Source organism: Vibrio limimangrovi, from assembly GCF_054064025.1.
On sequence record NZ_JBSUGF010000017.1, the window covers coordinates 1 to 57,671 of the forward strand.

The following is a 57,671-nucleotide window of genomic DNA, read 5'->3' on the forward strand; positions in this document are numbered from 1 at the left end:
AGATGAGTTCTCCCTGATACTTAAAGTATCCTAAAGGGTTGTCGTAGACTACGACGTTGATAGGCAGGGTGTGTAAGTGCTGTGAGGCATTGAGCTAACCTGTACTAATTGCCCGTGAGGCTTAACCATACAACACCCAAGGGGTTTTGATGGACTCAAAGCAAGAACAGAATTGAATGTGTAGAGAACACAACAGCTTTCCGAATTTTCTCTAGAAATAGAGAGTAAGAATTTGCTTGGCGACCATAGCATTTTGGACCCACCTGACTTCCATTCCGAACTCAGAAGTGAAACGAAATAGCGCCGATGGTAGTGTGGGGTTTCCCCATGTGAGAGTAGGACATCGCCAGGCTTTAATTTTGGACGTTCGCTTTAAAGCGGATGATACCACTGCGGAGTGGTAGTTCAGTTGGTTAGAATACCGGCCTGTCACGCCGGGGGTCGCGGGTTCGAGTCCCGTCCACTCCGCCACTTATTCGAGAGTCGTCTCATTAAACACGAACTTCAGGGGTGTAGCTCCAATTGGCAGAGCAGCGGATTCCAAATCCGCGTGTTGGGAGTTCGAATCTCTCCACCCCTGCCATTATTAAGAGCCTCAGTCGAAAGACTGGGGCTTTTTTTACGTTTGTAGGTTACGGGTTGTAGAATCGTTCCAATTGGCAGAGCAGCGGATTCCGCCAATACCAAAAGATCAGCGCGTGTTGGGAGTTTGTGGAAGCAAGTCCCATCGAATCTTTCCCCCTGACATATCTAGAGCCTCAAAAGTCTGGGGCTTTTTGGCGTTTGTATATACGATGAGTGATATGAAATAGACTTCCTGCTATGATCACGGCTTAAGTCTAATAATTGGAACATAAATTATGCCGCATTTTCGATTTCGTGCTGTTGAGCCTCAAGCGGTTCAAACACTATCAAAACCTCTCACTGATGCACTTCAACCTTTGATGAATAGCCCTCGTGAAGACTTCACTTTTGAGTACATCTACACCACGTTTTTTAGTGAAGGAGAAGTCAGTGCTGCTTATCCGTTTGTGGAAGTGCTTTGGTTTGACAGAGGACAAGAAGTGCAAGATAAAGTCGCTAAAATCGTCACTCAGCAAGTTCGTGGTATCGTAGGTGAAGATATCGCTGTCGCAGTAATATTTACCGCACTCTCCCCGCAGGCCTACTATGATAATGGTGAGCACTATTAAGGAGTGATGATTATGAAGCTGAGTGTTTTGTTCTGTTCTAGTCTTTTATTCTCGGCTTCTATTTTTGCTACACCGTGGGAGAAGATCTCGACTCCCACGCACAACTCTTCTTCCTCTATTGGCAGTTATGCTAATGGCTGTTTGGATGGCGCCTCTCCGTTACCTCTTGAAGGCAAGGGATATCAAGTTCTGCGCAGTAGATCGAATCGCTTTTATGGTCACCCTAGCACTATCTCGTTTATAAAACAGCTCGCATTCAAGGCCAATCAAGAATTAGATACCACTTTGCTTATCGGTGATTTGTCTTTGCCTCGTGGTGGGCGCTTTTCGTCAGGTCACTCTAGTCATCAAACTGGCTTAGACATTGATATATGGCTGCGATTAGCTGACCAGCCACTTTCGTACAATGAATTGCAACTTCCCAAACCAATGAGTGTGGTCGATCTAAAGGGTTACTCAATATTAGACAAGCGATGGGATGACCGACACTTTGAACTTATTCGTTATGCAGCGCAGAGTGAAGGGGTAGCTCGTATTTTTGTTCATCCTGTCATTAAGGAGCAACTGTGTTCACAGGAGGATGGTAAAGATCGTAAATGGCTACGTAAAGTCCGCCCATGGTGGGGACATCACTATCACTTTCATGTCAGATTAGCTTGTCCTAGCACAAGTCTTAACTGTGTTGACCAGAATCCGCCTCCACCAGGAGATGGTTGTGGTTCTGAGCTGGCGAGTTGGAAGCCTAAGGCTGTTGTATCATCCAATCCTTCTTCAGGAAAAGTAGTTGAGACGCCAAAACGCGAGTACGTCATTCCATCTAAATGTCAGCCACTTATTGTTACTAATTAACTGGTTGTGATCGCTCTCATCTCGGCTTTCGAATCTCTGTTATGAAACTGGAGAAACAGCATAGTTTTGTCTACAGTGAATAATACCAATATAAAAATTAACCTAATTAGTTTGGGTGACATGCTTTAAGAATCTAAATAAACAAAGGGTTACGTATTTCTAGGTGATAGTAACGGTTTTTTAAGTTCTTTTGTCGCGCTACTTTGATATCTGCTCAATATGTTTGTGGCTTGGTACAACAAAATAGCAATGCAGACAAAGGTATTGAATTGGGTTGAGTGGTGTTACCTATCAATAGAGTTAATTAAGGATAAAACCATGACTATGATTTGTGCAAAAGAGTTTGCTGCGTGGTTAAGACACAGGTTTAGCAGTGAGACCAAAGGGGTCTTCTTAACTCGAGAAGATCTGAATCATCTGACAGGGCGTCAACGTCTTGATCCGGGGTTCGTTAATGATGTGCATTACGAGTTGATGCAATATGGGATGGCGTTCGTTACTGATACGAGTCGGGAGAACTTTTATTTAGTACCAGTTTCTCAAGCTGAAAACTGGCGGGATCGACTCGAATATCATTTTGAGAAAGAGTTATTTTGCAACATCTATCCCATCGAAAAATCGGGATGAAAAAAAGGTTCAACTTTGTCCGCAAAGTTGAACCTCATTATTTATGCTAACCCTTGGATGATCACAAACTTCTCTAGCAATTGCGCTTCCGTTTCAACGTGATTCGGGTCAGTGATAATGCATTTCGTGATAGGACAAACTGATTGGCAGGTCGGCTTATCATAATGGCCTTTACACTCTGTACATAAATTAGGGTCGATTTCGAAAATACTTTCCCCCATGCTGATCGCACCATTTGGGCACTCCGGATCACACATGTCGCAGTTAATGCATTTATCGGTAATGAGTAACGCCATGATTACTTACCAGTTGGGTTACGGGTATCCTGACCAGAATTTAGGTTGCGCATTAACAGACCAAATTCTAGATCCATGTCTTCTGGAACTGGAATAAATACAAAGTGGCCGTTACCTTTTGCGTCTTCGATTGATTGTGATTTACGGTTTTCCATCGCCTCAAGCGTGAAAACAACGTTTCCTTTTGGCGTCATTAGTTCAAGACTATCACCTACAAGGAACTTGTTCTTCACTTCTACTTCAGCCATGTCGCCGCGGCGTTTGCCAGTGAATTCTCCGACAAACTGCTGTGCGTCAGACACTGAGTAACCGTAGTCGTAGTTTTGGTATGCGTCATGGGTATGACGGCGTAGGAAACCTTCTGTGTAACCACGGTGAGCCAGGCTTTCCAGCGTGCCCATTAGGTTTTCATCAAATGGTTTGCCTGCTACTGCATCGTCAATCGCTTTACGATAAACCTGAGCAGTACGAGCACAGTAGTAGAACGACTTAGTGCGGCCTTCGATTTTTAGTGAGTGAACACCCATCTTAGTCAAACGCTCTACGTGTTGTACCGCACGCAGGTCTTTTGAGTTCATGATGTAAGTGCCGTGCTCGTCTTCGTAAGCTGCCATTTTTTCTTCTGGACGGTGAGCTTCAGACAGTAGAACAACTTCATCAGTTGGTTTGCCACGACCAATTGTGGTTTCAGGACGTTCGTCTTGAACTTCGACTGGTTGAGCCTCTGATGGGTCAAATTTCTCAACGATATCGCCTGTGTCGTTTTCTTTGCCTTGTTCAACTTTGTATTCCCAACGACATGCGTTCGTACATGTGCCTTGGTTCGGATCACGTTTGTTGATGTAGCCAGACAGTAGGCAGCGACCTGAGTAAGCCATACATAGCGCGCCGTGAACGAATACTTCTAGTTCAGTTTCAGGACAGTGCTCCCGAATTTCTTCGATTTCTTCCAGAGAAAGCTCGCGAGACACAATAACACGTTCAACGCCGTTTACAGCCCAGAACTTAACAGTTGCCCAGTTTACCGCATTAGCTTGTACAGAAAGGTGAATTGGCATTTCTGGGAAAGCTTCACGAACCATCATGATTAGACCAGGATCAGACATGATAAGCGCGTCAGGACCCATTTCTACGACGGGTTTAAGATCGCGAATAAAGGTTTTTAGCTTCGAGTTGTGTGGCTGAATGTTACATACCACGTAAAGCTTTTTGCCTAAGGCATGCGCTTCATCGATACCGATTTGTAGGTTCTCGTGGTTAAACTCGTTGTTACGTACACGAAGGCTGTAGCGAGGCTGGCCAGCGTATACCGCATCAGCGCCGTAGGCGAATGCGTAACGCATGTTTTTAAGGCTGCCCGCAGGAGACAGTAGCTCGGGTACGAATGCTTTCTCAGTTGTCATTGCTCAATTCTCTTATATCTGATCACAAGTCAGGCCAATTCCACCTTATGGAAATGGGGCGCAAATTTTACGTCAAAATGTGAACTGTGACTAGGGGAATTGTGCTTTTGGTGAACAAACGCCCCATAAAAAGTAGGGGCGTAGCTAGCGGAAAGTAGGGTTATTTTAGGCGTTTGGGTTTGGTAGCCCGCCTAATGCGTCATATAGGCTTGGTAGGAACGCACTAAATTCACCGCACATAAGTGAAAAGTCGGCATCGAATCGCGCGGCTTGATCTTCACGTGGGATATCGTCATTTTGGTCTTTCAGTTCATCTGAGAACTTCAAACGTTTAATGCCTGAATCCTCTGCCATGATGAACTCGATTCGATCTTGCCAGTTAAGTGCAAGTTTAGTTACAACTTTGTCTGCAGCGATATGATTGCGGATTTCGTCAGTGGTCAATTCTTGCTTCTTACAACGAATCACCCCACCTTCTTCCAGAACGGATTTCAGTTCTGCTTCATCCATCATCGTAATGCCTTGTGGCGTGTCACCAGTTTTCACCCATTCAGTCAACGTTGTTTCAATTGCAACTTCTGGAATAGCTGGAACGACCGGCAAACTCCCCATGGTTTTACGCAGCAGTGCGAGAACATCTTCTGCTTTCTTGTAGCTGCTCGCATCCACAAGGATAAAACCTTCTTTAGGCATAATTAAAACATAGGTATGGCTGCTGCGGCTGAATGCGCGAGGCAGCAAATCCATTACGATGTCATCTTTTAGGTTGTCTTTTTCTTTTTTCTTAAGCGGACGGCCTTCCTGTGCTTCCATCGCTTCTACTTTGGTATTCAAAGAGTCTTTAATTACTGACGCAGGAAGCATTTTTTCTTCTTTCTTGGCGCAAATCAGAATGCGGTTTTCTGATACGTGAGTCATCATGTCGCCATGTCTGCCCATTGCACTGACCCAGCCAAATTTCTGCTTATCCTGGCTGCCACAAGGGGTGAATCGAAACTCGGCGAGTTGAGTTTCTAGTTGTTCTGCGTTGAAGTTAACCTCTCGGTTAACGCGGTATACTAGACAGTTTTTAAACCACATAAATCTTCTCTAGGCTTGATGACAAGGGACTAATCATAGGGAATTTTATTGCTGATGTCCTAATAGAAATGAAAAATATCAGGATGAATCTCAAAAGAAAGTTATATGAAAATTTGTTTGCAAAGGTCACAAAAGTGTCATAATTGGTAGTGATAATGCTTATGCATAGAGGGGCGCTTTGTCCTTAAATTTATTAGTTCAACAAACATAAGGTTATTCAAGTATGTCTAGAAGGATTCTGGTTGTTGAAGACGAAGCTCCGATTCGTGAAATGCTCTGCTTCGTACTTGAACAGAAAGGTTATCAAGCGGTGGAAGCGGAAGATTACGACACTGCTGTAACCAAACTGGCTGAACCCTTCCCTGATTTAGTTTTACTGGATTGGATGTTACCTGGCGGTAGTGGTATCAACTTCATTAAGCACATGAAACGTGAAGAGTTAACGCGCAATATCCCCGTTGTGATGCTTACAGCTCGTGGAGAAGAAGAAGATAAAGTTCGTGGCTTAGAAGTCGGCGCGGATGACTACATCACCAAACCTTTCTCACCTAAAGAGCTGGTTGCTCGTTTGAAAGCGGTCATTCGCCGCGTGACACCAACTGCGCTTGAAGATGTCATTGACGTCCAAGGTTTGAAGCTTGATCCCGTCTCTCACCGCGTTACAGCAAATGATGAAGCAGTCGATATGGGACCAACTGAGTTCAAGATGCTGCACTTCTTCATGACTCATCAGGAGCGTGTTTACAGTCGCGAACAGCTGTTAAACAATGTATGGGGCACCAACGTGTATGTTGAAGATCGTACGGTTGACGTTCATATCCGTCGTCTGCGTAAGGCATTAGAGGCCGCCGGTCACGATAAGCTGATTCAAACCGTGCGTGGCGCTGGTTACCGCTTTTCAACTAAGGCATAAATTCACACGCAGTTTATCGTTACCATTTCTGGAGTAATGAGTGGTTGAAAGATTAACGTGGAAAAAGCTGGCCTGGGAGCTGGCTTTTTTTTACACCCCTTGGGTGATCGTAGGTTGGATATTCGGTTATATGCCGTGGTTGCTATTAGCAGCGACGGCATTGCAGCTTGTGTGGCATTTACATAATCAAGTGAGATTGTCGTCTTGGTTATGGGACGAAAAGCGACTAACTCCACCTTCAGGAAGTGGTAATTGGGAGTCACTGTTTAATGGTTTGTACCGCTTGCAACAACGTCAACGTCGTAAGCGCAAAGAGCTGACCAATTTAATCCGACGCTTTAGAAATGGTGCGGAATCGTTGCCCGATGCGGTGGTGGTATTCCGCGCTGAAGGCAATATTGTCTGGTGTAACAAGTTAGCTCAGCATCTTTTAGGCTTCCACTGGCCAGAAGATTCGGGTCAGCCAATCTCAAATCTCATTCGTACGCCAGACTTTATTAAGTATCTCAACAAACAAGACTTTTCAGAGCCGTTAGAAATGCATTCTCCACTCAATGTTGAGCGAATGCTGGAACTGCGTATCGTACCTTATACCGAGGGCGAGCACCTGATGGTTGTACGTGATGTAAGCCAGTTAAAACAACTTGAAGGCATGCGTCGCAATTTCTTCGCTAACGTTTCTCATGAGTTACGTACCCCAATGACGGTTCTGCAAGGCTATCTGGAGATGACAGAAGATCCGGATATGATCGTAGGTCCTATGTGGTCTAAGGCGCATGGTGTTATGACCGAGCAACTTAATCGTATGAACAGCTTAGTGAATCAGCTATTGACGCTATCTAAGATTGAAGCAGCTCCGATGCATGAACTGGAAGATGTCGTGAACGTTCCGGCAATGCTTGAGGTATTGGAAAAAGAAGCGATCAGTTTGAGTGGCGATGACGAGCACAAGCTCAAGTTCGAAGTCGATAAAAGTTTGCGCGTATTTGGTGATGACGATCAGCTGCGTAGTGCAATATCTAACTTAGTGTATAACGCGGTGAAATATACCCCGCCAGGTGCCAATATTAATGTGCGTTGGTACCAGACTGCTCAAGGTGCGTGCCTTGAGGTAGAAGACAGTGGTGATGGTATTGAGCCTCAACACTTACATCGTTTGACAGAACGCTTCTACCGCGTCGATAAAGCGCGTTCCAGAGATACTGGGGGAAGTGGCCTAGGTTTAGCGATCGTTAAACACGCGCTTAGCCACCATGATTCTCATTTAGAAATTCAAAGTGAAGTTGGAGTAGGGAGTAAGTTTTCTTTTGTACTTCCTAACCGTTTGGTGGCGAAGTAATGGTATCTCGAGTGAGTAAGTTTTTAGGCCCAGTAGCTTTAATTGCTTTAGCGTGTACAGGTGCAGCTTCGGCAATGGATAAGCCGCTGCCTGATTACCACAAAACAACGGGTATCGTCGGTAATCTGCTCTCCGTTGGCTCAGATACATTAGCTGGCATGACGACTTTATGGGTTGAAGAGTTTCAAACCATTTATCCGAACATTAATGCTCAGGTGCAGGCCTCAGGATCATCAACTGCGCCTCCTGCGTTAACTGAGCAAACGGCACAGTTTGGACCTATGAGCCGTTCGATGCGTCTCAGAGAGATTGAAGCGTTTGAAAGTGAGCATGGGTACAAGCCGACGGCATTACGTGTTGCGATCGACGCTATTGGTGTCTTTGTTCATCAGGATAACCCAATTCCGGGGCTCAACTTTAACCAGCTAGACGCGATGTTTTCAGCTACGCTGCGCTGTGGTGAAAGTCAGTTCATTACTAACTGGCAACAGCTGGGCGTAAAGTCTGAATGGGCCAAGCGAAACGTTCAGCTATTTGGTCGTAACTCGGTGTCAGGAACATATGGCTATTTCAAGAAGAATGCTCTATGTGGTGGTGACTTCAAGACTCGCGTAAATGAGCAGCCGGGCTCCGCCTCAGTGGTTCAGTCTGTGGCGTCGACGATAAGTGGTGTCGGTTATTCAGGGGTTGGATATCGGGTGGCGGGGGTTCGGCTGATTCCTATTGCAAAATCTGGCGCGAACTACATCAGCCCAACGCAAGACAATATTCGTTCAGGTAAGTACCCGCTATCGCGTTATCTTTATGTGTATGTGAACAAGCATCCCGATTATCCGCTCACACCGATAGAGGCAGAGTTTATTCGGTTTATTTTTTCTGCTCAGGGACAAGCTTTAGTTGAAAAAGATGGTTATGTTCCTATTACGGCTGACTTCGCAGCTAAAGAGCTAAAAAAAGTCGGCTTATGAGCCGACTTTTTGAGTTTTTGGTACTACTTTTTGAGACGCACACTTTGTTAAAAAGTGAGTGTCCACTTCGCACTTTCCCAACGTGACTGCTCTTCCTGTAAATCCGCATTCAACAACTTGTTGTTTTCCAGCCAAGTTTCATCTGTACACGTGAGCGACCACTCTTCATCTTTGATGGTGAGTGTAAGCTCAGGCAAAGGATCGTCGTTGCGTTGCCCATTTAGGACAATCGAGAGTCGTAAGATTTTAATAAGACTCACTATATCGTTCTGTTTGTACAGGTTAAATTCTGGTAATTCATTGAGCTTCAGAGCCTTACGCTGAAAACGCGCCAGCGTAGCCAGAACTAACTGTTGCTCGCGGTTGAAACCTTGCAGTGTTGAGTGCAGAAGAATGTAGAACGAATGGCGATGAAAACTGCGTAAGTTAATACTCAGTCCAACTTCATGCAGGAGTGCCGCCCATTCTAATAAGTCGAAAAGATCGCTTTTCTTCTTAATACCTAACTCGGAATGAACTTGTTCTAACATATCTCTGGCATGGCCTTTAACACGTGCAGCGTGTTCAAGGTCTACACGATGTTTCTGCGCCAGATTTTCCGTAGTGCGCATACGTATATCGGAGCGGGCAAAACGCTCTTCCATTTCATACAACAAACCTTCTCTCAGAGCGCCGTCGGAGAAAAACATCTGTTCAATTTTCAGTGCCTGGAAAATAGCACTCAGAATCGCAACACCTGCTGCAAAAACGGGCTTGCGCTCATCCGTTAATCCAGTGAGCTGGATGTCGTCTATAGAGTCAAACTCACACAAGGCCTCGATTAGCTTACTGAGTCTTTTTTCGGTAATCAGACCATCTTCAAAACCGAGCCCAATGAGCACTTCTTGAATAGCTTTAATCGTGCCCGATGAGCCAAGAGCAATGTCCCAGCCCTTTTTGCGATATTTGCTGGCGATGGACTCTAGTTTCTGTTCCGCTGCCAGCATCGCTTTAGCGAAGTTTTTGCTGGAGAGCTTGCCATTTTTGAAGAACTGCTCGGTGAAACTTACACAACCCATCTGCTTACTGTTCAGGAGTTCTGGTTCGAACTCCTGGCCAATAATCATCTCGGTACTACCACCGCCGATATCAATAACGAGCTTTGAGTTTGACTCAACCTGTGTATGTGCGACACCTAAATAGATCAGACGAGCCTCTTCCTCTCCCGGGATGATTTCGATCGGGAACGGCATCACCTCTCTGGCGCGGTTAATAAACAGGTGCGCATTTTTAGCTCGCCTTAGTGTGTGCGTAGCTGCAATGCGGACGTTGGATTCGTCGAACCCTTGCAGACGTTCGGCAAACATAGCCAGGCATTCAAGAGCACGCTCCATGGCTGCATGGCTGATATTCATTTCACTGTCGAGGCCAGAAGCCATGCGAACTCTTTGTTTGTGACGGCTAATTAGCTGTAGATCGCTACCAACAACCATCGCCACGACCATGTGGAAACTGTTGGAGCCGAGGTCGATCGCTGCTATGTAGCGTTCATCTTGTTCAAGTATCTGAGACATCTGGTTTTTGTCTTCTGGTTTGCTTTTCTATATTTTTAAGATAGTCGTAGATAGCAATTTGTGAGCGAACTTTTTTCCGGTTACCTCGCGGAACGTAACTGTTGCTCATCTCTTTATCTATCAATCGTGCCTTTACTGTATCGGTAAAGTGGATGTTAGTTATATCGATAATTCTCTGTTTCAAACGAGGATCACGAATTGGTGTCGCGACCTCGATGCGATGATCGATGTTACGAGTCATCCAGTCCGCAGAGGAGATAAACACCTGAGGGTCGCCATCATTGTGAGTAATGATAACCCTTGGGTGCTCTAAGAAGCGGTCTACGATGCTAATAATACGGATATTTTCGCTGACGCCAACAATACCCGGAACCAGAGAACACATGCCACGAATGATCATATTTACTTTCACACCGGCAGTACTTGCCGCGTAAAGTCGGGTCACAATCCCTTTATCGACGAGGTTGTTCACCTTGATAGTCATACTGGCTTTTTTACCTGCTTTCGCGTTAGCAATTTCGCCATCAATGAGACGGTAAATTTGCGAACGTGAATTACGCGGCGACACCATCAGGTGATTGAACTTCACTGGACGGTATGGGTTCTCAATGTAGCCGAAGACATTCCGTACTTCATTGGTGAGCTCCTGATCGGCGGTAAGCAGGGCAAAGTCGGTGTAAATTCGAGCCGTCTTCTCATGGAAATTACCGGTACCGATATGAGCATAACGGACAATCTCTTCGCCTTCTAGTCGACTGATGAGCAGTAATTTAGAGTGAATTTTCAAACCTGGTGCACCAAAAATGACGTGTACACCGGCTTCTGTCAGTACTTTGGACCATTCAATGTTGGCTTCTTCATCAAAGCGAGCTTGTAGTTCGACCACTACCGTGACGTTTTTACCATTGTGAACAGCATCGATTAGAGAGTTCATTAAACGTGAGTCTTTCGCAACACGATAAATATTGATTTTTATACCAAGTACTTTGGGGTCAAAGGAAGCCTGACGAACCAGTTCACTGATGTGATCAAAAGTATGATAAGGGTAGTAAAGCAGAATATCTTTGGCTTTGATGGCATCAAAGCTGTTTGCGTAACCTTCAAAGTCAGCACATTTCAGCGATGGCATCGGCTTGTTTTCTAGGTAGTCTCGTCCCACGTTCGGGAAGGAGATGAAGTCCTTGAAGTTTTGGTAACGTCCACCCGGAATAAGGTTGTCGTAGCTGGAAATCTTCAGCTTGTTGCAGAGAATGTCGAGCATCGCTTTTGGCATTTCTCGTTCATAGACAAAGCGAACCGGCATTGCTGTCAGGCGCTGACTCACCCCTTCGGACATCTGCTCCAGCAAACTGTATTCGATTTCGTTGCGTAAATCGTATTCAGAATCCCGAGTCATTTTCATCGCATAGCCAGCTAGCTCATCATAGTCAAAGAAGCCTTTAAACAGCTCATCTAGACAGTAGCGAATAATGTTATCGAGCAAAATGATGGTCTTGCGACGTTTGCCTTTTTGTTCTGGTACCATCACAAAGCGAGGCAGATGATCGGTTGGAATTTCGATCAACGCATACTTAGAATGTTCATCTTTACGCAGCTCAACAGCAAGGTAAGCGTATTCGTCTTTGAGGAACTGAAGAACGTCAATTTCGTCCTTCATCATCAACGGCGTGATATGTGGCATGACTTCATTACGGAAGTACTTGGTGATCCACCTTTGTTGTGCCTCATCCAATTGCTGCTCATTCACCAAGAAAATGCGACGGCGAGCCATTTCTCGTATTAACTCACTGTATAGCTCGTCGAACTGTTCGTTAAGCTTGTGGGCTTTAGCTTGCATCCGTGACAATAAGCGCTTGGAGCTGTCACTACCGCCTCGCTCCTGGTTGATCAGAATCCTGCGCTTTACGTCTGCAAAGCGTACTTTATAGAATTCATCCAGGTTGTTGGAAAATATCCCGAGGAATCGGATACGCTCGATCAGAGGGACAGTTTTGTCGGCAGCTTCTTGCAATACGCGTTCATTGAAGGACAACCAGCTAAGCTCTTTTTCTATATATAATTTTTCAGTGCTCATTATCTTACCTAGCCAAAAGGTGAAAGTTGCATATTCATCAAGGAAAATATAGTTGAGTGAGAACATTATGAGATTTTTGTTACAGTTTTATTTCAGTACGCCTGCCGGAGCCAGAGTTGTTTTCTTTTCAGGTGGTTAATGCGTTCTGTAATATAATTGTCATCTTAAAGACATATTCTGATACTTAGTAAAAAAAGGTAGAGAGATAAATGGCACAAGCCGAGTTTTCATTGCAGGAAAAAGATAAGAAGCGGCTGATGAAAGATCGTTTGGTCAGGCTTGCAGTGACTTCTGGTGGTGTCAGCGTGCTCGCTGCACTGATTTTGATTTTTGTGTACTTAGCCATGGTGATCTTTCCTCTGTTTTCGGATGCGAAAATAGAGACGAATCATTCAACCAGAAGTGCGGAAGTGGGGCTGCCATTAGCGATATCCGTTGACGATTACGCTCAACTTGCTTTTGTTCTGACCAAAACGGGTCAAGTACAGTTCTTGTCCATGAATGAGCCGGACAAATCTGCGTTATATACCCAGCAGATCGTGTCTGATCCCATGTCTTTTTCCCAAGCGGCTCCCGGGCGTGATTGGTACGCCGTAGTCGATGGTCAGGGGAAGGCACATATTTTTACGCCTGAGTTTAATGCCACTTTAAGAGAAAATACCCGGCCGCCGGAAATCATCACTCTTAATACCGACATGAACTTACAGTTGACCGATGCGTCTGATCCCGTTGTTCAGTTTGCTTTCACTGCCTCATCTAAAGCACCAACGATTGTTTGGCAGACGCGCAGCGGTGGAGTGAAAGCCCGTTGGCAAGTGTCATCTCTTGCAGGCGGCGAACCAGATACAATCGATTTTACGTTTTCTGCAGGGTTTCATTCTCCGGAACAGATGTTGCTGACACCCGATGGGGAGACCCTCTATCTACGTGATGGTCCAGAGCTAATCGTTTTACAGAAAGAGACGTTTTCGTTTGTAGTACGTGAGGTGGTTGACCTGACACAAGGTAATAGTCATCATTCGGTGCGAACCATGGATTTGCTATCGGGAGCTTATTCTCTGCTGGTTACACATAATGACGGCAGTGTGTCTCAATGGTTCGATACGCTACAACGAGAAAAACGAACGCTGACCCATATCCGAGATTTTAAGTTGGCTTCCGAGCTTAAATACCTATTACCTGATTCTCATCGCAAAGGATTCTACAGTTTCTACACTAACGGGACGGTGCAAAGCCACTACACCACCAGTGAAAAGCTAGCCCTGTTTAAGCGCGCCTATAAGCAGGCACCTGCTATTGCAGCGATGTCGAGTAACGAGCGCTATTTAATTACCTGGCAAGAGGGCAATCTCAGTGTCGCTGTAGTTGATAACCCACACCCGGAAGTTTCTCTGTCCTCTTTGTGGCAAGAAGTCTGGTATGAAGGCTATCCAGAACCAGAGTTTGTCTGGCAATCCACTTCAGCAAGTGATGATTTTGAAGCTAAATTTAGCTTAGTACCCATCGCGTTTGGCACCATTAAAGCTGCGATGTTCGCCATGCTATTCTCGGTACCACTTGCGGTACTGGGGGCGATTTATACGGCGTATTTTATGTCGCCTCGGATGAGAAGAGTCGTCAAGCCGTCGATCGAACTGATGGAAGCACTGCCAACGGTGATCATCGGTTTCCTTGCCGGGCTTTGGTTTGCACCTATCGTTGAGGATCATTTGACCACCGTAGTAGTGATGTTATTTGTTTTTCCGTTAAGCACGATGTTGATAGGTGGCTTATGGGCTTTGCTTCCACGTTCATTACGCAACAGATTACCAAATGGTTGGCATGCACTCGTACTGATGCCAGTGTTATTGTTGCTCATCGGCGTGGGGATCTGGATTTCACCAACAATTGAGCAGGCCTTTTTCACGGGTGATATTCGATTGTTCCTTACTGAACATGGCATTGGTTTTGACCAACGTAACGCGCTAGTCGTGGGGCTCGCGATGGGCTTTGCCGTTATTCCAACCATTTTTACTATTGCGGAAGACGCCATTTTCTCGGTTCCGAAGCACCTGTCAGATGGCTCTTTAGCTCTTGGTGCGACGCCATGGCAGACGCTGATTTATGTGGTTCTCCTGACGGCAAGTCCGGGCATATTTTCAGCCATAATGATGGGCTTGGGGCGCGCTGTGGGTGAAACCATGATCGTGTTAATGGCGACGGGGAATACGCCTATCATGGACTGGAATATATTAGAAGGTATGCGAACTCTGTCGGCAACTATTGCAGTCGAGCTACCAGAATCAGAAGTGGGCAGTACGCATTTCCGATTATTGTTTCTTGCTGCATTAATTTTGTTTATGTTCACTTTTGCGGTGAATGCGCTTGCAGAATTTGTCCGCCAAAGACTGAGAGATAAATACCGTGCGTTGTAATCATAGTTTGAACAAAGATCGGGTAGTCGCGTGTTAAATTGGATTCGTTCCGGCGCACCTTGGATATGGCTAACGGGGGGAGCAGTAAGTATCAGTCTGCTTTCCGTGCTCGGCTTATTATTGCTGATTGGTTGGAAAGGTTTAACGTTTTTCTGGCCAGCGCCATTGTATCAATGGAATGTGACGGCATTGACACCAGTACAGGGCGAAATACTGCAGGAAAATAGCAAGCTGATTGGTCAGGTTTACGAGCGAAGCTTTGTACCGAAAAGCTATTTACCGGAAAGTGCAGCAGAGAAACTGGCTGACGATGAGGATTTTGCAACTCGCTTAAGTATCAAAATCGCTAACCGTGAACTTTATCCGGCGGATTTTATCTCTGTATTACAAATGCAGTTGGATGAGCCTACTACACCCGAAGAGTTAGCGGTCATAGAGCGCAGCAGTGGTGGGTACTTTTTTGGCAAAATGCTCGCCTTCCAGGATGGGGATAAGCGCTACTATGGCGATGTTCGGAGCATATTAGATAAGAAGTTAGATAACGCCCAAATATTGCGTCACGAAATCAAGGTGCTGGTGGATAGCCAACTGCAGGATCTTGGCTGGAAGTTAGAACAGCTAAGATTAGATAAGCGTAAACACGAGCTAAACAACACCATTACCGATGCATTTTTAGCGGATAATCAGAAGCGCAGGGAGCACATAGAGCAAGAACTGGCGAAGGTGAACTTGCAGCTGGATGGCCTTCGTTTGCAGTTGTCAGGTTATGCTTTGATTGTCGAAGATATGACTGGTACTCAGGTGTCGATTCCACTCGAAGACATTTTGGATTACTGGTATCCAAACCAAATGTCACTACCGGGTAAAGTGGTGCATTGGGGTAAGCAGGTCTGGAAGTTTCTTTCTGAAGATCCCCGTGAATCAAATTCGGAAGGCGGTGTGTTTCCTGCGATTTTTGGCACGGTATTTCTTGTGATCATTATGTCGATCATCGTGATGCCACTGGGTGTCGTTGCCGCGATTTATCTTCACGAATACGCCAAGAACAACGCATTAACCCGATTGATCAGAATTGCGGTGATTAACCTGGCAGGTGTTCCTTCGATTGTGTACGGTGTTTTTGGTTTAGGCTTTTTTGTTTACACCATCGGTGCGTCGATAGATAACGTGTTTTACAGCGAGAAGCTACCCGCACCGACTTTTGGTACTCCGGGATTGCTATGGTCCGCATTGACCCTTGCCGTGTTGACGCTACCAGTTGTAATAGTGACAACAGAAGAAGGTTTAACTCGTATTCCGAGCTCCGTCCGTCACGGTTCGTTGGCGCTTGGGGCAACTCAATTTGAAACGCTGTGGCGTGTGGTTTTACCGATGGCGACTCCAGCCATTATTACTGGATTAATACTTGCGATTGCACGCGCCGCCGGGGAAGTTGCACCGCTTATGCTGGTGGGTGTAGTAAAGATGGCCTCAAGTTTACCTGTCGATGGACAATTCCCTTATGTGCATTTGGACAGGAAGTTTATGCACTTAGGCTTTCATATTTATGATGTCGGGTTCCAGACTTCCAATATTGAAGCTGCGCGTCCATTGGTGTACGCGACCTCGTTCCTACTCATTACTGTGATTGTCGGGCTAAACTTAACAGCAATCAGTATCCGTAATAATTTACGCGAAAAATACAGAACCTTAGGACAAGATTAAGTATGTTTAATTTTGATAATACATTGGGTTATGTGCCGCCACTGGATGTACATAATCTGACGGATGAACAAACGGCAATCTCAATTGAGAACCTTAATCTTTTCTACGGACAAACTCAGGCACTGCACGATATTTCGATGCGAATCCCGAAAGGTCGGGTCACCGCGTTTATCGGGCCTTCGGGGTGCGGTAAGTCGACTTTGCTGCGCTGCATTAATCGTATGAATGATTTGGTGGAAGGCTGTAGGGTCACCGGTGAAGTGTGTCTACATGGCAAGAATGTTTACCATCCTAATGTCGATGTAGCGACACTCAGACGCCGAGTAGGTATGGTATTTCAACGCCCGAACCCATTCCCCAAATCGATTTATGAAAACGTGGTGTATGGTTTGCGTTTACAGGGTGTGAAAAACAGCCGGGCCTTAGATGATGCGGTTGAACGTTCACTGCGATCAGCGGCGTTATGGGATGAGGTTAAAGACCGCTTGCATGAGAATGCATTTGGGTTATCAGGTGGTCAGCAACAGCGTCTGGTCATCGCTCGTGCGGTGGCGATTGAACCGGAAGTGCTTTTGCTTGATGAACCCACATCAGCTCTGGATCCAATCTCCACTTTGACTATTGAGGAGCTTATCAATGACCTCAAAACTCAATATACTGTGGTTATCGTTACCCACAACATGCAGCAAGCGGCGCGCGTAAGTGATCACACTGCATTTATTCATATGGGTAAGTTGATTGAATATTCGGATGCAGACACGATATTTACCTCGCCGATGAAAACACAAACGGAAGATTACATCACAGGGCGTTACGGCTAACACTGGATGCCTCAACACTAAATAGAAGGAACATCATGCACTTTGGACGTCATATTTCAGGACAATTTAATGTAGAGCTAGAATCGATTCGTACTCATGTTTTAACCATGGGTGGTTTGGTTGAACAGCAACTGTCGTATGCTATTCAGGCCTTGCACAAGGAAGATATCGAGCTTGCACGTAAGGTTGTGCGTGATGACCACAAAGTGAATGCGATGGAAGTGTCGATTGATGATGCCTGCACTCGTATTATTGCCAAGCGTCAACCTACGGCGAAAGATTTGCGTTTGATTATGGCGATCATTAAAACCATTACTGATCTCGAACGTATCGGCGATGTGGCAACGCGTATAGCCTATGTCGCTATCGAAAGCCCTGCATCAAAAGAGCGTCAGTTTCAGGTTTCCCTGGAACCTTTGTGCCGTCAGGCTATTCAGATGTTGCATCAGGTGCTTGATGCTTTCGCCCGCATGGATGTTGAGGCCGCCGCCGCCGTTCATAAGCAGGACGATAAGCTGGATGCCGAGTACGAAGCGGTGATTCGTCAGTTAATGACCTACATGATGGAAGACCCGAAAAATATTCCTCATATCTTACAAGTGATGTGGTCCGCACGAGCTATCGAGCGAGTAGGTGACCGCTGCCAAAACATCTGTGAATACATTATCTACTTCGTGAAAGGCAAGGACGTTCGTCATCTGGGTGACCAGAGCATCGATGATGTGCTGAAGTAAAGACACCGAATGGCAAACAAAAAGGCCAGTTTATACCAGCAAATGCCGTTCGTTTAGCGGCGAACGGCATGTTTAAGCACCCCGTCATCCTGAACAGCGACGAAGGAGCGTGATTCAGGATCTAATTACCGAGCACTTTATGACTAAAGGTATTTCGTTAAGTGCTCAGCGCGCTTCTATTAGATTCCTAGTCTCGCTAGAGCTCGCTGGAATGACGCAGATAAAATCGTTAAGCGACAGGCACTAAGCTTATTAAGGCTGCTCTTTTTTGTTGAGAGATCTGGGCTAATACTTATCCGGCACAAAGGTCTGATCATCGATAGGGGCTCTGACATAACCTTCTTTGTGCAGATCAGGAAGTTCTACGGGTGGATATTCAAGTGCCTTGTAATCAATTTGACTCAAAAGATGGCTGATGCAGTTTAGGCGAGCTTTCTTTTTGGAATCGGATGGAACAACCCACCAAGGACAGTTTTTGGTGTCGGTATAGGCAAACATCTTATCTTTCGCTTCCGAGTATTCAGCCCAGCGATGACGAGATTCCAAATCCATCGGACTGAACTTCCAGCGTTTTATCGGCGTGTTAATGCGGCCTAAAAAGCGCTTCTCCTGCTCTTCATCGGAGACAGAGAACCAATATTTAATTAAGATGACGCCGGAACGTTGCAGCATACGTTCAAATTCAGGGCAAGAACGCAGGAACTCCTCATATTCATCCGGGGTACAGAAGTTCATCACCTTCTCAACACCTGCTCGGTTATACCAGCTTCGGTCGAACAAGACGATTTCACCAGCGGATGGTAAATGCGCAACGTAGCGTTGAAAATACCACTGCGTCTTCTCTTTCTCTGTTGGCGCTGGCAGAGCGACGACGCGGCATACACGCGGGTTAAGCTTCTCGGTAATGCGCTTAATAACCCCACCTTTTCCGGCAGCATCACGGCCTTCGAATAGCACAACTACTTTTAAGCCTTTGTGTTTAACCCACTCTTGCAGCTTAACCAATTCTACTTGTAGCTTTTTGAGCTCAGATTCGTATTCCTTTTTCTTCAGTTTCGACATGCTTAATTCCTCATTCCCTGATAATCAATATGTTAGCACTCAATCGAGCCGCATTTCGAGTTTTCTATCTGAGAGCTGCGATTACGTCGGAAATGGCTTGTGAGCTGGTGACAGGAATCGTAAAGTCATCGACATCAGTAGCACCCATTTTGCTTTGGCTGGCGACAAAACTCATGTGGCTTCGGCGTGTACTTTTACCCGAAAGGTGTATTTCTTGTACCTGAGTTTGTTGCGCCAGTGTGCGTACGTTCTCTGAATTAACACCCGCGCCAGCCATGATGCTAATGCGTCCATTGGCTTGTTCTACCAAAGACTTTATAACTTCACTGCCCTGAGGGGCGGTTGGAGCAAGACCTGAGGTCAGAATTCGTTCACAACCTAAACTTATAACATCTTCCAAGGCTTGTTCGGCATTACGGCACTGATCAAAAGCGCGGTGAAAAGTGACCCCTAATTCAAGCGCCTGTGCAAATTCACACAGTGCTGTAGCAAAGGGAAGATGAATATCGCCTGCGTGGGTTAATACACCCAGAACCACCCCATTTAAACCTGCGTGATGTACGGCTTCGATGTCCTGGCGCATGATTTCAATTTCCTCTTCGATATAGAGGAAATCACCCTGACGCGGACGAATCATTGCATAGACAGGAACTGTAGACAGCTTGGCGGCTTGCCGCATAAAACCGTAACTCGGAGTCAGGCCACCTAAGGCAAGCGATGAGCAAAGTTCAATGCGAGTTGCTCCACCAGAAATGGCATGATGAAGAGATTCGATATTATCGATACAGACTTCTAACTGAGTGATCACGTTGTTGTTCCGAATGATTATTTACTGCTAAATAGTATCAGGCACAAGTATGAGAATCTTGGTGGGAGGTAAGGAAAATAGAGGTAAATTTATTGCTTCGTTGTTACCTCGTTTGCTTTACAGGCAGGAAAAATAAAGCCCAGAGTGAATACTCTGGGCTTTGATTTGACTTTACTTAGACTGATTGGCGTTTGCGGATTTTCCGCTATAGCTTTTGCTTTATATACATCCAACCATATCACCCATTGAGCTTGGGTGAGGGTCTATGATTACGCTAGGTCACCAGCGAATTCAGATAGGAACGCTGCAACACCTTGTGGAGATGCGTCCATACCTGCTTTACCTTCTTCCCACTGAGCAGGACATACTTCGCCGTGCTTTTGGTGGAAGTTAAGAGCGTCAACCATACGTAGCATTTCGTCGATGTTACGGCCTAGTGGTAGGTCGTTAACTACTTGGTGACGTACAACGCCTTCTTCGTCGATTAGGAAAGAACCACGGAAAGCAACGCCTGCTTCTGGGTGCTCAACGTCGTAAGCCTTACAGATTTCGTGCTTAACGTCAGCAACTAGTGGGTACTTAACTTGACCGATACCGCCGTTTTCAATAGCAGTGTTACGCCATGCGTTGTGAGAGAACTGAGAATCGATAGAAACGCCGATTACTTCAACGCCTTTAGCTTGGAAATCAGCCAGACGGTTGTCGAATGCGATTAGCTCAGATGGGCAAACGAAAGTGAAATCTAGTGGGTAGAAGAACACAACGGCTTTCTTACCTTTAGTGAATTCTGCAAAGTTGAAGCTATCAACGATTTCACCGTTACCTAGAACAGCTGCTGCAGTAAAATCAGGGGCTTGACGACCTACTAGTACCATTTTTTGCTCCTAAGAAATTATGGTTAGTTCCAAGACGAATACGGTATTGTTGTCTTGGTCCGTATTAATTCGAGACAAACTATAGTACAGATTGTAGTATTGAAAAAAGCGAATTAAATAGATTGAGTTAATCGAAAAAAACGATAATAAAAAAACATTACCTCGATCACTAGAGTAGTGGTAAATATTAATACAATTATGAATAAGTGGCCTAGCCTAAAGCAGTTACACTATCTGGTGACGCTGCATGAAACACGACATTTTAGTGAAGCTGCAGTACGATGTTTTGTCAGTCAGTCAACCTTGAGTAAAGGGATTCAAAACCTTGAAGATTTGATTGGCTGCCCTTTATATGAAAAGAAAGATAAGAAGAGCCCGTTAGTTTTCACACAGACTGGCGAAATTGTCGTAAAGCGTGGTCGTGAATTACTGGCGAAAGGGCAAGATTTAGTCGAGCTTGGCCGAATGTGCCAGGGCGATGACATGCAGGGGCAGCTAAAAGTAGGTTGTATTCCAACGATAGCGCCTTTCTTGCTGTGCGACCTGGTTCAGGAAGTCAATTACCGTTTTCCGCAACTGAACCTGTTACTTAGAGAAGATACGACAAATAACTTGTTGCAGGCACTGCGGCACGGCGAACTGGATGTGCTAATCCTTGCTTTACCAGTAGAAATAGAAGGGATGGAAAGCCGTGTGGTGGGCAAAGACCCATTTCGTATGGTTATCAGCGCAAATCAAGTTGATTCTGTGCCGATACCGATTCGTTACGCTGATCTGCCAGATGAATCCGTGTTTCTTCTGGAGAAAGAACACTGTTTGACCGAACATGCCGTATCGGCTTGTAAGTTGACAGATAAAGAGAAGATTAATCCATTTACCGCAACCAGTTTACATACTTTGGTGCAAATGGTCGCGAATGGATTAGGGACAACCTTTATTCCACAGATGGCCATCGATCACGGGCTCCTGCATAACCAAAACTTAGTCGTAATTGATCCTCCCGGTCAACAAGCTTACCGCGAAATAGGTCTTGTCTGGCGTCCAAGTTCATCCCGCACACATACATTCAATCAACTTGCAGATGTCGTATCTGAACTGCTTTAGCTATTAGTATTAGCCCACTTCATGCCAATATCCCCCTAAAAGCACACTAGAAATGGTGTGCTTTCTAGCATTTTATTCTGTTGGTAAACTTTAACTTGTAAAATTTTACAGCTTTTCTTTGATGAAGATTTCATAAAATAGTGAAATTACACAATGTTAATTTTACACATATCACTCAGTGTCGTGTTTAAGCTTCGTTTGAATTCATCCATCCCGTCCTTGTGAATACAAGGATTCCCCGCCTAATACTCTATTCATACAGCTGTTTTAAATGATTATTATGTCAAAAAATTTATGTAATTTAATTACGTAATAACTTACAAAAACGACTCAAATATAAGCTGTTTATTTGGTGCCGAATAAAACTTCGAATTTCAGTTTTTGTTTATCTTGGGGGTTCCTCTAAATCCTTTGTTGATATAGCTTATTTGAAGGCCGGTAAGACTTATGTCTAGATTGAAAAAGCACGCTGATTTACGCAATCTACACATACGGCCTTCAGAGATGAACACAAAGTTTAAAGATGTAATTTGTTGTTCATAACTTACAAATGTAGCTTTTCGCTGACTGCCCAAGATTGATAAAGCACGTTAAGGATGAATGATTATGCTTGCTCAGACAGAACAAAAAACACAACCAACGAAGCAGACCCAAGGCATGCTTGAGGTTACTGGTGCACTTGCTCCGGAACATCAGGCAATTTTCCCTTCAGAGGCCCAAACCTTCTTATCACTGCTTTGTGAAAAATATGCCGGACGTGTAGAACAACTGCTGCAAGCTCGAGAAGAAAAACAAGCACGCATCGATGCGGGTGCACTGCCAGACTTTTTGCCAGAAACACAAGACATTCGCGAAGGAAGCTGGAAGATCTTGGGGATTCCACAAGATCTACAAGATCGCCGAGTGGAAATCACTGGTCCGACGGATCGCAAAATGGTGATCAACGCTCTGAATGCGAATGTAAAAGTGTTCATGGCAGATTTCGAAGACTCGATGTCCCCAGCTTGGAGTGCTGTTCTTGATGGTCAGGTAAACCTGCGTGATGCCGTTAACGGTACCATCAGTTACACCAACCCAGGCAACGGTAAGCATTATCAGCTGGCAGATGATCCAGCGGTGTTGATCTGCCGTGTACGTGGTCTCCACTTAAAAGAAAAACACGTGACATGGCATGGTCAGATCATTCCAGGCGCACTGTTTGATTTTGCTTTGTACTTCTACAACAACTACAAGGCGCTATTACAAAAAGGCAGTGGCCCATATTTCTATATCCCTAAGCTGCAATCTCACCACGAAGCGAAGTGGTGGAGTGAAGTGTTCCATTTCACCGAAGAATATTTTGGTCTGGAAACTGGCACGATTAAAGCGACCGTTCTTATTGAAACGCTGCCAGCTGTATTCGAGATGGATGAAATTTTGTTCTCTCTGAAAGAGCACATCGTCGGTCTGAACTGTGGCCGCTGGGATTACATCTTCAGTTACATCAAAACACTTAAGAACCACCCGGACCGTGTTTTACCAGACCGTCAGGTCGTGACTATGGATAAGCCATTCCTGAATGCTTACTCACGACTACTGGTACGCACTTGTCATAAACGTGGTGCATTTGCGATGGGCGGCATGGCAGCTTTCATTCCTGCCAAAGACCAACAAGAAAACCAGAAGGTTCTGGATAAGATTCACAACGATAAGTCTTTGGAAGCCAACAATGGTCACGACGGAACTTGGGTTGCGCACCCAGGTCTTGCAGACACTGCGATGGAAGTGTTCAGTGCCATCCTCGGTGAGCGCTCGAACCAACTGGATGTTAGTCGCTCAGAAGATGCACCAATCACGGCTGCTGAACTGTTAGAGCCATGTGAGGGACAGCGTACAGAAGAAGGTATGCGCCACAATATCCGTGTTGCTTTGCAATACATCGAAGCATGGATCTCTGGCAACGGCTGTGTGCCAATCTACGGCCTGATGGAAGATGCGGCCACAGCAGAGATTTCTCGCGCTTCTATCTGGCAATGGATTCAACATGGTAAATCGCTGGACAACGGCCAACAAGTTACAAAAGAACTGTTTGAGTCCTACTTACAAGAAGAAGTGGAAGTAGTGAAACAAGAAATAGGAGAAGAGCGTTACCAAGCAGGTCGCTTTGTGGAGGCTGCGCAACTGATGGCGAAGCTGACAACCAGCGATGAGCTGACGAACTTCTTAACCATTCCAGGGTACGACTACCTGGACTAAGAATACAAATATTTAGATTAACAATATAAACACAAAACCAATAACGTGAAGGACTTTGACGGCAGAGATGGATGTACTGCCTGAGAACGGGAACTCAACGCACATACAAAAAGTGCAAATTATAAAGAGGGATAGACCAATGACATTAACTCGCCGCCAACAAATTGAAGCTCTAGAAAAAGACTGGGCAACGAATCCACGCTGGAAAAACGTGAAACGTACTTATACTGCTGAAGAAGTTGTTGAGCTTCGTGGCTCTATGGTGCCTGCAAACACAATTGCACAACGTGGTGCAGACAAATTGTGGTCACTGGTCAACGGTAGCTCGAAAAAAGGTTACGTAAACTGTCTGGGTGCACTAACGGGTGGTCAGGCTGTTCAACAGGCAAAAGCAGGCATCGAAGCGATTTACCTTTCTGGTTGGCAGGTTGCTGCGGACAATAACACCGCTTCAACAATGTACCCAGACCAATCACTATACCCAGTAGACTCAGTCCCTTCTGTTGTTAAGCGCATCAATAACTCTTTCCGTCGCGCTGACCAAATTCAGTGGGCGAGCGGCAAGTCTCCAGAAGATGAAGGTGGTATTGACTACTTCCTGCCAATCGTAGCGGATGCGGAAGCAGGCTTTGGTGGCGTACTTAATGCTTACGAACTGATGAAATCTATGATTGAAGCGGGTGCTGCAGGCGTTCACTTTGAAGACCAGCTAGCGTCAGTTAAGAAGTGTGGTCACATGGGTGGTAAAGTACTGGTTCCGACTCAAGAAGCGGTGCAAAAATTGGTTGCAGCTCGTCTGGCAGCAGACGTAGCGGGCACAACAACGCTGGTTATTGCACGTACGGATGCCAATGCGGCAGACCTTCTGACTTCAGATTGTGATCCATACGATCAAGACTTTATCGAAGGCGAGCGTACTCAGGAAGGTTTCTACCGTGTGCGTGCTGGTATCGACCAAGCTATCTCTCGTGGTCTGGCTTACGCACCATATGCAGATTTGATCTGGTGTGAAACAGCAACCCCTTGTCTGGAAGAAGCTCGTAAGTTTGCAGAAGCGATTCACGCTGAGTACCCAGATCAACTACTTGCTTACAACTGTTCTCCTTCATTTAACTGGGAGAAAAACCTGGATGCAGAAACCATTGCTAAGTTCCAGCAAGAGCTTTCGGACATGGGCTACAAGTACCAGTTCATTACTCTGGCGGGTATCCACAATATGTGGTTCAACATGTTTGAACTGGCACATGCTTATGCTCAAGGTGAAGGTATGCGTCATTACGTTGAAAAAGTACAGCGCCCAGAATTCCAGGCAGCAGAAAAAGGTTACACATTCGTAGCTCACCAGCAAGAAGTAGGTACTGGTTACTTCGACAGAATGACCAACACGATTCAAGGTGGTAACTCATCGGTTACAGCACTAACGGGTTCTACAGAAGAAGACCAATTCTAATTAGTTAGGCAAAATTTCGATTTCCCAAAACGACGCCAGTAGTGGCACATTGAGCGGCAAAATTGCCGCTCTTTTTTTCACTTCAGAAATGATGTTTACTTTAACTTAACGCGATTTTTAGAGTGTTTCTTCGTCTGGCTCGATCTCTTCTGGTTCGACTTCTTCTTGTAGCTCAAGCAAGTTAATCGCGATGGTCACAAAGTCGCTATCTGTAATAATTCCGACCAAGTGCCCTTTATTGACCACAGGTAAACAGCCGACTTTATGCTTTTGCATATAGATGGCACTTTCTTTTAATCCTGCTCGCGGCTCTGCAGTCATGATGTTGGTGTGCATCATTTTGTCGAGACGCGTATCTAAAGTGAAAGATTGTTCAGCCTCATCAGGATGCAAGCTAGATTCTTGCGCGGCGAGAATATCACGTTGAGTCACCAAGCCTTGTAAATGTCTATCGGCATCAACAACCGGGATGTGGCGAATTTCGAGCGCTTCCATCATATTTTTTGCATCACGCAGGGTGTGCGATCGAGAAAGAGTATGAGGGTTGCGAGTCATCATGTCTTCAACCTTGATCATAGAGACCTCCAATGACGTTATCCTTTTTCTAAATATAGAAAATATTTAACGATATATCTGAGACTCACCCCGTTTTTTATCAATAAAATATCTTGATGAAACCCGCTCTGTTTTTTACTGCACAGTGAGTTATTTATCTATAATTTCATCACTTCGAAGCGGCCTGTTGATGTGCGAGTGAGTTGGATTAGCTCGCTTGCATTGTTAACGATTTTTGAATTTAAACCACTCGAACTTTAAATCGTTGCCGCGTCCGTAAACCAAGTCATTTTCGCTGAACCTAGCATCTCGAGGTTATTTGGGTATACTAGTCTGCCGCGAAAAACTCGTCGCAATTTTATCGCCCTCGTTGGTATGATTTGAACCATTTAAAAGACAAGTAACATGCAAGTATCAGATTTCCATTTCGACCTTCCAGATGAACTCATCGCTCGCTACCCTCAGCCAGAGCGTACTGCCAGCCGACTACTGCAAATGGATGGTAATACTGGTCAGATTGTTGATGGCACATTTACCGATGTATTGAATCAAGTTCAACCGGGTGACCTGGTGGTTTTCAATAATACCCGTGTTATTCCTGCACGAATGTTTGGTCGCAAAGAATCTGGCGGCAAGCTCGAGGTGTTGGTGGAGCGTATGTTGGATGATAAGAGCATCCTGGCTCATGTGCGTTGTTCCAAATCACCAAAACCGGGTACTACCATAATTGTTGGCGAGAACGATGAATATTCAGCTGAAATGGTGGCTCGTCATGATGCACTATTTGAGCTGAAGTTTAACTCTGATAAGACGGTGCTGGAGATTCTGGAAGAAATTGGCCATATGCCACTTCCACCATACATCGACCGCCCAGATGAAGACGCCGATAAAGAGCGTTACCAAACGGTTTATAACCAAAAGCCAGGTGCCGTAGCTGCGCCAACAGCAGGGCTGCACTTTGATGATGTTTTATTAGACAAGATCAAGGCAAAAGGCGCCGAGTTTGCGTATGTTACCTTGCATGTTGGTGCGGGTACGTTCCAACCAGTTAAAGTCGACAACATTAACGATCACCACATGCATGCAGAGTATGTAGAAGTACCGCAAGAAGTGGTGGATGCTATTCATGCAACTAAGGCTCGTGGCGGTCGCATTATCGCCGTGGGTACGACTTCAGTTCGCTCGCTGGAAAGCGCAGCGCAAGATGCGCTGAAGAAGGGCACGGAGCTCGTTCCTTTCTTCGGTGATACCGAAATTTTTATCTACCCTGGTTACGAATACCAGCTGGTGGATTGCTTGATTACGAACTTCCACCTGCCTGAATCTACATTGATCATGTTGGTGAGTGCGTTTGCTGGTTACGAGAACACCATGAATGCCTATACGCATGCGGTAGAAAATAAATACCGCTTTTTCTCGTACGGTGATTCAATGTTCATCAAGAAGAAAACTGCATAGCTAATAATAGCTTTACGAGTGCTAGCAGTAGGCTAGGAAATAAAGCGGAAACTCTGCTTTGTCTCTCGCAAGGAAAGGCGACCGCTCCTTAATGGGGACTATCCCGAAAATATCGTCAGACTGTTTCTCTGACACCCGGAGGCATCGTGAAATTAAAATTCGATCTTAAGAAGAAAAACGGCACTGCTCGTCGTGGTCAATTGACTTTCGAACGTGGCACTGTGCAAACTCCAGCATTTATGCCAGTCGGTACGTACGGTACTGTTAAAGGCATGACACCGGAAGAAGTAAAAGGTACCGGCGCAGAAATTCTGCTAGGTAACACATTCCACCTCTGGTTACGTCCTGGTCAGGAAGTGATGAAAATGCACGGCGACCTGCACGATTTCATGAACTGGCATGGTCCTATTCTTACCGATTCAGGCGGTTTCCAGGTATTCAGCCTGGGTAAAATGCGTACTATCACTGAAGAAGGTGTGCATTTCCGCAACCCAGTAAATGGCGACAAGATTTTCATGGACGCAGAAAAGTCGATGGAAATTCAAAAAGATCTGGGTTCTGACATCGTAATGATTTTTGATGAGTGTACGCCATACCCAGCGACACACGACGAAGCGAAAAAGTCGATGGAAATGTCATTGCGTTGGGCGCAACGTTCACGCGATCACTTCAATAAGCTTGAAAACCCGAATAACTTGTTTGGTATTGTACAGGGCGGTGTTTACGAAGACTTACGCGATGTGTCAGTTAAAGGCTTAACAGAAATTGGTTTTGACGGCTATGCTGTTGGTGGTCTTGCGGTAGGTGAACCTAAAGAAGACATGCACCGTATTCTTGAGCATACGTGCCCACAATTGCCAGAAGACAAACCTCGTTACTTAATGGGTGTTGGCAAACCAGAAGATTTAGTAGAAGGTGTACGCCGCGGTATCGACATGTTTGACTGTGTAATGCCAACGCGTAACGCGCGTAATGGTCACCTATTTGTGACTGGTGGTGTGATCAAGATCCGTAATGCGAAACATAAAACGGATACAACACCGCTAGATCCGCACTGTGACTGTTACACTTGTCAAAACTACACTAAGTCGTACCTTCATCATCTAGAGCGTTGTAATGAAATATTGGGTGCACGTCTTAATACGATCCACAACCTGCGTTACTACCAGCGTTTGATGGAAAGTATTCGTAAGGCGATTGATGAAGATCGTTTCGATGAGTTTGTTGAAGAGTTTTATGCTCGTCGTGACCGCGAAGTGCCACCACTAAGCAAAGCTTAAAAAATGAAAGCCTTTGGCATGTCGCCAGAGGCTTTTGCTAATAAAATAGGCTAACGCACGTTATTTTTGAGAGAGTGATCTCTATTAGTCACTTTCATACTTGAATCTTAACTGCGAAAGCCCAATTTGTTGGATTATCAATAAAATATAATGAGGATGTTTTAATGTTTATTTCTCAGGCTCATGCAGCAGCAGAAGGCGCACCAGCAGGCGGCGGTTTTGAAATGCTAATCATGCTTGGCATGTTCGCAGTGATCTTTTACTTCATGATTTACCGCCCACAAAGCAAGCGAGTAAAAGAGCACAAAAATCTAATGTCTTCTATGGGCAAAGGTGACGAAGTTCTAACCAGCGGTGGTCTAGTAGGTAAAATTACTAAGATTGCTGAAGACAATGATTTCATTTCAATCGAGCTTAATGCAAACAATGAAGTTGTAATCAAAAAAGACTTCGTAACTGCAGTGCTGCCTAAAGGTACGCTTAAGTCTCTATAAAACAGCTAAAGGGTCCTCGCTGTGCTAAACCGTTACCCATTATGGAAGTACTTGATGGTGCTTTTTGCTGTCATCACAGCTGCATTATATGCACTTCCAAATATCTACGGTGAAGATCCGGCTATTCAAGTTACAGGGGCGCGCGGCGCCTCTGTAGATATGTCAACGCTGGATGCTGTCACTACTGCTCTTGATAAAGAGCAACTCTCTCATAAATCCATTGCTCTCGAGAATGGATCAATTCTTGTCCGTTTTACTGACACTGATACTCAGATTAGTGCCCGTGATGTCATCAGCGAAGCGCTTGGCAAAGACAAAATTGTTGCACTTAACCTTGCTCCTTCTACTCCTGACTGGTTAGAAGCCATTGGTGCGTCTCCACTAAAATTAGGCCTTGACCTGCGTGGTGGTGTTCACTTCCTGATGGAAGTGGATATGGATGCCGCCATGGAAAAACTGGTTGGTCAGCAAGAAGAAGCTTTCCGCACTGAACTTCGTGACGCTAAGATTCGTTACCGCGCAATCCGCCCTTCAGGTAAAGAAGCGGTAGAAGTACTCCTTCGTGATGAAGCGCAGTTGGCTGAAGCGAAAAGTACGTTGGAAAAGAATCACCCTGACATGAACTTTGTCGAGTCTGATTCTAATGGTCGCTTTGCTCTGGTTGCGACGTTCACTGAGCAACGTTTACAAGAGATTCGTAACTACGCGGTAGAACAAAACATCACCATTCTTCGTAACCGTGTAAACGAACTGGGTGTTGCTGAGCCACTTGTTCAACGCCAAGGTGCAAGCCGCATTGTGGTTGAACTGCCTGGTGTTCAGGATACCGCCCGTGCAAAAGAAATTCTGGGTGCAACAGCAACACTGGAATTCCGCGAAGTGGATGATAAAGCTGACTTAGCAGCGGCGGCCAATGGTCGTGCGCCAGCAGGCAGTGAAATCAAACAAGATCGCGATGGTCGTCCTGTTGTGCTGAAAAAGCGCGTTATCTTGGGTGGCTCAAGCATCACGGATGCGAGCTCAAGTGTTGATGAATATGGTCGTCCTCAAGTTAACATCTCGCTAGACAGCGAAGGTGGTAACAAGATGTCTGCGTTCTCGAAGAAGAACATCGGTAAGCTGATGGCGACGGTGTTTGCTGAGTACAAAGACAGCGGTCGTAAAACGCCAGAAGGCAAAGTTATTCTGACGAAGCACGAAGAAGTCATCAACCAGGCGACGATTCAGTCTGCGCTTGGCCGTAACTTCCGTATCACAGGTATCGACTCTGCTGCAGAAGCTCACAACCTTGCGCTACTACTACGTGCGGGTGCTCTAATTGCCCCTATCTCTATCGTGGAAGAGCGTACCATTGGTCCGTCAATGGGTCAGCAAAACATCGATATGGGTATTCAGGCATGTATCTGGGGTATGGTCGCGGTAATGCTGTTTACACTGCTTTACTACCGTGGTTTTGGTCTGATTGCCAATATTGCATTGATGGCTAACTTGGTGCTGATTATCGGTGTGATGTCGATGATTCCAGGTGCGACGATGACGCTGCCGGGTATCGCCGGTATCGTATTAACCGTTGGTATGGCGGTTGATGCGAACGTACTGATTTTTGAGCGCATCCGGGAAGAAATTCGTGATGGTCGCAATCCACAACAAGCGATTCACCAGGGTTACGCGAACGCATTCAGTACCATTGCCGATGCGAACATCACTACACTTATCACTGCAATCATCTTGTTTGCTGTTGGTACAGGCGCAGTGAAAGGTTTCGCAGTAACGCTATCTATCGGTATCTTAACTTCAATGTTCACCGCCATTATTGGTACACGTTGTATCGTGAACCTTCTGTACGGTGGCAAACGCGTTAACAAACTGTCGATCTAAGGCTGGGAATTAATATGTTTCAAATTCTAAAAGCAGAGAAGACGATCGGCTTTATGCGTTGGTCGAAAGTGGCATTTGTTTTTTCAATCTTCATGATTGCTGCTTCTATCTTCACATTATCAACCAAATGGCTGAACTGGGGCCTGGACTTTACAGGTGGTACGTTAATTGAGGTGGGCTTTGAAAATCCAGCTAACCTTGAAGAAATCCGTACATCTCTAGATGCAAAAGGTTTTGGTGATGCGACCGTACAGAACTTTGGTAGTTCTCGTGAGGTGATGGTTCGCCTTCGTCCACGCGATGATGTCTCTGGTGAAACGCTGGGCAACCAGATCATCAGTGCAATCAAAGTTGGTACTGGTGAAAGTGTAGAGATGCGTCGTATTGAGTTCGTCGGTCCAAACGTTGGTGATGAACTAACGGAAGCGGGTGGCTTGGCGATCTTGGTATCGCTACTCTGTATCCTGATCTACGTATCAATGCGATTTGAATGGCGTCTTGCTGCAGGTGCAGTATTGGCACTGGCGCACGATATCATCATCACGCTAGGCGTCTTCTCATTCATGCAAATTGAAGTTGACCTTACCATCGTTGCTGCATTGTTAACGGTAGTCGGTTACTCGCTTAACGATACGATCGTCGTATTTGACCGTATCCGTGAGAACTTCCGCAAGATGCGCAAAGGTGAACCTGGAGACATCATGGATGCTTCAATTACTCAAACATTGAGTCGTACACTGATCACTTCAGGTACCACATTGTTTGTAGTGATTGCTCTGTTCTTACAGGGTGGTGCTATGATCCACGGTTTCGCAACCGCGTTACTACTTGGTATTACGGTTGGTACTTACTCTTCTATCTATGTTGCATCGGCACTTGCCCTAAAACTGGGTATCCAGAAAGAGCACTTGATGCCACCTCAAGTAGAAAAAGAAGGTGCAGAGTTCGACGAGATGCCATAAGGCAGATTGAGAACCTGATACAAAAAAACCGCTGAATGTTCAGCGGTTTTTTTGTATCTGATAAACTTGAAAATTGCAATTTTCTTTGACGTGTTTCTAGCGGAGTATTCTACGTTTTGATTGGCTAATTAAGACAAGCTATGTTTAGACTTTTTCCGGAGAGAGAAATGTCAAGACAAGCAGAAATCAAAGTACAGCTGCTGAAGTTTATAGAGGTTTCGTACAAGTTCAATAAAGGGATAACTACAAAGTTAGTCACCGGTGGAAAACGATTTAAGTTAGCCGTTGATGATTCTGGAAAAGTCACTCTATCGGGTGAGTTAGGGTTTACAAAGTTCGAAGTTTCAAGAGAATTAGTTGAGGAGCTAGGCATCAAACTCCTCTCAGTATCAGTCACTTTCCAAAGCAGTAGCGACGGGGTGTTAACCTACAATGGAAGTGTTTCATTTTTTGGTGTCGTGGCTTTTGGTGTTACAGGTCAAGTAAATATACGAGAACTCGTCGAACAGTGTGAATGGGGATTGTGCAAATACAGGTTTAAGCCGAGTAAAATTGATCAAGCTCTTCGTGAAGCTGGAGTGTAAGTTGTCATGGTCAAAAAAATCCTGACTATCCTATGTCTGACGGGTTTACCTAACATATCTATTGCAAACAAGTTTTACGACACATATATGTCTATAAGACTTAGCTTGTATAAGATGCAGTACGATGAAGTTATTAAAGTGATAGCCCAACCCGACCTTACTCTCAGTGAAATCGATGACATTAAATCCCATCCAGTCAAATTTGGTCACAAGTTTCCTTTTGTGTCTTCAATTTCATCGAGTTTAATTACAGAGCTCTCTTACTTTGAAAGTACAGATAAGGATGGTTCTGTAGGTTGCCTTTCCGTAAACGGATTTGGAGATATATATCAACCTGTCACAGTCTCTTTGTTATTCGAATTGAGCGAACAAGTATGGAAAGTAAAACAGGTAAAAATAGATCAGCTAGCTGACTATGATCGATTTTACAAAGAAGCTGACTGTTCAAAATAAAAAAAAAAAAAAAGCCCCGCTCGGAGAGCAGGGCTAATCAAGATTCATCAGCGTGATAGGCTGACTGCAAAATCTATTACTTAAGGATCGCGCTGTTACCGTTTTCGCGAATGTGCTTAAGGATAGATTTCACGCCACGAGCGCTAGAAGCAACGATGTTGCCAGACTTCAAGTAGTCAGTACCGCCAGCGAAGTCAGTCAGGATTGCACCCGCTTCACGAGCAATCAGCTCACCTGCAGCCATATCCCAAGGTTTTAGACCTAGCTCGAAGTAACCATCAACACGGCCAGCTGCTACGTAACATAGGTCAAGCGCAGCAGAACCACTACGACGGAAGTCTGCACATTCTGTAAATAGAGAGCCAACGATTTTGATGAAAGACTCAGAGTGCTGCTTCTGCTTGAATGGGAAACCTGTCGCAAGAACAGTACCTTGAAGATCTTTAAGCGGAGTAACACGGATACGTGCGCTGTTTAGCTGTGCACCAGCACCGCGTTGTGCAGTGAATAGCTCGTTTTGCATTGGATCGTAAACACAAGCAACTTCAGTTTTGCCTTTGATACGAACTGCAATAGACACAGCGAAGTGTGGGTAACCTTTTACAAAGTTATTGCTGCCATCCAGTGGGTCGATGATCCATTGTACGTCTTTATCTTTACCTTCGATAAGACCTTGTTCTTCAGCAACGATGCAGTGCTCTGGGTAAGACTGCTTGATAGTATCGATGATGATGTATTCTGCTTCTTTGTCTACGTTAGTGACAAAGTCATTAGTGCCTTTAAGTGTAGATTCTACTTTATCTGTGTTTTCTAATGATTTAGCAATATGATTGCCTGCCTTTCGCGCAGCGCGAATAGCAATGTTTAGCATTGGATGCATACGAATTTCCCAACGGATGTTAAAGAACGAATAAAAGCGGCGGCGAGTATACCAAAGATAAATGAAAAAGGAAGTGGTTATTTTTTGTTCTAAACCGGGGCGGTGTAAAATCCACTTACTGTTTGGTATACGACATCTATTGACGAGAATGCGAATAGCGCGCCGCTTCACCCTAGGGTGTGTTAAAAAATTATGTTACTATCCAGCAGTTTTTAATTAGGTAGCAAACACAGATGTTGGATCAAGTAAAAATCGTACTCGTCGGTACCTCTCATTCTGGCAATATTGGCTCAGCAGCTCGAGCAATGAAAGTCATGGGATTAAGCCAATTGGTATTGGTCGATCCACAGTGTGAAGTGGATGATCAAGCGTTAGCGCTAGCGGCAGGAGCAAGTGATATAGCTCAAAATGCCACGATTGTCAGCACGCTAGAAGAGGCGGTTGAAGACTGCGGTCTGGTGGTTGGATCAAGTGCTCGTTCACGCACTCTTGAATGGCCTATGCTTGAGCCACGTGAGTGTGGTGAGAAATTTGCGGTGGAAGGCCAAAAGCACCCTGTTGCGTTAGTTTTTGGTCGTGAAAGAACCGGCTTAACCAACGAAGAGCTACAACGATGCCACTACCACGTCTGCATTCCTGCGAATCCTGAATACAGTTCACTGAATTTAGCCATGGCGGTCCAAACGCTCAGCTACGAAGTTCGTGTTGCGCACCTTAATCTGGAGCAAAGTCAGTTCACACCCGCTGAGCAGGAAGAATATCCTCGTCATAAAGAACTAGAAATGTTCTTTGAACACCTTGAAAAGGTGATCGTGGAAACCCAGTTTATTAACAAAGAGCAGCCTGGGCAGGTGATGAATAAACTGCGTCGTTTGTTCTCGCGAGCACGACCAGAGGCTCAGGAACTCAATATTCTTCGTGGTATTTTAACTTCGATAGAAAAGAAATTCTGATTAAAAATTAACCTCTTTAATTGTAAGGCTAAATACCTGAGTAAATTGGTCAGATAAATACTTGACTAAAACAGTCAGACATGGAAAAATCATAACCATTACAAACCATGTGGATACGGTGTGGTATGAAACTTACATCTAAAGGAAGATATGCGGTGACAGCCATGCTGGATGTGGCACTGCATTCGCAACAAAACCCGGTACCTCTTGCTGATATTTCAGAACGTCAGGGAATCTCGCTCTCGTACTTAGAGCAACTATTTTCTAAATTGCGTAAAGCAGGTCTTGTTGCCAGCGTTCGTGGTCCAGGTGGTGGTTACCGACTTGGTGCTGACGCACATAGCATCGCAATTGGTACTGTGATTGCTGCCGTCGATGAGTCAGTTGACGCAACGAAATGCCAAGGCAAAGGTGATTGCCAAGGCGGCACGCGTTGTCTAACTCATACACTATGGCGTGATTTAAGCTCTCGCATTAGCGACTTCTTGAACAACATTACTCTTGGTGAGCTGATGACAGACAATGAAGTGCTAGAAATTTCTGATCGTCAGGATATTGATCTGGCGGTAAATAATGGGTTTACCAACAAAAATACAACCGCCGCGCCCATCGGTGTAAACGTCCGCTCTTAGCGGTCAGCTATTTACATTGGAGTAGAGAATGAAACTGCCGATTTATCTTGATTATTCCGCTACATGTCCGGTTGATCCACGTGTTGCTGAAAAAATGGTTCAGTGCATGACAATGGATGGTACATTTGGCAACCCAGCGTCGCGTTCGCACCGTTACGGCTGGCAGGCAGAAGAAGCAGTAGACACTGCTCGTGAGCAAATTGCTGACCTTCTAAATGCAGATCCTCGCGAAATCGTATTCACATCTGGTGCGACTGAGTCTGACAACCTTGCAATTAAAGGTGCTGCACACTTTTACTCTAAAAAGGGTAAGCACATTATCACTTGCAAAACGGAGCACAAAGCCGTTCTGGACACATGTCGTCAGCTAGAGCGTGAAGGTTTTGAAGTGACTTACCTAGCGCCAGAATCAAACGGTTTGATCGACCTGGATAAGCTAAAAGCAGAGATGCGTGATGACACAGTGCTTGTTTCTATCATGCACGTGAACAACGAAATCGGCGTTATTCAAGACATTTCAGCGATCGGTGAGCTATGTCGCGAGAATAAAATCGTATTCCATGTCGATGCGGCTCAGTCTGCAGGTAAAGTGCCAATCGATGTTCAAGAAATGAAAGTTGATTTGATCTCACTATCGGCACACAAAATTTACGGCCCTAAAGGTATCGGTGCGCTTTACGTACGTCGTAAGCCTCGTATCCGCCTTGAAGCGCAAATGCACGGTGGTGGTCACGAGCGTGGTTTCCGCTCTGGTACTCTGGCGACTCACCAAATTGTAGGTATGGGCGAAGCTTTCCGTATCGCAAAAGAAGAGATGCAGCAAGATTACGATCACGCGCTTGCTCTTCGTAACCGTCTTCTGAATGGTGTAAAAGATCTTGAAGCAGTATCGGTGAACGGTGATCTTGAACAACGTGTACCACAAAACCTAAATATCAGTTTTGCTTTCGTAGAAGGTGAATCACTGCTGATGTCGCTAAAAGATCTAGCGGTATCTTCTGGTAGTGCTTGTACTTCTGCGAGTCTAGAGCCATCTTATGTTCTACGTGCTTTAGGCATGAATGACGAACTGGCTCACAGCTCGATTCGTTTCTCATTCGGTCGTTTCACGACAGAAGAAGAAATTGATTACGTAATTGAACAAATTCGCGTTGCAGTGACCAAGCTACGCGACATGTCTCCTCTATGGGATATGTATAAAGAAGGGATTGATTTGAGCACAGTTGAATGGGCTCACCATTAATCTCAGGGATGAAATAGAGGATTCGAGGTAATTTATCATGGCATATAGCGAAAAAGTAATTGATCACTACGAGAACCCACGTAACGTTGGTTCATTTGACAAAGAAGACCCATCAGTAGGTAGCGGCATGGTTGGCGCGCCGGCTTGTGGTGATGTTATGAAACTACAAATCAAAGTGACACCAGAAGGTATCATCGAAGATGCGAAGTTCAAAACATACGGTTGTGGTAGTGCAATCGCATCAAGCTCACTGGTAACAGAGTGGGTTAAAGGCAAGTCAATCGATGAAGCGGCAGCAATCAAAAACTCTGAGATTGCTGAAGAGCTAGAACTTCCACCTGTGAAAGTTCACTGTTCAATTCTTGCTGAAGATGCAATCAAAGCAGCGGTTGCAGATTACAAGAAAAAACACCAAGAATAATTATTCCGTAATATAATGGGAGCCGTAAATGCTCCCATTCCAATCGTAATTCAGACAAACTTAAGGTGCAGTATGGCCATTTCAATGACAGAAACAGCGGCAAGTCGCGTAAAAGCATTCCTGGATAACCGAGGAAAAGGTATCGGTTTACGTCTTGGTGTGAAGACGACTGGTTGTTCCGGCATGGCTTACGTACTTGAGTTTGTTGACGAGCTGAACGATGCAGAAGATGAAGTTTTTGACCTTTCTGGGGTGAAAATTATCATCGACAAAAAAAGCTTGGTATACCTAGACGGTACAGAACTGGATTACGTGAAGGAAGGGTTGAACGAAGGTTTTGAGTTCAATAACCCTAACGCGAAAAGTGAATGTGGTTGTGGTGAAAGCTTCAACGTCTGATTGATTGTCCTTCTGGGCAAACGAGTCCGGAAGGCTTTATTAGGACCCGAACTTAATGAATCACTTTGAATTATTTGGGCTACCAAGTCAGTTTCAACTGGATGGTAGCCTTCTTTCTTCTCAGTTCCGAGAATTACAAAAACGTTTTCACCCGGACAATTTTGCTACCGCGTCTGAGCGTGATCGCTTATTGGCCGTGCAAAAGGCAGCGCAAATTAACGATGCGTATCAAGTCCTGAAACATCCTATCTCTCGTGCGGAGTACATTCTGGCAGAGCAGGGGTTGGAAATCCGTGGTGAACAGCAAACCATGCAAGATCCAATGTTCTTAATGGAACAGATGGAACTGCGTGAAGAATTGGAAGACATTGCTGACAGCTCTGAACCTGAATCGGCGCTTTTTGACTTCGATTCCAAGGTCAGCAAAATGTACAAACAGCATTTGGCAAGCGTTGAGCAAGAGCTCAATGACGGTCTTTGGGCGGAAGCCGCAGACCGCGTTCGTAAGCTGAAATTCATTGCCAAACTAAAGAACGAAATTGAGCTGGCTGAAGAGAGACTCCTCGGCTAGTTAGTGTGACAAGGACCAATCATGGCACTACTTCAAATCGCAGAACCGGGCCAAAGCTCGGCACCTCATGAGCATAAGTTAGCAGCAGGTATCGACTTAGGTACGACCAACTCTTTGGTCGCCACGGTACGCAGTGGCGATGCCTCTACTTTAATCGACGATCAGGGTCGTAGCATTCTGCCGTCAGTAGTGAACTACTCTACTGATTCCATCATCGTTGGTGATGATGCGAAAGTAAGAGCAGAGTTTGAACCAGAAAATACGATTATTTCTGTAAAGCGTTTAATCGGTCGGTCGTTAAAGGACATTCAATCGCGCTACCCATCGTTACCTTATCAGTTTAAAGAGAGCGATAACGGCTTACCTGTTTTGCAAACGGCTCAGGGTGATAAAAACCCGATTGAAGTATCGGCTGATATTTTAAAAGTACTGGGTAAGCGCGCGGAAGAAACGTTAGGTGGTGAACTCGCTGGTGTTGTGATTACGGTTCCTGCGTACTTTGATGATGCTCAGCGTGCTGGCACAAAAGATGCCGCTAAGTTAGCAGGACTGCATGTACTTCGCCTTCTTAACGAACCTACCGCTGCTGCAATTGCGTACGGTTTAGATTCTGGTCAGGAAGGTGTCATTGCGGTTTACGACTTAGGCGGTGGTACGTTTGATATCTCTATCTTGCGTCTGTCTAAAGGTGTATTTGAAGTACTGGCAACTGGTGGTGATTCAGCCCTCGGTGGTGATGATTTCGATCATCTGTTTGCGGATTTCCTAATGGAGCAAGCGGGACTTGAAGCGCCACTATCTGCAGAAAAAAACCGAATCCTGCTAAATATCGCTACCGCAACTAAGATCGCTTTTTCCGAGCAAGACAGTGTTGATGTTGACGTATTTGGTTGGAAAGGCACAGTCACTCGCGAGCAATTTGAAGAACTGATTCGTCCGCTAGTAAAGAAAACATTAATGTCTTGCCGCCGTGCGCTGAAAGATGCTGATGTTGACGCTGATGAAGTGCTTGAAGTCGTCATGGTCGGTGGTTCAACTCGTACTCTGTTAGTACGTGAAATGGTTGGCGAGTTTTTTGGTCGCACACCACTAACGAGCATCAACCCTGATGAAGTGGTCGCGATTGGCGCAGGTATCCAGGCGGATATTCTGGCTGGTAACAAGCCTGATTCGGAAATGTTGCTGCTGGACGTGATCCCGTTATCACTCGGCATTGAAACCATGGGTGGTCTGGTTGAAAAGATCATTCCACGTAATACCACGATTCCAGTTGCTCGTGCGCAGGAGTTTACGACGTTTAAAGACGGTCAAACGGCCATGAGCGTACATGTAGTGCAAGGTGAACGTGAAATGGTGGATGATTGCCGTTCTCTGGCTCGTTTCTCATTAAAAGGTATTCCTCCAATGGCGGCAGGTGCGGCTCATATCCGTGTGACATACCAAGTGGATGCTGATGGTTTGCTTTCAGTGACAGCAATGGAAAAGAGTACTGGTGTGCAGTCTGAAATTCAGGTTAAGCCATCTTACGGCCTAAGTGATGATGAAGTTGCAAACATGCTGCGTGACTCAATGACTCACGCGAAAGAAGACATGCAAGCTCGTGCGCTCGCAGAGCAGCGTGTTGAAGCGGATCGAGTGATTGAAGGCTTGATAGCGGCAATGCAAGCTGATGGTGATGAACTACTATCAGAACAAGAGAAACAAAACCTGGTTAAATCAATCGAAGCACTGATCGAGCTGCGTAATGGTGATGATGCGGACGCGATTGAGCTAGGCATTAAAGATACCGATAAAGCGAGCCAAGACTTTGCATCGCGCCGTATGGATAAATCGATTCGAACTGCATTGTCAGGTCAATCAGTAGACGATATATAAGAGATAAGTAGTTATGCCTAAGATTATTGTATTACCTCACGAGGATTTGTGCCCAGAAGGCGCAGTGTTGGAAGCAAAGACTGGTGAAACCGTTCTGGACGTAGCGCTAAAGAATGGCATTGGTATTGAACATGCGTGTGAAAAATCATGTGCGTGTACAACTTGTCATGTGATCATTCGAGAAGGTTTTGATTCTCTTGAAGAGAGCGAAGAGCTGGAAGATGACATGCTGGATAAAGCGTGGGGTCTTGAGCCTGAATCTCGTCTTGGCTGCCAGGCGAAGGTAGCGGATGAAGACTTGGTTGTTGAGATTCCTAGATACACGCTGAACCACGCGTCAGAAGATCACTAAAAACGAATTCCTCTATCTCAAGGAGGAAGAAAAAGGAACAAGAGCAATGAAATGGACAGATTCTCGCGATATCGCGATTGAGCTTTGTGACAAGTTTCCAGATGTGGATCCGAAAACCGTGCGCTTTACCGACCTTTATCAATGGATTATGGAGTTAGATGAGTTTGATGATGACCCAAACCATTGTAATGAAAAGATCTTAGAGGCCGTCATCATCTGCTGGATGGATGAAGCAGACTGATGCTCAATTCGGTGGTAAAACGCCGCCGAGTTAACAATTCTTACTAAAAAAAGCGGACCCTTAGGTCCGTTTTTTTATCAAGTTGACATTTTTACCCTACATAATGCTAACATCCGTGAGTAACTGAAAAGAAGCGGCGTAGGTAACGCCCTTATAAGACAAGGAGAAACCATGTCTACACAGATGTCTGTATTTTTAAGCCAAGATCCTGCAGCTCCTCATTGGGGGGAAAAGGCACTGCTTTCGTTTGCGGAAAGTGGCGCGACCATTCATATCGGTCTGGGTCATGATCTTGGTGCAATCCAGCGAGCAGCTCGTCAGCTAGATGGTCAGGGAATTCGTTCTGTTCTACTTTCTGGTGATAACTGGGACCTAGAGCAAATCTGGGCTTTCCACCAAGGCTACCGTAACCCGAAAAAACACGGCACGCTTGAATGGGCGGCACTGGAAGAAGAAGCTCAGGCAGAGCTTCAGGCCCGAATTCTCACCACCGATTTTACACGCGATATCATCAACAAAACCGCTGAAGAAGTTGCACCTCGTCAACTTGCAACAATGGCGGCTGAATTCATCAAATCTATCGCGCCAGAAGGCACAGTGACAGCACGAGTCGTTAAAGATAAAGATTTGCTGGCTGAAGGCTGGGAAGGCATTTACGCGGTTGGCCGTGGTTCTGATCGTACCTCTGCCATGCTGCAACTGGACTACAACCCAACGGGCGATGAAAACGCACCGGTATTTGCTTGTTTAGTGGGTAAAGGGATTACTTTTGACTCAGGCGGCTACAGCCTGAAAACGTCAAACTTTATGAGTGCGATGAAAGCCGATATGGGCGGTTCAGGTACGATTACAGGTGGTTTGGGCTTAGCTATTCTGCGTGGCTTGAACAAGCGTGTAAAACTGATCCTTTGCTGTGCAGAAAACATGGTGTCTGGCCGCGCGCTCAAGCTTGGCGACATCATTACCTACAAAAATGGTAAGACCGTTGAGATCATGAATACCGACGCCGAAGGCCGATTGGTACTGGCGGATGGTCTAATCTACGCAAGTGAACATAACCCTGAGCTTATTATCGACTGCGCGACATTGACAGGCGCGGCGAAAAACGCGCTGGGTAATGATTACCACGCATTGCTGAGTTTTGATGAAGAGCTCTCTCATCAAGCTTTAACAGCAGCAAATCAAGAGAAAGAAGGTTTATGGCCACTGCCTCTTGCTGATTTCCACCGCGAAATGCTGCCATCAAACTTCGCTGATTTATCAAACATCAGTTCTGGTGATTACACTCCGGGGGCGAGTACTGCCGCCGCATTCTTGTCTTACTTCATTGAAGATTACAAGAAAGGTTGGTTGCATTTCGACTGTGCGGGTACTTACCGTAAATCTGCATCAGATAAGTGGGCTGCAGGCGCGACTGGTATGGGCGTTCGTACTCTTGCTCGCCTTCTTAACGAGCAAGCAGATAAATAACTTTTATGGCCGCACCGGCCGTTTGCTTGGTGCGGCTGTAGTCAAGTAAGTCACTTTTAAACACTATTATTACAAATACAAAAAAGGGAAACTTTATGGCTCTAGAAAGAACGTTTTCAATTGTTAAGCCTGACGCTGTGGAAAGAAACTTAATCGGTGAGATTTACAACCGTATCGAGAAGGCTGGCCTGAGTATTATTGCGGCGAAAATGGTTCACCTGACAGAAGAGCAGGCGAGCGGTTTTTACGCAGAGCACGAAGGTAAAGAATTTTTCCAGCCTTTGAAAGAGTTCATGACCTCTGGTCCTATCATGGTTCAGGTGCTGGAAGGTGAAAATGCGATTGCTCGTTACCGTGAGTTGATGGGTAAAACGAACCCGGAAGAAGCTGCCGCTGGCACACTTCGCGCTGATTACGCGTTAAGCATGCGTCTTAACTCGGTACATGGCTCTGATAGCTTGGAGTCTGCGGCTCGTGAGATTGAGTTCTTCTTCCCTGAGTCTGAGATTTGCCCTCGTTAATTTTGAATTAGCTTGTGCTCGTAAAGATAGTAAGCCTCGGAAATTTCCGGGGCTTTTTATTGTCCGATAACCTCACATCGTTTAAGTTAAGGCTGTTTAAATTTTAATCACTATAATTTTAATGCCTTAGCAAACTCAGGGTTTTAGACCCCTTGTTGTCACTGCATAAAGGCTGTACAATTCGCGCCCTTATTCTTGTTTCAGTCATTGAGAGGCTACATGACCACTGAAAAAATTAATCTACTCGACTTTGATCGCAAAGGCATGCGTCAGTTTTTCGCGGAAGAACTAGGCGAGAAAGCGTTCCGTGCTGATCAGGTTATGAAGTGGATCTACCATTTCGGTGTTGATGACTTCGACAACATGACGAACATCAACAAGAAGTTACGTGAAAAGCTGCAGTACAAATGCGAAATCAAAGCGCCTGTCGTTTCTGAAGCTCAGCACTCTTCTGATGGCACCATTAAATGGGCCATGAAGGTTGGCGATCAGGACGTAGAAACGGTCTACATTCCAGAGGATGATCGCGCGACATTGTGTGTGTCTTCTCAGGTTGGTTGTGCACTTGAATGTAAATTCTGCTCAACGGCTCAACAAGGCTTTAACCGTAACCTGAAAGTGTCTGAAATTATCGGTCAGGTATGGCGTGCTGCCCGTGAAGTGGGTCTTGAGAAAGAAACGGGACGTCGCCCAATTACTAACGTGGTAATGATGGGTATGGGCGAACCGCTACTGAACATGAAAAACCTGATTCCTGCATTAGAAATTATGTTGGATGACCTTGGTTTTGGTCTTTCGAAGCGTCGCGTCACCGTATCAACATCAGGCGTAGTGTCTGGTCTTGATCAGATGACAGGAAAAATCGACGTAGCATTGGCAATCTCACTTCATGCACCAAACGACAAGTTGCGCAGTGAAATCATGCCAATCAACGACCGCTGGGATATTCAGGATTTCTTGGCGTCTGTGCGTCGTTACATTGCTTCTTCAAACGCAAACCGTGGCAAAGTGACCGTAGAGTACGTGTTGCTAGATCATGTGAACGACGACATGGATCACGCGCGAGAATTAGCTGAGCTAATGAAAGATACACCATGCAAGATCAACTTGATTCCGTTCAACCCGTACCCTGGTTCACCATACAAGAAACCAAGTAACTCTCGTATTGACCGTTTCCAAAAAACGCTGATGCAGTATGAGCACACAGTAACCGTGCGTAAAACTCGCGGTGACGACATTGATGCGGCATGTGGTCAGTTAGTCGGTGATGTTATCGACCGAACTAAACGTACCGCTATGCTAAAAGCAGCACGAGGCGCGGATACCATTGACGTAAAAGCGGTTTAAGTCGTACAAATTATGAAATAGCCAGAGCCATTTTTGCTCTGGCTATTTTGTTTGCAGAGCTCTTCGTACGCCAATGACTACCTTACCTTAGCGGTATGGTTATCTCTCTGCGAAATATGAAAATTATTTACGCTTGTGGAATAAACTATTTAAGGTTATTTAGGCGAGTAACTCAGTACCATTAGTGGAATTGCGTTGAATTTCGAATTACAGTGTCAAAGTTTGGACAAAAGCTTGAGCAATCTGTTAGTTTGAGTGGAAAGAGTTTTTGTCTTTGTTATACATTCGCTTATCATGTTGTATAACACTTATGATGACATCGAGAATTCTCAGCTTTCTCCTCATACGCTTTGCTGGCTTTCGCACAACGGGTATTCGCATTCCGAGCGCAGAGAATTTCTTAAAATTAATATTTTGGTTAACACGGCTAGCCTAGCTATCTTTAAGTTGGGCGTAAGAAAAAGAACAAAAATCAATAACCGTGTTAGCGACTAAAGCAGATTAAAAAACCACCATTATGACAGAACACGAAAATACAAATGAAGTACCGCTTTCTATCGAAGTGGGTACACTATTAAAAAACAAACGCGAATCTAAAGGTATGACGCAGAAGCAAGTTGCTGATCGCCTGAGACTTCGCGTTTCTGTTATCGAAGACATTGACAACAATCGCTTTGAATCGCAACAAGTGGCGACTTTTACTCGTGGCTATTTGCGATCATATGCGAAAGTGGTTGGACTTGATGAAAAAGTTGTTCTAACCGCGTTAGAGCAAACGGTGGATATCAAGCCGAAAGAGCAAGAAATCGAAATGCAGAGTTTTTCTCGTAAAACAAAGCATGAAAAACACAATAGCCGAATTATGTTTCTGACCTGGGTCATTGCGATTGTGATTACCGGGATTTCTGCTGCCTGGTGGTGGCAAAATCAGCAGGAAAATAGCCTTGCTCAGATAGCCACAGATGCCAGTGTCGAAGAACCTCAACCAACGGCTGAAGAGTTGGCGGATATTGATCAAATGAGTGCAGATGAGCTGATTGCACGCACTCCTGCAGAGATTGCTGTTTCAGAAGACGTCATTTCAGCAGCAGGGACAACAGATACCGAATCAAATAGTTCATTAGAAGCTGATGCTCTGCCTGTGGCTAGTGAAGACGCAACAAGCTCAGAAGAAGTAGAAGAGCCGGTTGCAATCATTGAAGAGGCAGTTGAAGAGCCAGCTATCATTGTGCCGGAAGGTATGAGTCTGCTAACCATGACATTTAAAGCGGATTGCTGGATTCAGGTTAAAGATACTAATGGCAAAACGCTGGTCAGCGGCACTCACAAACCTGGTCAAGATGTAGAACTTACCGGAAAAGCCCCATTTAAAGTGATATTGGGAGCACCGGAAGGGGTTACAATGACATTTGCAAGTGAACCTGTCGACCTTTCTGGGTATACTTCAGGCAGAGTAGCTCGATTCACTTTACCGTTATAAAAAATTATGCAACACGAATCTCCAATTATCCGTCGTAAATCGACGCGTATTTATGTGGGTGATGTGCCAATTGGTGATGGTGCGCCAATTGCTGTACAGTCAATGACTAACACTCGCACGACTGATGTGGAAGCGACAGTCGCACAAATCCGAGCACTAGAAAAAGTCGGCGCAGATATCGTACGTGTTTCTGTACCAACGATGGATGCTGCTGAAGCTTTTAAGCTAATCAAACAGCAAGTGTCAGTGCCGTTGGTTGCGGATATTCACTTTGACTACCGTATTGCTCTTAAAGTGGCAGAATACGGGGTCGATTGTTTGCGCATCAACCCAGGTAATATCGGTAACGAAGAGCGAATTCGTGCTGTTGTCGATTGTGCCCGCGATAAAAATATCCCAATCCGTATTGGCGTCAATGGCGGCTCTTTAGAAAAAGATCTGCAGATGAAGTACGGTGAACCGACACCGGAAGCTTTGGTTGAGTCTGCAATGCGTCACGTGGATCATCTGGATCGTCTTAACTTTGATCAATTCAAAGTGAGCGTAAAAGCATCTGATGTTTTCCTCGCAGTCGACTCTTACCGTTTGTTGGCTAAGAAAATCGACCAGCCTCTGCACTTAGGCATTACAGAAGCGGGTGGCGCACGCGCCGGTGCCGTGAAGTCATCTGTTGGTCTTGGTATGCTGCTGGCAGAAGGTATCGGCGATACTTTGCGTATTTCTCTTGCTGCAGATCCTGTAGAAGAGATCAAAGTTGGTTTCGATATTCTGAAATCATTACGTATTCGTTCACGCGGCATTAACTTCATTGCGTGCCCTAGCTGTTCACGTCAAGAGTTCGATGTTATCGGTACTGTTAACGCTCTTGAAGAGCGTTTAGAAGACATCGTCACGCCAATGGATGTGTCTATTATCGGTTGTGTCGTCAATGGCCCTGGTGAAGCAGAAGTTTCCCACTTAGGTCTGGCAGGCAGTAACAAGAAGAGCGCGTTTTATGAAGATGGCAAACGCCAGAAAGAGCGCTTTGATAACGATGACCTTGTGAATCAGCTCGAAGCTAAGATTCGTGCGAAAGCATCTATGATGGATGGCGAAAATCGCATCGAAGTAAAAGTACAAGATTAATCTCAACGAGAATTACGGTAAGTATTGTGGCAAAAACAATTCAAGCAATTCGAGGCATGAACGACTGCCTCCCAACTCAATCGCCACTGTGGCAGAAACTAGAAAACACAGTGAAAAATGTAATTAGCGCATACGGTTACAACGAAATGCGCATGCCAATCGTTGAGATGACACATCTATTCAGCCGTGCTATTGGTGAAGTTACCGACGTGGTTGAGAAAGAAATGTACACATTCGAAGACCGTAATGGCGATAGTCTGACACTTCGCCCTGAGGGTACTGCGGGTTGTGTACGTGCTGGTATCGAAAACGGTCTGCTGTACAACCAAGAACAACGTGTTTGGTACATTGGTCCAATGTTTCGTCACGAGCGTCCTCAAAAAGGCCGTTACCGTCAATTCCACCAATGTGGTGTGGAAGTGTTTGGCTTAAATGGTCCTGATGTCGATGCGGAACTTATTATGATGACCGCTCGTCTATGGCGTGAACTTGGTATCGACAAGTATGTTCGTCTTGAGCTGAACTCAATTGGTTCTCTTGAAGCTCGTGCAAACTACCGTGAAGCACTTGTGGCCTATCTGGAGCAACATATGGATGTTCTGGATGAAGACTGCAAACGTCGTATGTACACTAACCCTCTGCGTGTTCTTGATAGCAAAAACCCAGATGTACAGAATATCCTAGGTGATGCACCTCGCCTTTCTGATTACTTGGACGAAGATTCTAAGCAACATTTTGCAGGTCTGTGTGAACTTCTTGATGCTGCTGGTATCGAATACACTGTTAACGAGCGCCTTGTTCGTGGTCTGGACTACTACAATCGCACTGTATTTGAGTGGATCACTGAAAGCTTAGGCTCGCAAGGCACCGTATGTGGTGGTGGTCGCTACGATGGTCTGGTTGAACAGCTAGGTGGTAAAGCGACACCTGCTGTTGGCTTTGCAATGGGTCTTGAGCGTCTGGTACTGATGTTGGAAACGTTAGAGCTGACAGAAGTACGACGTAGTGTTGATGTTTACGTAGTGACGGCAGGTGAAGGCACCATGATGGCAGGAATGAAACTTGCGGAGCAGCTTCGTGAAAACATCCCTGGCGTACGTGTGATGAATCACTTTGGTGGCGGTAACTTTAAGAAACAGTTTAAACGCGCAGATAAAGTCGGTGCTGTTGTAGCATTGGTTCTGGGCGAGAACGAGGTTGCAGATAATACCGTAGTATTGAAAGACTTGGCTGGTGGTGAGCAACACACTTACAACCAAGCAGAAGTTGCTGAAAAGATCGCAGCACTGATTTAAGTCTTTTAGTAAGCTAGTAATTTTATCCTGGTTCGTTAATTTAGGCTCCCTGTTGTGGAGCCTTTCAACGAGATGGGAACAATGGCAGCTTTGCTGTCATTTACATGTTTTAAGAGGACAGGAAGTGGAACTTTACGATACTGAAGAACAACAAGTTGAAGCCATTAAAGACTGGTGGAAAGAGAACGGCAAAGCCGTCATCATCGGTGCCGTTGTTGGCTTAGGTGGTCTATTTGGTTGGCGCTACTACCAGGATTCAGTGATTCAGGCGAGTGAAGCGGCTTCGCAAAACTACACGACAGCGATCAGTGTTCTGCAGGAAAAAGGTGTCGACGCGCAATCTGAAGTTCAAGCTTTTATCGACTCAAGTGAAGTAAAAGAATACTCAGTATTGGCAGCGCTGCAATTGGCGAAAGTTCAAATTGAAGCGAAAGACCTTGCCGCTGCGCTTGAGCAACTAAAATGGGCGCAAAGCAGCACTAAGGACGCCGCATTATCTCCACTTATCAGTTACCGTATTGCTCGTATTGAAGCAGAAATGGGTAATTTTGATGCCGCAACGACTGAACTAAGTAAAGTCACTGACGCGGCATGGACAGGTCGTATCGCAGAACTTCGTGGTGATATTGCACTTCGTCAGGGCGACAAAGATTCAGCTTATGCGGCATACACTGAAGCCCAGCAAGCGACGGATGCAAGCCCGACACTACAAATGAAATTGGACGATTTGGCGAAATAAGGACCGCATTGGATGAAAAGAGTCTTTAAGAAAGCCTTGTTAGGGGCATTAACGATGGGAATTCTTGCTGGCTGTGCGAGCGAGGAAGATACCATCGTTATGGCACCTCTGCCTCAAGTCGATAGTGAGTTTACGACTAACACGGAGTGGAGCACATCGGTTGGTGATGGCGTCGGTCATTACTTCTCAAAATTGGCTCCAGTCTATGATAATGGCACATTATTTGTGGCCAGCCGTGACGGGACCGTAGAAGCGCTTGATCCAGAAAATGGTAAATCGCAATGGCAGGTTGATCTGGAAGATAGTGTGGTTGCACGACTTTCAGGTGGTATTACAGCCGCTTACGGAAACCTCTACATTGGTTCTGATAATGGCGACGTCATTTCGCTATCTCAAGAAACTGGCGAAGTAAATTGGCGTGTTAAGGTTGGCGGTGAAGTCCTGGCAAAACCTGTTGCAGACTCTGGTTTGATTATTATTAATACCAGCCGAGGCATGTTAGTTGCGCTTAATGAGAGTACTGGCGAACAACGCTGGGCATTAAGTACAGAAGTCCCTAACTTGACTTTACGCGGTGACAGTACTCCTGTCGCAATCGGCGGTGGTGTTTTCTGGGGTACTGCGAATGGCCGACTTGCGGCAGCGATTGTTGAACGCGGACAGCTTATTTGGCAACAACCCGTCGGTACACCGAAAGGCGCAACTGAAATCGATCGTTTGGTTGACGTAGACTCTTCTCCAATTGTGCTAGGTGGGGTTCTTTTTACCGTTGGGTATAACGGCCAGCTGATAGCGATTGATTTGCGCTCTGCAAACCCTATTTGGAAGCGTAACTATTCGTCCTCAACGAATATGGCAACGGATGGTAGCCGTCTGTTCGTTATTACAGAGAAAGATCATGTTGTCGCAGTTGATGCTCGAAGCGGGACAGAACTGTGGGAAAATAGCTTATTAGAGCATCGTCAACTTACTGCACCTGTGGTTATAGGTAATTACGTAGTAGTTGGTGACACACTGGGTTATCTGCACTGGATAGATCGCTCAACGGGTGATTTTGTTGCTCAACAGCATGTTGATGATAGCGGCTTTGCGGTTGGTCCGACGCTATTGTCTGATGGTTATGTGCTTACCACTCGCAATGGCGATGTAAAGAAACTAACCATTAACGAATAATATCGTGATATAATTCACATTCGGCTCCTGGCTGGTGACAGTTAGGAGCCGTTTTGTTGTTTGAATTTATTGTTTATTTATTAAAAGTTATTCCTGACGTGGTTATAGGTAAAAAGCTGGTTTGATTTGGCATCAGGCAAGTCGTTACCTATAACTACAGAAGAAAGATTATTGTAGAGGTTGTTATGGTACCTGTTGTGGCCCTTGTCGGGCGTCCGAATGTAGGTAAATCTACACTATTTAACCGATTAACTCGCACTCGTGATGCGTTGGTTGCGGACTTTCCTGGCCTGACGCGAGACCGTAAATATGGCCAAGCGAAACTTGGTGAAGAGCACGAGTTCATTGTGATTGATACCGGTGGTATCGATGGCTCTGAAGAAGGTGTGGAAACTAAGATGGCAGAGCAGTCGTTAGCGGCAATTAATGAAGCTGACGTTGTGCTATTCCTTGTTGATGGTCGTGCTGGTCTAACGCCTGCAGATACTGCAATTGCGGCACATCTGCGTAAAATTGAAAAGCCAGCCATGCTGGTTGTTAATAAAATTGATGGTATTGATGCTGATGCTGCTTGTGCTGACTTCTGGCAACTGGGTGTCGATGATATGTACCAAATCGCTGCTGCTCATGGACGTGGCGTGACCGCACTTCTTGAGCGTGCTCTGGCACCGTTCTTTGATGACTTGCTAACCAGTGAGTCAGAAGAAGGTGAGATTGAAGATCTGACTGAATTCGAAGATGCGGATATCCTAGAAGAAGAGTACAGCGAAGAAGAAGCAGAAGAAGAGCTTCAACGTTTGCAAGATCAACCAATCAAGCTCGCGATCATTGGTCGTCCAAACGTTGGTAAGTCAACATTGACCAACCGTATTCTTGGTGAAGAGCGTGTGGTTGTTTACGATATGCCGGGAACGACGCGTGACTCTATTTACATTCCAATGGAACGTGATGGGCGTGAATACGTGATCATTGATACGGCTGGTGTTCGTCGCCGTGGACGTATTAATGAAACCGTCGAGAAGTTCTCAGTGGTTAAAACACTGAAAGCGGTAGAAGACGCAAACGTGGTTCTACTGGTTATCGACGCGCGTGATAACATCTCTGACCAAGACTTGAGCCTGCTAGGTTTTGCACTTAATGCTGGTCGTTCAATCGTACTGGCCGTGAACAAGTGGGATGGCCTGGATAATGAAGTGAAAGAGAACGTGAAGAAAGAGCTGGATCGCCGTCTTGGCTTCGTTGATTTCGCTCGTATTCACTTCATCTCTGCGCTGCACGGTACTGGTGTTGGCCACTTGTTTGAATCGATTCAGGAAGCGTACAAATCAGCGACAACTCGTGTTGGTACTTCGGTTCTGACCCGTATCATGAAAATGGCTACAGATGATCACCAGCCGCCAATGGTCCGTGGTCGCCGTATCAAACTGAAGTACGCGCACGCAGGTGGTTACAACCCACCAATTGTGGTGATTCACGGTAACATGGTGCGTGAGCTGCCAGATTCGTACAAGCGGTACTTGATGAACTACTTCCGTAAGTCTCTGGAGATCATGGGTACACCAATCCGTATTAACTTCCAGAACAGCGATAACCCATACGAGAACCGCACTAACAAGCTAACGCTTTCTCAGGAACGTAAGCGCAAGCGTATGGTGTCTGCGGTTAAAAACCGTAACAAATAATTGAATTCAATCAAATACCCAAGTTTTTCTTGGGTATTTTTTTATCTTTAAGAAATACAGATATACGAAATATGACTATTAATGCGACTAAAATCCATTGCTGCCATTAGACATGGTAACTGCGTAATGAGGTGATCGTCGTCAATGTCATGGTGACAACCTTAAGGATTCGCACTACTGGAAGTAACGCCTCGGAGAGGGTGAAATGCCGTACTCCCTTGTGGTGGAACGCATGTGATTCATTTGAATGAGCTTGAAACATTACGGCTCAGATTAATCGAACTGACCCTCAGACAATGGAAATGCACACCGATGTAAAAGGGCTTTTCGCTAGTTAGATCTTTTTATTAAACTCTGTATTGTTGGTTATTGAACTTAATATTGGTTATTTATGTCGTATAAAATTGAAATGCAGGATATGTAACTTATGCTTTCGGTGTGTGGTGATATAAATATTCTTTTAAGGGGTGATCGCTGATCAAATGGGAAATATCCGATGATCAGAGTAAGATCTTCCTAAATCTGGATAGCGAAAAGGGTGAATCTTCTTGTCAGATACAGTGATGCTAATCAAAGTTTGTAGGGATAAAATATGAATACTTAGATGAAAAGTATTCAGTAAAGGTGAAAGAATTATGCAGCCGAACATCTGTCCGACTTGTAATGTAGAATTAGCGTGGACGGGTCAGTATCACTGTAACCAGTGTGACTCGGACTTCAAAAAGGTAGGGTTTTGTCCCGATTGTGATGCTGAGCTAGAAAAGCTTCAGGCTTGTGGTGCGGCGAATTACTTCTGTAATACCTGCAATGAACTCAAATCGAAATCTCGCGTTCGATTTGAGTTTCACAAAATTGACTGACAGTAGAATAGGTTAGTTAACGGTAGAGCGAATCTCACCATCTGCTAGACGGGTGACCAGACGGTCGCCTGTTTTAACATCTTCAGCTTGAGTAATCACCTTGCCTTGCTCTGTCTGCGTGATTGAATAGCCACGTTTAAGGGTTGCAAGTGGGCTTACTGTGTCCAATTTCTCTGCCGCAATAGCCAGTTGGTGACGCATGGTCAGCAGTTTACGATCCATCGCATCCATGAGTTTTTGCTCTGCGCGTTCGAGAGTGGACTTCTGCTGCGCAAGTTGTTTGGCAGGGGAGTTCAACTGTAGGCGATAGTGTTTACGTTCAACCGCTTGGTGGCGAGTATCGATGAAACGCTGCATCGCTCTGCGCAGACGCATGTCCAACTCATCAAGCTGTTGTGCTTGACGTCGTAACTGATAGCTTGGATGCTGACGTTCTAAACGATGAAGTAATTGTGTGGTTTGCTGCTTTTGTGTTGCCAAGTAGTAACGCATCGCGCTCGCTAACTTATGTTGACGTGCAACGAGCGTCTGATCTTTATGGCTGTTATCCCGGCTAACCAATTCTGCAGCTGCCGAAGGGGTTGGTGCTCGTACATCGGCGACAAAATCCGCAATCGTCACATCTATCTCGTGGCCAACGGCACTAATGATTGGGATTTGGCTTGCCGCGATCGTGCGCGCAAGGATCTCATTGTTGAAGCACCATAAGTCTTCTAAAGAGCCTCCGCCACGACCCACAATCAATACATCACACTCATTGCGACTATTGGCGCGTCCAATGGCTTGTGCAATCTGAATTGCGGCGTCTTCTCCCTGGACCATGGTTGGATAAACGACCACTGGAAGCGCAGGATCACGGCGTTTTAACACGTCGAGAATGTCGTAAAGAGCTGCTCCGGTTTTTGAGGTGATGACACCAACGCATTTAGGGTGCTCTGGCAAGGTGAGTTTGTTCGTTTGAGCAAACAAGCCTTCTGCTGCCAGCTTCATCTTTAGCTCTTCGAACTCTTGCTGTAATCTGCCGTCGCCTTCAGGCTGCATACTTTCGATAATCAACTGGTAGTCTCCACGTGGCTCATAAAGAGACAGACGTGCTTTGACTAAAACTTGGTTACCGTTTGCAGGTTTGAAAGTTACGCGACGATTGTTACCACGGAACATGGCACATTTAACTTGAGCGCGGGAGTCTTTAAGAGTGAGGTACCAGTGTCCAGAGACAGGTGCTGAGAAGTTTGAAATCTCTCCGACAAGCCAGACGATCCCCATTTCATTTTCCAATAACAGACGGACTTCTGCGTTAAGACGGGAAACAGTGAAAATGTTTTGATTGGTCTGGGAGAGCACAGCTAATCTCGTAGACGTGAGTATGGAAATTAGCGGCAATATAATACATAGCAAGGGATCAATTGCAAGAAAAAAATTAAAAAAAGTGTGGTCAAGCGAGGGGGTTAACCGTATAATCCCTCCGCAATATCTAATCCAAATGTAACTCGTTACCTAAAACGGTTACCCTCATTATGCGAAACGATGAGACTTTGGATTGTTTTTTTTACTCCTCTAATTGTGAGATATTGCAAATGCTAAGAATTGCCAAAGAAGCGCTGACATTCGACGACGTACTACTAGTGCCAGCACACTCCACCGTTCTCCCAAACACAGCTGATCTTCGCACTCAGTTGACGAAAAATATTGCTCTGAATATTCCGATGATTTCTGCGTCAATGGATACCGTGACGGAAGCTCGTCTGGCTATCGCACTTGCGCAGGAAGGTGGCATTGGCTTTATCCACAAGAACATGTCTATTGAGCAGCAAGCAGCCGAAGTTCGTACAGTTAAAAAGTTCGAAGCTGGTGTGGTTACAGACCCTGTAACGGTGAATCCAGACGCAACAATCGCTGACGTAGTCGCTCTGACTGACAAGCACGGCTTTGCTGGTTTCCCTGTTGTTACTGAGCACAATGAGCTAGTGGGTATCATCACTGGTCGTGACGTTCGTTTTGTGACAGACCTTTCTAAGAAAGTATCTTCAGTAATGACGCCAAAAGAAAACTTGGCAGCAGTGAAAGAAGGTGCAACGCGTGCAGAAGTACAAGAGAAAATGCATGAAGCACGTGTAGAGAAAGTACTGGTTGTGAATGATGATTTCAAACTGACTGGTATGATCACAGCAAAAGACTTCCACAAAGCTGAGCGTAAACCAAACGCATGTAAAGATTCTCGTGGCCGTCTACGTGTTGGCGCAGCAGTAGGTGCTGGTGCAGGTAATGAAGAACGTGTTGCAGCACTTGTCGAAGCGGGCGTTGACGTTCTGCTTATCGACTCTTCTCATGGCCACTCGGAAGGTGTTCTAAGCCGTATCCGTGAAACTCGCGCAGCATACCCAGATCTTGACATCATCGGTGGTAACGTAGCAACAGGTGCAGGCGCTAAAGCGCTTATTGACGCTGGCGTAAGCGCAGTGAAAGTAGGTATTGGCCCTGGTTCTATCTGTACGACTCGTATCGTAACTGGTGTTGGTGTACCTCAAATCACAGCTATCGCTGACGCAGCTGAAGTTGCGAACCAACACGGTATTCCGGTTATTGCAGACGGTGGTATCCGTTTCTCTGGCGACATCTGTAAAGCAATCGTAGCTGGTGCATCATGTGTGATGGTTGGTTCTATGTTTGCGGGTACAGAAGAAGCTCCGGGTGAAGTTATTCTTTACAACGGTCGTTCTTACAAAGCATACCGTGGTATGGGTTCTCTTGGTGCAATGTCTCAAGGTTCTTCTGACCGTTACTTCCAGACTGATAACGCAGCAGACAAACTTGTTCCAGAAGGTATCGAAGGTCGTATCGCATACAAAGGTCGCCTTAAAGAGATCGTACACCAACAGATGGGTGGTCTACGCTCAAGCATGGGTCTTACTGGCTCAGCAACGATCGAAGATATGCGTACTAAAGCAGAATTTGTACGAATCTCTGGTGCAGGTATGGCAGAGTCTCACGTGCACGACGTTCAAATTACTAAGGAAGCACCAAACTACCGTTTGGGTTAATCGTTGATAAGCGAGATTTTGAATAAAGATCTCTCGACGTAAACGTTTGCTTTTTCCTTGAAGCATTAATAAGAGGCGAGTACACTCGCCTCGGTTTTAATCACTAGCCTAAAAAAGACTGCTCAAAATGACTAAAAATATCCATGACCAACGTATTCTGATCTTGGACTTCGGTTCTCAGTACACTCAATTAGTTGCTCGTCGCGTACGTGAAATCGGCGTTTACTGTGAGCTATGGAGCTGGGATGTAGAAGAAGCGGATATTCGTGAATTCAACCCAGACGGCATCATCCTGTCTGGTGGCCCTGAGAGTGTAACTGAAGAAAATTCTCCTCGCGCGCCTCAATACGTATTTGACTCAGGTGTTCCAGTTCTTGGTGTATGTTACGGCATGCAAACCATGGCAGAACAGCTAGGCGGTAAAGTTGCTGGTTCAAACGAGCGTGAATTTGGCTACGCACAAGTTAAAGTTTCTGGCGAATCGGCGCTGTTCAAAGATCTTGAAACGACTCAAGACGTTTGGATGAGCCACGGTGACAAAGTAGTAGAAATTCCTGCTGACTTCGTAAAAGTAGGTGAGACAGATACATGTCCTTACGCTGCTATGGCGAACGAAGAGAAGAAATACTACGGTGTTCAGTTCCACCCAGAAGTAACACATACAAAAGGCGGCCTGCAGATGCTTGAGAACTTTGTTCTTGGCGTATGTGGTTGTGAGCGTCTTTGGACATCAGAATCTATCATCGAAGATGCAATCGCTCGTATTAAAGAGCAAGTGGGTGACGACGAAGTTATCCTGGGTCTTTCTGGTGGTGTGGATTCATCTGTTGTTGCTATGCTGGTTCACCGCGCGATTGGTGACAAGCTAACGTGCGTATTCGTTGACAACGGTCTGCTTCGTCTAAACGAAGGTCAACAAGTAATGGATATGTTTGGCGACAAGTTCGGTTTAAACATCATCAAAGTTGATGCAGAAGATCGTTTCCTTGACGCGCTAAAAGGCAAGTCTGACCCAGAAGAAAAGCGTAAGACAATCGGTCACGTGTTCGTAGATGTATTCGATGAAGAGTCTAAGAAGCTGAAAAACGCGAAATGGCTTGCTCAAGGTACTATCTACCCTGACGTAATCGAATCTGCAGCTTCTAAGACTGGCAAAGCGCACGTGATCAAATCACACCACAACGTGGGCGGTTTGCCAGAAGATATGGCTATGGGTCTGGTTGAGCCACTACGTGAGCTGTTTAAAGATGAAGTTCGTAAGATCGGTCTGGAGTTAGGTCTTCCTTACAACATGCTTTACCGCCACCCATTCCCAGGTCCTGGTCTAGGTGTTCGTGTTCTTGGCGAGATCAAGAAAGAGTACTGTGACTTGCTACGTCGTGCTGACGCTATCTTTATTGAAGAGCTTCACGCAGCAGACTTATACAACAAAGTCTCTCAAGCATTCACGGTATTCCTACCAGTTCGATCTGTAGGTGTTATGGGCGACGGTCGTAAGTACGATTGGGTTGTATCGCTACGTGCAGTAGAAACTATCGACTTTATGACAGCGCATTGGGCACACCTGCCATACGATTTCCTAGGTAAGGTATCTAACCGTATTATCAACGAAGTTGACGGCATTTCACGTGTTGTTTACGATATTTCTGGTAAGCCGCCAGCGACAATCGAGTGGGAATAATCCTCAACGATTATGTGTGATAGAACCAGCCTTCGGGCTGGTTTTTTATTGCAGCGAGTTTACTCATCTCCACGTTAACGGTTTTTCAATTCCGCGATTTTTCTCTCGGAAAATTTTTGAAGCCGGTAATCCTTTATTGCAACTGCCGAGTTTCAGTGTGCTGAGCGAGCTGACTTTCACTCGCAAGTTGACCTTCGTTAACCTTAGTATTAGTGAATCTTCATCTTCCTTTTCTTACCCTTTAACTGCTTTTAACACAAGGAGTTAAAGAATGAAGAAAAGAAGTTATGTTACTGCGTTAGCGATGCTGACAGCGGCTCCTGCGGCTTGGTCAGCACTGAACATTCAACCCGATCCGCTAAATCCTACCGGCTACGTTATTTCACGTGCAGATGTTGAAGCTGCGGAGCAACGAAAAGCCGCAGACCCTATGTATAAGATTTGGTCGCAAGCGCTTCGCACCGCACCGAATACCCTAGTTGAATCCATTGAACCTGGTAGTGTGACTAATCCTGACAACGTTA

At 45.5% G+C, this 57,671-nt stretch carries 52 protein-coding genes, 2 tRNA genes, 2 rRNA genes and 2 pseudogenes (1 of these 58 running past the window's edge); 47 read left to right on the top strand and 11 right to left on the bottom strand.

Annotation, left to right across the window (positions count from 1 at the left end; translation table 11 throughout):
• The 7 genes from ACWYU8_RS19575 to ACWYU8_RS19605 all read left to right on the top strand — a co-directional run.
• Positions 1 to 129 (top strand): 23S ribosomal RNA (locus ACWYU8_RS19575); the annotation flags it as partial.
• A gap of 106 nt (positions 130 to 235) precedes the next feature.
• Positions 236 to 352, top strand: a 5S ribosomal RNA gene (gene rrf / locus ACWYU8_RS19580).
• Positions 353 to 394: 42 nt separating this feature from the next.
• Positions 395 to 471: transfer RNA gene (locus tag ACWYU8_RS19585), tRNA-Asp, on the top strand.
• A gap of 35 nt (positions 472 to 506) precedes the next feature.
• Positions 507 to 583, top strand: a tRNA-Trp gene (locus ACWYU8_RS19590).
• A gap of 277 nt (positions 584 to 860) precedes the next feature.
• The gene (locus ACWYU8_RS19595) at positions 861 to 1,193 is read left to right on the top strand and encodes a DUF1904 domain-containing protein (RefSeq protein WP_457521434.1); all 333 of its coding nucleotides are present in this window, start codon (positions 861 to 863) and stop codon (positions 1,191 to 1,193) included.
• 12 nt (positions 1,194 to 1,205) lie between these two features.
• Positions 1,206 to 2,042: a penicillin-insensitive murein endopeptidase gene (gene mepA / locus ACWYU8_RS19600; RefSeq protein ID WP_457521435.1), complete on the top strand. Its 837-nt coding sequence runs from the start codon at positions 1,206 to 1,208 to the stop codon at positions 2,040 to 2,042.
• A 318-nt stretch (positions 2,043 to 2,360) separates the two neighbouring features.
• A complete protein-coding gene (locus ACWYU8_RS19605) occupies positions 2,361 to 2,669 on the top strand; it encodes a hypothetical protein (protein ID WP_457521436.1) in 309 nt (102 codons plus the stop codon).
• Positions 2,670 to 2,710: 41 nt separating this feature from the next.
• Here ACWYU8_RS19605 and ACWYU8_RS19610 read toward each other — a convergent pair whose 3' ends face one another.
• The 3 genes from ACWYU8_RS19610 to rdgC all read right to left on the bottom strand — a co-directional run bounded on the left by ACWYU8_RS19610 (position 2,711) and on the right by rdgC (position 5,448).
• The gene (locus ACWYU8_RS19610; RefSeq protein ID WP_457521437.1) at positions 2,711 to 2,965 is read right to left on the bottom strand and encodes a YfhL family 4Fe-4S dicluster ferredoxin; all 255 of its coding nucleotides are present in this window, start codon (positions 2,963 to 2,965) and stop codon (positions 2,711 to 2,713) included.
• 2 nt (positions 2,966 to 2,967) lie between these two features.
• The gene (gene trhP, locus ACWYU8_RS19615; RefSeq protein ID WP_457521438.1) at positions 2,968 to 4,368 is read right to left on the bottom strand and encodes a prephenate-dependent tRNA uridine(34) hydroxylase TrhP; all 1,401 of its coding nucleotides are present in this window, start codon (positions 4,366 to 4,368) and stop codon (positions 2,968 to 2,970) included.
• Positions 4,369 to 4,533: 165 nt separating this feature from the next.
• Positions 4,534 to 5,448 (bottom strand): recombination-associated protein RdgC, encoded by a 915-nt coding sequence (gene rdgC, locus ACWYU8_RS19620; protein WP_457521439.1) that lies wholly within the window; start codon positions 5,446 to 5,448, stop codon positions 4,534 to 4,536.
• 223 nt (positions 5,449 to 5,671) lie between these two features.
• On the opposite strand from rdgC, the gene phoB reads away from it, so the two are divergent.
• The 3 genes from phoB to ACWYU8_RS19635 are packed head-to-tail and all read left to right on the top strand — an operon-like array spanning position 5,672 to position 8,668.
• Entirely contained in the window at positions 5,672 to 6,361 is a 690-nt protein-coding gene (gene phoB / locus ACWYU8_RS19625; protein WP_005460184.1) for a phosphate regulon transcriptional regulator PhoB, read from the top strand.
• Between the two features lie 40 nt (positions 6,362 to 6,401).
• The gene (gene phoR / locus ACWYU8_RS19630; protein WP_457521440.1) at positions 6,402 to 7,700 is read left to right on the top strand and encodes a phosphate regulon sensor histidine kinase PhoR; all 1,299 of its coding nucleotides are present in this window, start codon (positions 6,402 to 6,404) and stop codon (positions 7,698 to 7,700) included.
• Positions 7,700 to 8,668, top strand: coding sequence for a PstS family phosphate ABC transporter substrate-binding protein (locus ACWYU8_RS19635; protein WP_457521441.1), 969 nt, complete (start codon positions 7,700 to 7,702; stop codon positions 8,666 to 8,668). Before phoR ends, ACWYU8_RS19635 begins: the two co-directional genes overlap by 1 nt.
• A 47-nt stretch (positions 8,669 to 8,715) precedes the next feature.
• On the opposite strand, the gene ppx is transcribed toward ACWYU8_RS19635, so the two are convergent.
• Together ppx and ppk1 are read right to left on the bottom strand one after the other, a co-directional pair.
• Complete coding sequence (gene ppx / locus ACWYU8_RS19640) at positions 8,716 to 10,221, bottom strand: exopolyphosphatase (protein WP_457521442.1); 1,506 nt, start codon at positions 10,219 to 10,221, stop codon at positions 8,716 to 8,718.
• Positions 10,205 to 12,295, bottom strand: coding sequence for a polyphosphate kinase 1 (gene ppk1, locus ACWYU8_RS19645; protein ID WP_457521443.1), 2,091 nt, complete (start codon positions 12,293 to 12,295; stop codon positions 10,205 to 10,207). The genes ppx and ppk1 overlap by 17 nt, the downstream gene beginning before the upstream one ends.
• 209 nt (positions 12,296 to 12,504) lie before the next feature.
• Between ppk1 and ACWYU8_RS19650 the strand changes: the two genes are divergently transcribed.
• The 5 genes and pseudogenes from ACWYU8_RS19650 (at position 12,505) to phoU (ending at position 17,968) form a co-directional block, all read left to right on the top strand.
• The gene (locus ACWYU8_RS19650; RefSeq protein ID WP_457521444.1) at positions 12,505 to 14,709 is read left to right on the top strand and encodes an ABC transporter permease subunit; all 2,205 of its coding nucleotides are present in this window, start codon (positions 12,505 to 12,507) and stop codon (positions 14,707 to 14,709) included.
• A gap of 30 nt (positions 14,710 to 14,739) precedes the next feature.
• Positions 14,740 to 15,184, top strand: a pseudogene (locus tag ACWYU8_RS19655) (phosphate ABC transporter permease PstA); the annotation flags it as partial.
• Between the two features lie 260 nt (positions 15,185 to 15,444).
• Positions 15,445 to 16,413 (top strand): annotated as a pseudogene (gene pstA, locus ACWYU8_RS19660) (phosphate ABC transporter permease PstA); the annotation flags it as partial.
• Between the two features lie 2 nt (positions 16,414 to 16,415).
• Positions 16,416 to 17,234 carry a phosphate ABC transporter ATP-binding protein PstB gene (pstB, locus tag ACWYU8_RS19665; protein WP_457521445.1) on the top strand — a complete coding sequence of 273 codons (819 nt, stop codon included), beginning with the start codon at positions 16,416 to 16,418 and terminating at the stop codon, positions 17,232 to 17,234.
• A gap of 35 nt (positions 17,235 to 17,269) precedes the next feature.
• Complete coding sequence (phoU, locus tag ACWYU8_RS19670; protein ID WP_457521446.1) at positions 17,270 to 17,968, top strand: phosphate signaling complex protein PhoU; 699 nt, start codon at positions 17,270 to 17,272, stop codon at positions 17,966 to 17,968.
• Positions 17,969 to 18,253: 285 nt separating this feature from the next.
• On the opposite strand, the gene ppk2 is transcribed toward phoU, so the two are convergent.
• From ppk2 to ACWYU8_RS19685, 3 genes are all read right to left on the bottom strand, one after another.
• Positions 18,254 to 19,030, bottom strand: a complete 777-nt coding sequence (ppk2, locus tag ACWYU8_RS19675) for a polyphosphate kinase 2 (RefSeq protein ID WP_457521447.1) — start codon at positions 19,028 to 19,030, stop codon at positions 18,254 to 18,256.
• A 64-nt stretch (positions 19,031 to 19,094) separates the two neighbouring features.
• Positions 19,095 to 19,838 carry a copper homeostasis protein CutC gene (locus ACWYU8_RS19680; RefSeq protein ID WP_457521448.1) on the bottom strand — a complete coding sequence of 248 codons (744 nt, stop codon included), beginning with the start codon at positions 19,836 to 19,838 and terminating at the stop codon, positions 19,095 to 19,097.
• Positions 19,839 to 20,107: 269 nt separating this feature from the next.
• Positions 20,108 to 20,713, bottom strand: a complete 606-nt coding sequence (locus ACWYU8_RS19685) for a peroxiredoxin C (protein ID WP_457521449.1) — start codon at positions 20,711 to 20,713, stop codon at positions 20,108 to 20,110.
• Positions 20,714 to 20,911: 198 nt separating this feature from the next.
• Between ACWYU8_RS19685 and ACWYU8_RS19690 the strand changes: the two genes are divergently transcribed.
• The 3 genes from ACWYU8_RS19690 to aceA all read left to right on the top strand — a co-directional run bounded on the left by ACWYU8_RS19690 (position 20,912) and on the right by aceA (position 25,502).
• A complete protein-coding gene (locus ACWYU8_RS19690; protein WP_457521450.1) occupies positions 20,912 to 21,817 on the top strand; it encodes a hydrogen peroxide-inducible genes activator in 906 nt (301 codons plus the stop codon).
• Between the two features lie 606 nt (positions 21,818 to 22,423).
• Positions 22,424 to 24,052 (top strand): malate synthase A, encoded by a 1,629-nt coding sequence (gene aceB / locus ACWYU8_RS19695; protein WP_457521451.1) that lies wholly within the window; start codon positions 22,424 to 22,426, stop codon positions 24,050 to 24,052.
• A 139-nt stretch (positions 24,053 to 24,191) separates the two neighbouring features.
• Positions 24,192 to 25,502: an isocitrate lyase gene (gene aceA / locus ACWYU8_RS19700; RefSeq protein ID WP_457521452.1), complete on the top strand. Its 1,311-nt coding sequence runs from the start codon at positions 24,192 to 24,194 to the stop codon at positions 25,500 to 25,502.
• A 117-nt stretch (positions 25,503 to 25,619) separates the two neighbouring features.
• Here the strand turns inward: aceA and ACWYU8_RS19705 are convergent, their stop codons facing one another.
• Positions 25,620 to 26,078, bottom strand: coding sequence for a CBS domain-containing protein (locus ACWYU8_RS19705; protein WP_457521453.1), 459 nt, complete (start codon positions 26,076 to 26,078; stop codon positions 25,620 to 25,622).
• Positions 26,079 to 26,462: 384 nt separating this feature from the next.
• Between ACWYU8_RS19705 and queA the strand changes: the two genes are divergently transcribed.
• From queA to ACWYU8_RS19740, 7 genes are all read left to right on the top strand, one after another.
• Positions 26,463 to 27,515: a tRNA preQ1(34) S-adenosylmethionine ribosyltransferase-isomerase QueA gene (queA, locus tag ACWYU8_RS19710; RefSeq protein WP_457521454.1), complete on the top strand. Its 1,053-nt coding sequence runs from the start codon at positions 26,463 to 26,465 to the stop codon at positions 27,513 to 27,515.
• 146 nt (positions 27,516 to 27,661) lie between these two features.
• The gene (gene tgt, locus ACWYU8_RS19715) at positions 27,662 to 28,795 is read left to right on the top strand and encodes a tRNA guanosine(34) transglycosylase Tgt (protein WP_457521455.1); all 1,134 of its coding nucleotides are present in this window, start codon (positions 27,662 to 27,664) and stop codon (positions 28,793 to 28,795) included.
• Between the two features lie 164 nt (positions 28,796 to 28,959).
• The gene (gene yajC, locus ACWYU8_RS19720) at positions 28,960 to 29,289 is read left to right on the top strand and encodes a preprotein translocase subunit YajC (protein WP_005424903.1); all 330 of its coding nucleotides are present in this window, start codon (positions 28,960 to 28,962) and stop codon (positions 29,287 to 29,289) included.
• 21 nt (positions 29,290 to 29,310) lie between these two features.
• Positions 29,311 to 31,167 (top strand): protein translocase subunit SecD, encoded by a 1,857-nt coding sequence (secD, locus tag ACWYU8_RS19725; protein ID WP_457521456.1) that lies wholly within the window; start codon positions 29,311 to 29,313, stop codon positions 31,165 to 31,167.
• Positions 31,168 to 31,181: 14 nt separating this feature from the next.
• Positions 31,182 to 32,129, top strand: coding sequence for a protein translocase subunit SecF (gene secF, locus ACWYU8_RS19730; RefSeq protein WP_457521457.1), 948 nt, complete (start codon positions 31,182 to 31,184; stop codon positions 32,127 to 32,129).
• Positions 32,130 to 32,296: 167 nt separating this feature from the next.
• Entirely contained in the window at positions 32,297 to 32,713 is a 417-nt protein-coding gene (locus tag ACWYU8_RS19735) for a hypothetical protein (protein ID WP_457521458.1), read from the top strand.
• Between the two features lie 114 nt (positions 32,714 to 32,827).
• Positions 32,828 to 33,166, top strand: coding sequence for a hypothetical protein (locus tag ACWYU8_RS19740; RefSeq protein WP_457521459.1), 339 nt, complete (start codon positions 32,828 to 32,830; stop codon positions 33,164 to 33,166).
• 76 nt (positions 33,167 to 33,242) lie between these two features.
• Here the strand turns inward: ACWYU8_RS19740 and suhB are convergent, their stop codons facing one another.
• Positions 33,243 to 34,046 (bottom strand): inositol-1-monophosphatase, encoded by an 804-nt coding sequence (suhB, locus tag ACWYU8_RS19745; protein WP_457521460.1) that lies wholly within the window; start codon positions 34,044 to 34,046, stop codon positions 33,243 to 33,245.
• A gap of 233 nt (positions 34,047 to 34,279) precedes the next feature.
• On the opposite strand from suhB, the gene trmJ reads away from it, so the two are divergent.
• From trmJ to ACWYU8_RS19840, 19 genes are all read left to right on the top strand, one after another.
• Positions 34,280 to 34,999: a tRNA (cytosine(32)/uridine(32)-2'-O)-methyltransferase TrmJ gene (gene trmJ / locus ACWYU8_RS19750; protein ID WP_457521461.1), complete on the top strand. Its 720-nt coding sequence runs from the start codon at positions 34,280 to 34,282 to the stop codon at positions 34,997 to 34,999.
• 125 nt (positions 35,000 to 35,124) lie between these two features.
• Positions 35,125 to 35,631 carry a Fe-S cluster assembly transcriptional regulator IscR gene (gene iscR, locus ACWYU8_RS19755; protein ID WP_457521462.1) on the top strand — a complete coding sequence of 169 codons (507 nt, stop codon included), beginning with the start codon at positions 35,125 to 35,127 and terminating at the stop codon, positions 35,629 to 35,631.
• 28 nt (positions 35,632 to 35,659) lie between these two features.
• A complete protein-coding gene (locus tag ACWYU8_RS19760) occupies positions 35,660 to 36,874 on the top strand; it encodes an IscS subfamily cysteine desulfurase (protein ID WP_457521463.1) in 1,215 nt (404 codons plus the stop codon).
• Between the two features lie 37 nt (positions 36,875 to 36,911).
• Positions 36,912 to 37,295, top strand: coding sequence for a Fe-S cluster assembly scaffold IscU (gene iscU, locus ACWYU8_RS19765; protein ID WP_005483070.1), 384 nt, complete (start codon positions 36,912 to 36,914; stop codon positions 37,293 to 37,295).
• Between the two features lie 72 nt (positions 37,296 to 37,367).
• Positions 37,368 to 37,694: an iron-sulfur cluster assembly protein IscA gene (gene iscA, locus ACWYU8_RS19770; RefSeq protein WP_457521464.1), complete on the top strand. Its 327-nt coding sequence runs from the start codon at positions 37,368 to 37,370 to the stop codon at positions 37,692 to 37,694.
• Positions 37,695 to 37,749: 55 nt separating this feature from the next.
• Positions 37,750 to 38,265 carry a co-chaperone HscB gene (gene hscB, locus ACWYU8_RS19775; RefSeq protein WP_457521465.1) on the top strand — a complete coding sequence of 172 codons (516 nt, stop codon included), beginning with the start codon at positions 37,750 to 37,752 and terminating at the stop codon, positions 38,263 to 38,265.
• A 21-nt stretch (positions 38,266 to 38,286) separates the two neighbouring features.
• Complete coding sequence (gene hscA, locus ACWYU8_RS19780; RefSeq protein WP_457521466.1) at positions 38,287 to 40,140, top strand: Fe-S protein assembly chaperone HscA; 1,854 nt, start codon at positions 38,287 to 38,289, stop codon at positions 40,138 to 40,140.
• Positions 40,141 to 40,153: 13 nt separating this feature from the next.
• Positions 40,154 to 40,492 (top strand): ISC system 2Fe-2S type ferredoxin, encoded by a 339-nt coding sequence (gene fdx / locus ACWYU8_RS19785; protein WP_457521467.1) that lies wholly within the window; start codon positions 40,154 to 40,156, stop codon positions 40,490 to 40,492.
• A gap of 46 nt (positions 40,493 to 40,538) precedes the next feature.
• Positions 40,539 to 40,733, top strand: a complete 195-nt coding sequence (gene iscX / locus ACWYU8_RS19790) for a Fe-S cluster assembly protein IscX (RefSeq protein ID WP_457521468.1) — start codon at positions 40,539 to 40,541, stop codon at positions 40,731 to 40,733.
• Positions 40,734 to 40,904: 171 nt separating this feature from the next.
• Positions 40,905 to 42,203, top strand: coding sequence for an aminopeptidase PepB (gene pepB / locus ACWYU8_RS19795; protein WP_457521469.1), 1,299 nt, complete (start codon positions 40,905 to 40,907; stop codon positions 42,201 to 42,203).
• A 95-nt stretch (positions 42,204 to 42,298) separates the two neighbouring features.
• Positions 42,299 to 42,724, top strand: coding sequence for a nucleoside-diphosphate kinase (gene ndk / locus ACWYU8_RS19800; protein WP_457521470.1), 426 nt, complete (start codon positions 42,299 to 42,301; stop codon positions 42,722 to 42,724).
• Positions 42,725 to 42,943: 219 nt separating this feature from the next.
• Complete coding sequence (locus ACWYU8_RS19805; RefSeq protein WP_457521471.1) at positions 42,944 to 44,071, top strand: bifunctional tRNA (adenosine(37)-C2)-methyltransferase TrmG/ribosomal RNA large subunit methyltransferase RlmN; 1,128 nt, start codon at positions 42,944 to 42,946, stop codon at positions 44,069 to 44,071.
• Positions 44,072 to 44,588: 517 nt separating this feature from the next.
• Positions 44,589 to 45,551: a cytoskeleton protein RodZ gene (gene rodZ / locus ACWYU8_RS19810; protein WP_457521472.1), complete on the top strand. Its 963-nt coding sequence runs from the start codon at positions 44,589 to 44,591 to the stop codon at positions 45,549 to 45,551.
• Between the two features lie 6 nt (positions 45,552 to 45,557).
• A complete protein-coding gene (gene ispG / locus ACWYU8_RS19815) occupies positions 45,558 to 46,676 on the top strand; it encodes a flavodoxin-dependent (E)-4-hydroxy-3-methylbut-2-enyl-diphosphate synthase (RefSeq protein ID WP_457521473.1) in 1,119 nt (372 codons plus the stop codon).
• A gap of 26 nt (positions 46,677 to 46,702) precedes the next feature.
• A complete protein-coding gene (hisS, locus tag ACWYU8_RS19820; RefSeq protein ID WP_457521474.1) occupies positions 46,703 to 47,971 on the top strand; it encodes a histidine--tRNA ligase in 1,269 nt (422 codons plus the stop codon).
• A gap of 124 nt (positions 47,972 to 48,095) precedes the next feature.
• Positions 48,096 to 48,710: a YfgM family protein gene (locus ACWYU8_RS19825; RefSeq protein WP_457521475.1), complete on the top strand. Its 615-nt coding sequence runs from the start codon at positions 48,096 to 48,098 to the stop codon at positions 48,708 to 48,710.
• A gap of 12 nt (positions 48,711 to 48,722) precedes the next feature.
• The gene (gene bamB, locus ACWYU8_RS19830; RefSeq protein WP_457521476.1) at positions 48,723 to 49,883 is read left to right on the top strand and encodes an outer membrane protein assembly factor BamB; all 1,161 of its coding nucleotides are present in this window, start codon (positions 48,723 to 48,725) and stop codon (positions 49,881 to 49,883) included.
• 185 nt (positions 49,884 to 50,068) lie between these two features.
• Positions 50,069 to 51,565: a ribosome biogenesis GTPase Der gene (der, locus tag ACWYU8_RS19835; protein ID WP_457521477.1), complete on the top strand. Its 1,497-nt coding sequence runs from the start codon at positions 50,069 to 50,071 to the stop codon at positions 51,563 to 51,565.
• 635 nt (positions 51,566 to 52,200) lie between these two features.
• Entirely contained in the window at positions 52,201 to 52,425 is a 225-nt protein-coding gene (locus ACWYU8_RS19840; RefSeq protein ID WP_457521478.1) for a zinc ribbon domain-containing protein, read from the top strand.
• A 12-nt stretch (positions 52,426 to 52,437) separates the two neighbouring features.
• Here ACWYU8_RS19840 and xseA read toward each other — a convergent pair whose 3' ends face one another.
• Positions 52,438 to 53,769: an exodeoxyribonuclease VII large subunit gene (gene xseA / locus ACWYU8_RS19845; RefSeq protein WP_457521479.1), complete on the bottom strand. Its 1,332-nt coding sequence runs from the start codon at positions 53,767 to 53,769 to the stop codon at positions 52,438 to 52,440.
• Positions 53,770 to 54,002: 233 nt separating this feature from the next.
• On the opposite strand from xseA, the gene guaB reads away from it, so the two are divergent.
• The 3 genes from guaB to ACWYU8_RS19860 form a co-directional block, all read left to right on the top strand.
• Complete coding sequence (gene guaB, locus ACWYU8_RS19850) at positions 54,003 to 55,466, top strand: IMP dehydrogenase (RefSeq protein WP_457521480.1); 1,464 nt, start codon at positions 54,003 to 54,005, stop codon at positions 55,464 to 55,466.
• 127 nt (positions 55,467 to 55,593) lie between these two features.
• Positions 55,594 to 57,147: a glutamine-hydrolyzing GMP synthase gene (gene guaA, locus ACWYU8_RS19855; RefSeq protein WP_457521481.1), complete on the top strand. Its 1,554-nt coding sequence runs from the start codon at positions 55,594 to 55,596 to the stop codon at positions 57,145 to 57,147.
• 304 nt (positions 57,148 to 57,451) lie between these two features.
• On the top strand, positions 57,452 to 57,671 hold the 5' portion of the coding sequence (locus ACWYU8_RS19860; RefSeq protein ID WP_457521501.1) for a chitinase. Its footprint extends 1,439 nt past the window's final position; the window shows 220 of its 1,659 coding nt (coding positions 1–220); the start codon lies at positions 57,452 to 57,454; its stop codon lies beyond the right edge, outside the window.

Excerpts from the sequence above, each read along its gene's own strand:
- ACWYU8_RS19595 (WP_457521434.1), top strand. The coding sequence starts at position 861 with ATGCCGCATTTTCGATTTCGTGCTGTTGAGCCTCAAGCGGTTCAAACA.
- mepA (WP_457521435.1), top strand. The coding sequence starts at position 1,206 with ATGAAGCTGAGTGTTTTGTTCTGTTCTAGTCTTTTATTCTCGGCTTCT.
- ACWYU8_RS19605 (WP_457521436.1), top strand. The coding sequence starts at position 2,361 with ATGACTATGATTTGTGCAAAAGAGTTTGCTGCGTGGTTAAGACACAGG.
- ACWYU8_RS19610 (WP_457521437.1), bottom strand. The coding sequence starts at position 2,965 with ATGGCGTTACTCATTACCGATAAATGCATTAACTGCGACATGTGTGAT.
- trhP (WP_457521438.1), bottom strand. The coding sequence starts at position 4,368 with ATGACAACTGAGAAAGCATTCGTACCCGAGCTACTGTCTCCTGCGGGC.
- rdgC (WP_457521439.1), bottom strand. The coding sequence starts at position 5,448 with ATGTGGTTTAAAAACTGTCTAGTATACCGCGTTAACCGAGAGGTTAAC.
- phoB (WP_005460184.1), top strand. The coding sequence starts at position 5,672 with ATGTCTAGAAGGATTCTGGTTGTTGAAGACGAAGCTCCGATTCGTGAA.
- ACWYU8_RS19635 (WP_457521441.1), top strand. The coding sequence starts at position 7,700 with ATGGTATCTCGAGTGAGTAAGTTTTTAGGCCCAGTAGCTTTAATTGCT.
- ppx (WP_457521442.1), bottom strand. The coding sequence starts at position 10,221 with ATGTCTCAGATACTTGAACAAGATGAACGCTACATAGCAGCGATCGAC.
- ppk1 (WP_457521443.1), bottom strand. The coding sequence starts at position 12,295 with ATGAGCACTGAAAAATTATATATAGAAAAAGAGCTTAGCTGGTTGTCC.
- ACWYU8_RS19650 (WP_457521444.1), top strand. The coding sequence starts at position 12,505 with ATGGCACAAGCCGAGTTTTCATTGCAGGAAAAAGATAAGAAGCGGCTG.
- pstB (WP_457521445.1), top strand. The coding sequence starts at position 16,416 with ATGTTTAATTTTGATAATACATTGGGTTATGTGCCGCCACTGGATGTA.
- phoU (WP_457521446.1), top strand. The coding sequence starts at position 17,270 with ATGCACTTTGGACGTCATATTTCAGGACAATTTAATGTAGAGCTAGAA.
- ppk2 (WP_457521447.1), bottom strand. The coding sequence starts at position 19,030 with ATGTCGAAACTGAAGAAAAAGGAATACGAATCTGAGCTCAAAAAGCTA.
- ACWYU8_RS19685 (WP_457521449.1), bottom strand. The coding sequence starts at position 20,713 with ATGGTACTAGTAGGTCGTCAAGCCCCTGATTTTACTGCAGCAGCTGTT.
- ACWYU8_RS19690 (WP_457521450.1), top strand. The coding sequence starts at position 20,912 with ATGAATAAGTGGCCTAGCCTAAAGCAGTTACACTATCTGGTGACGCTG.
- aceB (WP_457521451.1), top strand. The coding sequence starts at position 22,424 with ATGCTTGCTCAGACAGAACAAAAAACACAACCAACGAAGCAGACCCAA.
- aceA (WP_457521452.1), top strand. The coding sequence starts at position 24,192 with ATGACATTAACTCGCCGCCAACAAATTGAAGCTCTAGAAAAAGACTGG.
- ACWYU8_RS19705 (WP_457521453.1), bottom strand. The coding sequence starts at position 26,078 with ATGATCAAGGTTGAAGACATGATGACTCGCAACCCTCATACTCTTTCT.
- queA (WP_457521454.1), top strand. The coding sequence starts at position 26,463 with ATGCAAGTATCAGATTTCCATTTCGACCTTCCAGATGAACTCATCGCT.
- yajC (WP_005424903.1), top strand. The coding sequence starts at position 28,960 with ATGTTTATTTCTCAGGCTCATGCAGCAGCAGAAGGCGCACCAGCAGGC.
- secF (WP_457521457.1), top strand. The coding sequence starts at position 31,182 with ATGTTTCAAATTCTAAAAGCAGAGAAGACGATCGGCTTTATGCGTTGG.
- ACWYU8_RS19735 (WP_457521458.1), top strand. The coding sequence starts at position 32,297 with ATGTCAAGACAAGCAGAAATCAAAGTACAGCTGCTGAAGTTTATAGAG.
- ACWYU8_RS19740 (WP_457521459.1), top strand. The coding sequence starts at position 32,828 with ATGCAGTACGATGAAGTTATTAAAGTGATAGCCCAACCCGACCTTACT.
- suhB (WP_457521460.1), bottom strand. The coding sequence starts at position 34,046 with ATGCATCCAATGCTAAACATTGCTATTCGCGCTGCGCGAAAGGCAGGC.
- trmJ (WP_457521461.1), top strand. The coding sequence starts at position 34,280 with ATGTTGGATCAAGTAAAAATCGTACTCGTCGGTACCTCTCATTCTGGC.
- iscR (WP_457521462.1), top strand. The coding sequence starts at position 35,125 with ATGAAACTTACATCTAAAGGAAGATATGCGGTGACAGCCATGCTGGAT.
- ACWYU8_RS19760 (WP_457521463.1), top strand. The coding sequence starts at position 35,660 with ATGAAACTGCCGATTTATCTTGATTATTCCGCTACATGTCCGGTTGAT.
- iscU (WP_005483070.1), top strand. The coding sequence starts at position 36,912 with ATGGCATATAGCGAAAAAGTAATTGATCACTACGAGAACCCACGTAAC.
- iscA (WP_457521464.1), top strand. The coding sequence starts at position 37,368 with ATGGCCATTTCAATGACAGAAACAGCGGCAAGTCGCGTAAAAGCATTC.
- hscB (WP_457521465.1), top strand. The coding sequence starts at position 37,750 with ATGAATCACTTTGAATTATTTGGGCTACCAAGTCAGTTTCAACTGGAT.
- hscA (WP_457521466.1), top strand. The coding sequence starts at position 38,287 with ATGGCACTACTTCAAATCGCAGAACCGGGCCAAAGCTCGGCACCTCAT.
- fdx (WP_457521467.1), top strand. The coding sequence starts at position 40,154 with ATGCCTAAGATTATTGTATTACCTCACGAGGATTTGTGCCCAGAAGGC.
- iscX (WP_457521468.1), top strand. The coding sequence starts at position 40,539 with ATGAAATGGACAGATTCTCGCGATATCGCGATTGAGCTTTGTGACAAG.
- pepB (WP_457521469.1), top strand. The coding sequence starts at position 40,905 with ATGTCTACACAGATGTCTGTATTTTTAAGCCAAGATCCTGCAGCTCCT.
- ndk (WP_457521470.1), top strand. The coding sequence starts at position 42,299 with ATGGCTCTAGAAAGAACGTTTTCAATTGTTAAGCCTGACGCTGTGGAA.
- ACWYU8_RS19805 (WP_457521471.1), top strand. The coding sequence starts at position 42,944 with ATGACCACTGAAAAAATTAATCTACTCGACTTTGATCGCAAAGGCATG.
- rodZ (WP_457521472.1), top strand. The coding sequence starts at position 44,589 with ATGACAGAACACGAAAATACAAATGAAGTACCGCTTTCTATCGAAGTG.
- ispG (WP_457521473.1), top strand. The coding sequence starts at position 45,558 with ATGCAACACGAATCTCCAATTATCCGTCGTAAATCGACGCGTATTTAT.
- bamB (WP_457521476.1), top strand. The coding sequence starts at position 48,723 with ATGAAAAGAGTCTTTAAGAAAGCCTTGTTAGGGGCATTAACGATGGGA.
- der (WP_457521477.1), top strand. The coding sequence starts at position 50,069 with ATGGTACCTGTTGTGGCCCTTGTCGGGCGTCCGAATGTAGGTAAATCT.
- ACWYU8_RS19840 (WP_457521478.1), top strand. The coding sequence starts at position 52,201 with ATGCAGCCGAACATCTGTCCGACTTGTAATGTAGAATTAGCGTGGACG.
- guaB (WP_457521480.1), top strand. The coding sequence starts at position 54,003 with ATGCTAAGAATTGCCAAAGAAGCGCTGACATTCGACGACGTACTACTA.
- guaA (WP_457521481.1), top strand. The coding sequence starts at position 55,594 with ATGACTAAAAATATCCATGACCAACGTATTCTGATCTTGGACTTCGGT.